This window comes from Campylobacter sp. 110 (genome assembly GCF_002383965.1).
Classification (GTDB): Bacteria; Campylobacterota; Campylobacteria; order Campylobacterales; family Campylobacteraceae; genus Campylobacter_D; species Campylobacter_D coli.
This window is the reverse complement of the sequence record NZ_NXBD01000043.1, coordinates 1-56,935: the sequence shown is the minus strand read 5'-3', so window position 1 is coordinate 56,935 and position 56,935 is coordinate 1. Positions and strand designations below refer to the sequence as shown.

Below are 56,935 nucleotides of genomic sequence, written 5' to 3'. Positions count from 1 at the left end.
CTTTAATGCATGATAATAGTTTTGATATAGTGTTTATCGATGAAAAACATGTATGGGAAAGTGTAGCAGATATTATTTTAGAAGGAAAACATTTTGATAAAATAGGAAAAACCAAATTTAAACTGATTTAAACATAGAATTTTAAGCTAAATAAGGCTATAATTTGCTTACCTAAACAGTTCGTGATATTTAAAGTGATCCAACATATTTTTATTAACTGTGATTGTGCGATTTACCGTGTTCTGTGGCGTCGTTTGAGTTTCGAAAGAAACGAGAAGTTGCAGCCTTTAAAAATCGCCTAACGGTTTTCTTTGACTTTTTGGGGTCAATCTTTATTAAGCGGCTGTTTGGGTTTTATACAAGGAGAATAAATGAAAATAATGATTTTGGGTAGCGGTGCTCGTGAATATTCTATCGCTTTAGCGCTAAAGCGTGTGGATGAAAATTTAGAATTTTACTTTGCTCCTGGTAATGGTGCTACCGAAAGTCTTGGAACCAATCTCAATTTTAAAGATCCTGTAGTTTTAGCCACTTATGCAAAAGAAAAAGAATTTGATCTATGCATAGTGGGTAGTGAAAGTTTTTTAGCTGAAGGCGTTGTAGATATTTTTAAACAACACAATATTCCTATTTTTGGACCTACAAAAGCTGCAGCTATGCTTGAAACTTCTAAATCTTTCATGAAAAGCTTTTTAAAAAAATATCGTATTAAAACAGCAAAATTTTTAAACACAAATGATATAGAAAAAGCAAAAAACTTTATATTAAGCTTAACTCCTCCTATAGTCGTTAAAGCCGATGGGCTTTGTGCTGGCAAAGGAGTAATTATCGCAAAAACTCACGAAGAAGCCATAGAAGAGGCTTCTAAAATGCTAAGTGGAGAAAGCTTTGGCGAAGCGGGTAAACTTATCGTTGTGGAAGAATTTTTAGATGGCTTTGAGCTTAGTATTTTTGCGGTATGTGATGGCAATGACTTTGTGCTTTTACCTGCTGCACAAGATCATAAAAAACTTTTAGATGGGGATAAAGGACCAAATACGGGTGGTATGGGAGCTTATGCCCCGAGTTCTTTAGCTAATGAAAGCTTGCTTAGAAAAATACAAAAAGATATCATTATCCCAACTCTTGCAGGTATGAAAAAAGAAGGCAGTGAGTTTTGCGGGGTATTATTTATAGGTATTATGGTTGTAGGCAATAAGCCTTATGTCTTGGAATTTAATGTGCGCTTTGGTGATCCTGAATGTGAAGTTTTAATGCCTTTGATTGAAAATCCTTTAGAACTTATTTTAGCCACTACACAAAAGCGTTTAAGACACACCAAGATAAAAATTAAAAAAGATTATGCAGTGGGCGTAGTATGCGCGAGTGAAAACTATCCTTACAAAAGCTCTCCAAAAAGTGAAATTTCTATAACAAATATTCCTGAAAATACACATATTTCTTATGCTGGAGTAAGTTTAGAAGATGGTAAACTTATGGCAGATGGTGGGCGTGTATTGGTTTGCGTTGGTACAGGCTCAAGCATAGAAGAGGCACAGAAAAAAGCTTACGAGCTTTGTGAAAATGTTCATTTTAAAGGCAAGCAATTTAGAAAAGATATCGCTCATCAGGTTATTCAATGAAAGAAGATTTACTTACGCGTCTTGAGCGAGAAAATCTTACCATTGCTAGTTTCAATAAAAGGATATTGGCATATTTTATCGATAATCTTGTACTTTCGCTGATTGTATTTGTTATTTTTTATGATAAATTACTTAATGCTAAGGATTTATTTGATACAGCTCAAATTTTGGGCGATTTTTACTTAGGATTTTTATTGCTTCATATTACTTACCAAACAATTTTTACTTATTTATATGGGGCAAGTTTAGGAAAAATGGTATGCAAAATCATTATTTTAGATGAAGACTTATTAGACAAACCCAATTTAAACCAAAGCTGCATACGCTCAATCGTTAGGCAAATAAGCGATATGGCATTTATGTTGGGCTTTGCTTGGGCTTTAAGCAATGATTTACGCAAAACTTGGGAAGATTATCTAGCAAGGACAATAGTAGTTAATGTGGCGTAAAATTTTATTTTTAAGCGCTAGTCTTACTTTACTTAACGCCACTCAAGTTGATATCTATGCACTTGATGCTAAAAAACAAGGGGATATACTCACTGCAAACGATGATGTGATTATTTTTTCAGATTTTTATTTTATCACTGCCAATAAGGCTATTTACAATGAAAAAACCGGAGATTTAGAGCTTTTTGGTGATGTGAATATATTAAGAGGACAAAATGAACGCTCTCATTCAAACTATGCTAAAATCAATTTAAATTCAAATGAGGCTAATTTTAATAATTTTTTCTTTTCTAATAATAATTTAGAAGTATGGTTTCAAAGCAAGACAAGCTATTTAGATGAGAATGTTTTCAAAAGCGAAATTTCAGCTGTTTCAAGTTGTAATGTCGAAGATCCTGATTGGGAAATTCGCTTTTCTAAAGGATGGCTCAATAGGGAAAATAATTTTGTCCATTTATATAATGCAAAATTATATGTTAAAGATTTTCCTATATTTTATTTACCCTATTTTGGTTTTAGTGCAGATACCCACCGCCAAAGCGGACTTTTAATCCCAAAAATAGTCTTAAAAAACAGTGAAGGTTTGTATTATGAACAGCCTATTTATATCGCACCTTATGAAAATTGGGATCTAGAATTAAATCCTCAAATTAGAACCAATCGTGGCTTTGGACTTTACTCAACCTTAAGATTTGTCGATTCTCCTTATTCTATAGGAGAGATAAATTTAGGAGCTTTTAGAGAAAATTCGTCCTATTATCATGATGAAAATTTAAAAAACCAAAGTCATTACGGCGCAGAATTAAAATATGCTAGAAATGATTTAATTAAAACCCTGTTGGGCGATAATTTTCAAGAAGGCTTATGGATAGATGCTACCTATCTTAATGATATAGATTATCTTAATCTTGGCAGCAGGGATTATCGTGATTTAAATTCATTAGTTACTTCAAAAATCAATTATTTTCTAGCGGATGAAAATAATTATTATGGAGCTTATGCAAAGTATTATATCGATACTTCTGCATTAAATAACGATAATACCTTACAAGAATATCCAAGCTTTCAATATCATCGTTTTTTGAATAATTTTTTTGATGAACGCTTGCGTTATTCTTTTGATGCATCTTTTCATAATTTTTATCGCCCTGTAGGCCCTTATGCAAATCAATTGAATTTAAATTTGCCTATTTCTTATCATAATGCTTTTTTTGATGACTTCTTGCATTTTACTTTTACCGAACGCTTTTATGCTTCATTTTTAAACTATAGTCATTATCCTCAAAAAGATCATGAGCATTATTTTAGAAATACGCACGATTTTAATCTTTACACTGATTTATCTAAAGTATATGATAATTTTTTTCATACTCTTAATTTTGGGTTAAAATATGTTCTTCCAGGAGCCAAATCAGGAAGTATTTTAGAAGATTATCTTGAAGAAATTGACAAAGAAGAAGAACATCTTGGCTTTTATACTACTCAATACTTTTACAATAATGAAGGCCAAAAAAAAATCAAACATAGAATTAATATTGATTATTTAAACAAGCAAGGTGAGTTTGATGAGATAAGCAATTTATTAAGCTATTATTATAATAACAATATCAGTTTTAATAGTGAGATTATTTACTCTGATCTTCAAGATCGTTTTACAAATATCATCAGTCAAATGGAGATCAATCCTAACCCTAAATTCAATTGGAGTTTTTCGCATACTTATCAAAACGATGAGTATGGAAAATATAGTTTTATAGGCACGCGCGCAAATTACCTTGCAAATGCAAATTATCATTTATTTGGAGGAATTTGGTTTGATACCCAAAGAGCACATGCTAATATGTGGGAGCTTGGATATACTTTTCAACGCAAATGTTGGAATTATTCTTTAATGTATAGAGAAAGAATTGATCCGCAACTTACAAGTGCGGGAATTACTGCTAAAAATCAAAGCGGTATTTATTTTATTTTTAACTTCTATCCTTTAGGTGGAGTTAAATACGATTTTTCTTTAGCAGAAACGGAGAGTAAAATTTAAGATTAAGGAATGAGATTTGCTAAATATTTTTAAAAGTTTGACAAATTTATTATATGGAAAAAAAGGACAAATGATGCAATACAGTATAGAAATCAATGGTAATTTAGAAGTATTCGATATAGAAAAAGTAGCTAAACAAGCTGCCGGTGCTGTTTTAATGAGACAAGGCAAAAGCGTTGTTCTAGCTACAGTTGCAAGAGAAGAAAAACAAGTTGAAGAAGATTTTTTACCTCTAACCGTCCAATACATCGAAAAAGCTTATGCCGCAGGAAAAATCCCTGGTGGTTATGTCAAAAGAGAAACCAAGCCAAGCGATGCAGAAACCTTAACAGCACGCATTATTGATAGAAGCTTACGCCCTCTTTTTCCAAAAGGATATGCCTATCCGACACAAATTGTCGTAATGGTTCTTTCTGCTGATCCTCAAGTAGATCTTCAAGTTATGAGCTTAAATGCAGCAAGCGTGGCACTTTATCTTAGTGATATTCCTATGAAAGCTCCTGTTTGTGGAGTTCGCATAGGTCGCATAGAAGAAAAATTTGTCCTCAATCCAAACAATGAAGAACTTAAAAATAGCACCCTTGATCTTTATGTAGCAGGGGTTAAAGATGAGCTTTTAATGATAGAAATGCGTGCTTTACCTAATCAAAAAGAAGATGAAATCTTTATCGAAGCTCCTTATGCAGATGTTTTAACCCAAACAACTTCACAAAGCATGAATGAACTTAGCGAAGATGAAATTTTAGAAGCGCTAAGTCTAGCCCAAAAAGCTATATTAAATGGCTCTAATGCTTATGAAGAAGCTTTTTTGAAACATAAAAAATCAAGCGATTTAAATTTCAAAGATGAAATAGAAAATTTCGAACTTCTCGCCTTTATAGAAAATAATTTTCACGATCAAATCGTACAGGCTATCAATCAAATGGCAAAAAGTGAAAGAGCGAGTGAGTTAAATAAAATTGCTGAAAAAATATTAAAATTTGAAAGCGCGACAAAATGGGATGAAGAAAGTATTTTAAATGCCCTAGCAAAAGTCAAACATAAAATCGTTCGTAGTCAAATTTTAAATACAAAAAAAAGAGCAGATGGTAGAAATTTAAATGAAGTGCGTCCTATTGCCATAGAAACAAATATTTTACCTAATGCACATGGCTCTTGCCTTTTTACACGCGGACAAACTCAAGCTTTGGTTGTGGCGACTTTAGGTAGTGAAAATGATGCACAAATGGTTGATGTGTTAACCGAAAAAAATCCTATCAATGAACGCTTTATGGTTAATTATAATTTTCCAGGTTTTTCAGTAGGCGAGGCAAGCCCTATCAAAGCACCTGGAAGAAGAGAGTTAGGACATGGAAACTTAGCCAAAAGAGCCCTTTATCCAAGCATAGATGAAAATTATCCTTATGTTATCCGTTTGGTAAGTGAAATTTTAGAAAGCAATGGCTCTAGTTCTATGGCAACGGTTTGTGGAGGGTCTTTAGCCTTAAGAGCAGCGGGAGTACCTAGCTTAAAACTTGTAGCAGGAGTAGCTATGGGGCTTATTTTTGAAGGTGATCAATATGCTATTTTAACTGATATCATGGGTTTAGAAGATCATGATGGGGATATGGATTTTAAAGTAGCAGGTAGCAAAGACGGTATCACAGCCTTACAAATGGATATCAAATTGGGCGGTATTGATCAAAAAATACTCAAAGAAGCCTTGTATCAAGCTAAAGAAGGTAGAATTCATATCTTAAATATCATGGAAGAAGCGCTTAAGGAAATTGTTGTTAATGAAGAAGTATTACCAAAACTCGAGCTTTTCAATGTTGATCCTTCAAAAATAGTCGATATCATAGGTCAAGCTGGAAAAACTATCAAAGAAATTATTGAAAAATTTGGTGTTTCTATAGACTTAGATCGTGAAAAGGGTGAAGTAAAAATTGCGGGCAATGAAAACGAACAAATTAAAGCCGCAAAAGATTATATTATCAATATCACAAGTTCTCAAAAAAATAATAAAAAAGGCTTTAAAGAAAAAGATCTATCAAACTTTGAAATCGGCGAAGAATTTGAAGGAAAAGTCAAAAAAATCACGAATTTTGGAGCCTTTATAGAACTTAAAAATGGAATTGATGGCTTGCTTCATAATTCTAAAAGTAAAAATCTCAATTTAAGCGAAAATCAAATTTTAAAAGTAAAAGTAAGTGAGATTAAAAATGGCAAAATCTCTGTGGATTTATGCGAGTGAGTGAGTTTTTAACTCATCCTTTTAAACCCTTTTTTGATAAGGATTCTAAAATTTTAATTTTAGGATCTTTTCCCTCGGTAAAATCAAGAGAAGATGGATTTTACTACCAGCACCCAAGAAATCGTTTTTGGCCTATACTAGAAACACTTTTTGATGTAAGATTAGAAAATATCACAGAACAACAAGCCTTTTTAAGAAAAAAACATATCGCTCTTTGGGATGTACTTCAAAGTTGCAAGATAAAAAATTCAGATGATAAAACCATAAGTTACGCAAAGGCTAATGATTTAAATTTAATCCTTTCTCAAGCACAAATCCAAGCTATTTTTACCACAGGGAAAAGTGCTTATCGATTTTTTACTAAATTTCATCCTCATTTAAAAGCCATAGCCCTACCCTCAAGCTCTCCTGCAAATTTAAATTTTTCTTTTGAACAACTTTTGCAAAGCTATAAAATAATCAAAAATTTTATAAAATAATTTTTGATTACGTATGAAAAAATACCCAAAAGCATATATAAAAATAAAATTATTTCACAAAAAAGTAATACATATAAAAACACACCTTCGCATATAAAAAACATAATTCCAAAAAAGACAAATAAAAATAAAGCTAAAGTTCCTAAAAACAATTTAGAAAGATCTTTAGCACAAAAAATCATATAATTTATAAAAAAATCAAACATTTTAAGATTTATGATACCCTTTTAGCAAATTTTAATCAGCTTTTGTGATAGTGAGTCATTTTTTATTTATATAAATTTAAACTATAGATGAATTTATATTTTAATACTGATATTAAATTATAATCTTGTTTTTATAAATTTAATATTAATTATCAAAATAATTTTTATAAAAAATGAGCTTTTCTAATAAGCTTGTATTAATGTTTTCTATTTAAAATTATTAAAAAATATATAAAGGAGTTTTAAATGCCTTTTGTAAATATACGCATTACCAAAGAAAACGGTGAACCTACAAGCGAATAAAAACAAGAGCTTATCGCAGGAGTGACAGATTTACTCGCTAGGGTTTTAAATAAAAATAAAGCCTCAACCGTAGTAATCATTGATGAAATCGATACAGACAATTACGGCTTAGGCGGAAAAAGTATCACTCAAGTAAGAAAAGAAAAAAGCTAGTTTATATCTAGCTTTTGGGTATTATCCTTAAATTCAAACTCTACCTTTTTTGCTCCAAAACCTTTGGCTATAGCTTCTAAAGTATCTCTAGCACTTTTGTGAATTTTACTTTCTAAATTTCTAATAAGATTTAATGACAATTCTTTAACCTCTTCTTTAGCCTCTCTTATGAGCTTATTTTTGTCATTTTCACTAAAGCTAAGTCCTGTGCTATTAATAGAATCAGGCAGCAAAAAAGGTAAAAATTTAGCATTTTTTTCATCATAAAATTTCATATCTATAATGCTGTGCTTGTATTTGCATTCAGGCATAATAATCTTATAATGATCATTATCTAAAACTACAATTTCAAAATTTTTATCTCTTAAATCATATAAAAATGTGATCTCAAATTCAAAAATCAAAGCAATCTGTCTTTCGCTTAAAGACCAACCCAAAATACTTTTCCAAATTCCGTTAAAAGCACTGTCTTTTTTAGTAACAATTTCTTTACTAAAGACTTGAAAAACACTAAGCTCTCCTATGGATTTAAGCTGGGTAATATCATTGCTAATATGAATGTCTTTCTCTTCTATTTTAGAGCTATTTTTAAACTGCTTTATAATGACAAATACAAGCAAAATAACAATCAAACTAAGTAAAATGAGTTCCATAAAATCACCTTTCTAAAGAATTATAAACCTTGATTAGAAAAAATATAATTTCTTTCAAATATCAAAAAAATTATAGCATTTAAAATAAAAATACAGCAAATAAAAGCAAAAACAAGTTCTACACTAAAATGCGCTGTTATCAATCCTCCTCCAAAAGCACCGCAAAAATTTCCTAAAAACTGACAAGCTTGATTAAAGCCAAATACAAGGCTTAAATTTTTAGCACTAACACCTTTTTTAAGCAAAGCATTCACGCAAGGCAAAAGTCCTCCAAGACCTATTCCTATAAGCAATCTTACGAAAATAAGCGTATAAACATTACTTACTACAGCCTGCAAATAAAAGCAAATTCCACAAAATATCAAAGCTCCAAAAATAACCTTACTAGGCCCTATCTTATCGGCGATTTTTCCAAGTTTTGGTGCGAAAAAAAGATTGCTAATCCCACTTGCAGCCACTACTATACCCGCCCAAAGAGCCAAATTTCCACCTTGATGAATTTGCTCAACATAGATACTTAAAATCGGCATCACTCCAAAAGTACCAAATTGTATCACAAAAGTAGTGATAAAAAGAACGATAATAAGGGTTTTGTTTTCTTTCACTTTTTGAGTATTTTTCTTCGCCTCTTTTTGAATTTTTCTCTCATGGATGAAAAAATAAATCGTCACAAAAGAACAAGCGATTAAAAAAGCCACCATATCAAAAACCGTACTAATACTAAAAAATTCAGCCACAAAGCCACCAAACAAAGGCCCAAGCAAACTTCCACTTATAGAAGCCGTAGAAAGAGTTCCTAAAGCATAAGCCACTTTTTCTTTAGGTGCTATCACAGCGATAAACACAACAGCAGCAGAAGTAAAACCCGAAATTATCCCTGTTAAACCCCGCACAAAAACTACTTCTAAAGCACTATGAGCAAAGCTAAGCCATAAGGTTAAAACCGACATTCCAAAACTTGCACGAAGAAGCATATTTTTATAACCATACTTTGCACCCAAAAAAGCCCACAAAGGTGAAAAAACAGCCATTCCAAGCGGTGTGATTCCAAAAGCTAATCCTGAGTAAAATGCGATTTCGCTAGTGTTTGTATGTCCTAATTCTTTGATATATAAAGGCAAGATTGGAGCGATTTGACTAAGTCCCATACTTGTGGTAAAAACACCAAACCAACATACAAGCAAAGTTCTATTGAAATTTTCCATGGATTTATTGTATGATATTTTTTATAATTTTTAATTAAAACTCAAGGATAAAAATGAAAAAAATACTCTTTATATGCTTAGGCAATATATGTCGTTCGCCTATGGCAGAATTTATCATGAAAGATCTTGTCAAAAAAGCAAATTTAGAAAAAGAATTTTTTATAAGCAGTGCTGGAACTTCAGGAGAACATGATGGAGAAAATATGCACTATGGCACTCAAAATAAACTTAAAAGCTTAAATATAAAATATCAAAATTTTACAAGCAAAAAACTCACTCAAGCACTTTGTGATGAAAGTGATTTTTTAATTACTATGGATAATTCTAATTTTAAGAATGTTCAAAAAAATTATAAAAATACTCAAAATAAACTTTTAAAAATCACTGATTTTGCTTCTCATTTAGGATATGATGAAGTTCCTGATCCATGGTATAGTGGGAATTTTGATGAAACTTATCAAATCATTTCTTTAGCGTGTAAAAATCTTTTAAACCATCTACAAAAATAAATCATTTATCTTTACAATATTTAAATATATATCTTTCTAACATAGAGGAATTTCCAGAAATTCCTCCTTGGTGGATATAAAGCAAGGGATTTTTCCATTCTCTTTTTAAGGCTATGCTCAATCCTAGCATGTCATAAAGCAAGTCAAATTCTATTTGACATTCTTGTTTTAAATCTTTATAAAGCTGATAAAATTCTAGATAAGGTTTAGCAAAACGATATTTTTTATCACTTTTTAGAATTTCTAAATTCGAAAAATCATAATTTTTAATAAGATTTAAAATTTGATTTTTAAGGTAGCACTCATCTCCAACGCAAGCACAAGTAAAAACTTTAAATTTGGAATTTTTAGCTAAAAATGCAGCCGAAGTTCCCGTGCCTGAGGGTAGAAAAATATCAAAATATAAACCTAAAGTTTTACTTTGACTTTCTATTTCCTTGGCCAGTTGAATATAACCTAATTCGGCATTTAAATTAGCAACTCCTTGCTCTATAAAAATATCATCTTTTTCACACAAAGAAAGCGCAAATGTTTTTAAGTCTTTATTGCTGTGATTTTCGATAAAATAAACATTGTTTTCTAAGGCTAATTTATAATTTCCACAAGGATTATTTCTTAGATAGGTAGGAATCTTTTCACAAGCATAAACAAGAATCAAATTTCTTTTAGCCGCAAATATACTAAGTGCTACCAAAGCATTACCTTGAATGCCACCATAACTTATAAAGCGTTGACCTTGATCATAGTTTTGAGAAAGATAAAAAGCAAGTTTTCTAGCTTTGTTTCCATTGATTTCTCCTAGTAAATCATCACGCTTGATATAAAATTCAAATCCTTGAAATTGAATTTTTTCTATGGGAGAAACTAACATTTAAAATTCTTAACGAAATTCAAAAAACTTTTCAACATCTTTTAAAGCATTATCATTTTTAATACTGAATTTAATTTCTATGCGACGGCTTTTATCTTTATCCTCTACCCCATTAACAAGAACAGGATCAGAAAACGATCTACCACTTGCCATCAAAAGTTTTTGCAACCTTGTATCCTTATAAAAAGTATAGATAAAATTCATTACCTCATAAGCGCGTTTTTGAGATAAATCAAGATTATAAATATAAGATCCATCACTATCTGTATGTCCTTCGATGATGATATTTTCTATGTTAGATAAAATCTTTGGATCATTGATAATAGCATTAAAATACTCACTTAAAATTTTTCTTAAACTCGCCTTGGCTTCATTTTTAAGCGTGTAAGAATCTTTATCAAATAATACCTCAGAAGGTAGAGAAATGGATCCTGTTTTTTGATCTATGGTAATATTGCTATCAAGTTTAGCTTGCAATTCTTTGCTTAAATTCTCGCGAATCAAACTTAAATTTTGAACCTTTTCTTTTGCTTTATCAAAGCTTTCTTGCAAATTTCTAATTTCTTCATCTTTCTTTTCTAGCTGACCTAGCAAAATCAAAATTTGCTTATCTTTATTATCTATAGATGAATTCAGCTCTTTGCTTAATTGCTCATAATTAGTGATATTTGCTTCAAGTTCTGCTTTTTGAGAATTTATAAGATTTAAAGCACTTGAAGCATTGTTTAAATCAGAGCTTAATTTAAAAACAATAGCTTCTTTATTTCTAAGCTCTTCCTTACTTTCTTCTAAGCGTGCTTCTTGTTTGTTAAGATTGTCTTTAATTTCTCTTAGATCGCTTTGAGTTAAAACGTATTTAACCACAATAGCACCTATTAACAGGATAAAAACAAAAAGTAGCCCTGCCATCAAGTCAGCATAGGCTATCCAAAAATTACCTTCTTCTTGCTCATTTTTCATTTATCTTCTTTTTCTTCTTTATTAAAATTTTTATTAGAATCTAAAGTGTCGCTATCGTTTTGATTTTCTTTGGTTCGCTCTGTATTTTCGGCTGCTTTTTCATCTGAAAGAATTTCATTTTCTATATTATCTTGCTCTTCTTGAGCAGGATTAGGAATTTTACCTATTTTAGCCATCACTTCATTTGTTTCTTCATTTAAATTCTTGATTTCTTGCTTTAATTTATCCATCATTTTGATTTTCGCATCGATACTTTTTTCTTCCTCATAAACTTCTTTAAATTTATGCATACCCTCAAAAAGACTTGTCTTAAAGCCTTCAAAAACCTTTTCTTGACTTTCTAAAATGGCTTTTTCATATAATTCAAAATTTTTACCAAAACGATCTACTTTTTCATCAAAAGCAAGCAAGGTTTTATCAAAATGCTGAATTTTTTCACTACTGATATCAAGAAGGCGGTTATATTGTTCAGACATACGCATATTGATTTCTTTTAAATTTTGATTAAGCATTCCTATACCATTTAGCATTTCGCCATACATTTTTCCAAGATCTCTTTGATCTCTTTGTGCTCTACTTAACTCACCCATAGTTTGCTTAATATGCTCCCCACTCAATCTTATAGCTTTTTCTTCTACATTGAGCATATCTTGAAAAATTCCAAATTTTCTATCTATAGTATGATCAAGCTCTGCAAAAAAATCTTGATTGCTTACTTGTTTAAAAATAGCACTGATTTTTTCAAAATGTTGCAAGCTTTCACTCAAATATCTTTGATCAAGCTCTTCTTTTGTCCAAAAAAATCCACTTGTAGAATTTTTTTGACGATTTAACAAACGCTCGATCTTACTCTTTCCAAATTTTTCAAAAAACATCCACCAAAGAGCTAGAAAAATACCATAAATTGAAACATAAAAAGCAGTTCCTACACCACTTAGTAAAAGAGCAATCTCTTGCTCTAAAGCTGCTGTATCGCTAGAACTAAAATTAGGCATAGATAAGGCTATACTGATAAAAGTTCCTAAAATTCCCATCATAGGAAAAATAGCTGCACCAATACTAGCAAAGTTTTCATTCCTTGCACCCCTAACATAAGCATAAGCAAAATCATCAAAATTTGCATTAGATTTTGTATCCTTACCTATAGTAAGAAAATGCTTCATAATATGTCTTTTTAAGGCTTGTTTAAATTCATCTTTTTGTTGTTCAAAAATGCTGTATGCGTATTCAGAACTATGCCTTGCAAACACAAGGGCTGTGAAAAAAATAAAGCCTATCATAACAACAGTGTGCAATTCGACTTTAAAATTTATAATATCATAATAACCCAATAAAATAAAAACATAAAGTAAAGCGGGTATAAAAATAATTTTTAAATAAACCAAATATCCTTTTTTCTCTTTACTTTCTGGCAGAATGAGTTCTGAAATTTCATCCGATCTTATATCCATAACACTAATACCCCATTAGCTAAATTCTATTTTAAAGATTGTTATCAAGCAATTTAAAAAATCTTTAAAATAAAATTTGGAAGATTTAAGCCAAAGGCTTAATTTCTTCCTATACAATTTAAATCTTCAAAAGCAAGTTCTAAACGCTTTATCATACTTTCCTCACCGCTTCTTAGCCAAACACGCGGATCGTAGTATTTTTTATTAGGCTTATCTTCACCTTCTGGATTGCCAATTTGGCCTTGCAAATATGCACGGTTTTTTGCTTCATATTCGCGAACTCCGTCCCAAAATGCCCATTGAGTATCTGTATCGATATTCATTTTTACTACACCATAACTCACCGCATCTTTGATATCTTTTAATTCGCTTCCACTTCCACCATGGAAAACAAAATTGATCGGCTTATCAACTTCTAGGCCAAATTTTTCTTTTACAAATTTTTGTGAATTTTTAAGAATTTCAGGTTGTAAACTTACATTTCCTGGTTTATAAACTCCATGTACATTTCCAAAGCTGGCTGCTATTGAAAATTTATCGCTGATTTTCCCAAGTCTTTCATATGCAAGTGCTACATCTTCAGGCTGGGTATAAAGCTTAGAATTATCAATACCTGTATTATCCACTCCATCTTCTTCTCCCCCAGTGCAACCAAGTTCGAGTTCGAGTGAAATTCCCAAAGAATCAAGTTTTTTAAGATATGTTTCGCAAGTGCTTAGATTATCTTCTAAATCCTCTTCGCTAAGGTCAAGCATATGAGAGCTAAATAAAGCCTGTCCGTGAGTTTTTTTGTACTCAGCATTTGCTTCTATAAGTCCATCTATCCAAGGTAAAAGCTTTCTAGCAGCGTGATCTGTATGTAAAATCACTGGGATACCATAAGCCTTAGCAAGCAAATGCACATGCTTAGCCCCGCTAATCGCTCCTAATACATCACCTTGTGGACAATTTTTTCCTGCATAAAATTTCGCTCCTCCATTAGAAAATTGGATGATAACAGGAGAATTTACTTTTTTAGCAGCTTCTAAAACAGCATTGATCGAATCAGTTCCCACTACATTAACGGCAGGGATAGCAAAACCCTGTGCTTTAGCGTATTCATAAACTTTATTAAGCTCATCTCCGCTAACAACCCCTGCTTTTACGATGTCTAACAAGCCCATTATTTGTATTCCACTTTAGCATTGTTTAACAAATCTTGACCTTTTTGATTGATCACTTTTTTAAATTCTTCAAATTTCAAACCATTTTCAATACCTTTTTTAACATCATCAAATTTGATTTGTTCTTTTGCACGAGAATTTTCTTTTAAGATTACATGATAGCCAAAATTTGTTTTTACAGGAGTGGTTGTAATGGTGCCATTTTTAAGTGCAAATGCTGCGTCAGTGAATGGTTTTACCATTGTTGATTGATCAAACCAACCTAATTCTCCACCTTGATTTTTTGAACCTGGATCGATTGATTTTTCTTGAGCAAGCTGGCTGAATTTATCATCTAAAGCTTTACCTTTTAAACCTTTGAGTTCTTTAATGATATCTTTAGCTTCTTGTTCGCTAGATACTAAAATGTGCTTAGCTTGAACTGCAGCAGGTTTGATATATTTTTCTTTATTTTGTTCGTAAAATGCTTTAACTTTAGAAGAATCAACTTTAATAGAATTAAGAATTTTTTCTTGATAAACATTAACAAGTATGCTATCTTTTGCGCGTTCTAATTCTTTTTTATAAAGAGGATCTTTTTCTAAATTTTGTTTTTTAGCATCTTGTAGTATCAAATCTTGCATGATGTATTGTTGCAAAAGAGCCTTTTTTTGATGATCAGGCAAGCTTTTAAAATCCTCTCCTCTAAGCATCGGTGCAAAAAATTCACTCACTTCAGTATCGCTTATATTTTTACCATTTACAGTAGCTATAGTAGCTGCATTTAAATTTAAAGTTACACCTGCAATTAAAGCTGCGGCAATTAAAGAAACTTTTCTCATTTTAGACTTCCTTTTTTAATAAAATAGATTAAAATCAATTATATCTCAACTTGGTTTAAAGCTAATTAATTAAAATAAAAAAATGAAAAGAAATTCAGAAATCAAAGAACTTTTTTTAAAACATTTTGATAAGCCTACTACAGAATTAAAGTTTTCAAATCTCTATGAACTTTTAGTCTGTGTGATGCTTTCTGCACAATGCACCGATAAAAGGGTCAATCTCATCACCCCTGAGCTTTTTAAAGCTTATCCTGATATCACAAGTCTTGCAAATGCAAATTTATCAAGCCTTAAAACCTATATACAAAGCTGTTCTTTTTATAATAACAAAGCCCAAAATCTCATCAAAATGGCTCAATCAGTCCGTGAAAATTTCAACGCCGAAATTCCACTGGATGAAGAAAAATTAAAATCCTTAGCAGGAGTAGGACAAAAAACAGCCCATGTAGTTTTGATCGAATGGTGTGGTGCAAACTGCATGGCAGTAGATACTCATGTTTTTCGTGTTTCTCATCGCTTAGGACTTAGCAAGGCTAAGACTCCTGAAGCGACTGAAGAGGATTTAACACGCATATTTAAAGACAATCTTAACTATCTTCATCAAGCCATGGTGCTTTTTGGACGCTATACCTGCAAGGCTAAAAAACCTCTATGTAAAGAATGTTTTTTAAACCATCTTTGCAAAAGTAAAGACAAGGAACTTGAATGAAACTTATCATCTTTTTATTAGCATTTACACTTCATGTTTTTGCTTTAGAAGCTTATAAGCCCGATAAAGATTTTGCGCCTTATTTTAATCCTTTAAATTGCTCTGTTGTTTTGGATAAATTTTTTTATACCAATTGTTATGATTATAAACTCAAAGGCACTAAAGCCGTAGCCTATAAAGTCGAAGCGTCCAATCTAAAAGAAAAACAGATCAAAAAACGAGCTCGCTTTGAAGATGACACAAATATCCCTAAAAAATACCGCAGTACTTGGAGTGATTATAAAAATAGTGGTTATACCCGAGGACATATAGCCTCAAATGCTTCTTTTCGCTTTAGTAAAGCAGCACAAACATCGGTTTTTTTGATGAGTAATATCACTCCACAAAATGCACAAGTTAATGCAACGGTTTGGAATGAAATCGAACAAAGAGAAAGAAGTCTTGCTTTTAAATTCCAAAGCGTTGAAGTGCTAAATCTAATACTTTATGGTAAAAATCCTAAATTTATTAAAAATGGCATTGCTATACCGAGTTCTTATGTTAAGATTATCAAAACTTCTCGGTTTGAAGAATGTTATGAAGTACCCAATAACAATATCCAGAGCGAAGAAATCAATGATTATAAAATTTCTTGCAATAAATTCTAAAGGCTATGAATGGAAATCAGTGCTTTAACCATAACCATACTTTACATTATAGGAATTTCAGCAGAGGGTATGACAGGTGCCTTGGCTGCAGGCAGACATAAAATGGATCTTTTTGGAGTAATTTTCATAGCCTTAGTAACTGCCATAGGAGGTGGAAGCATACGCGATGTGCTTTTAGGTCATTATCCACTTACTTGGGTTAAACATCCTGAATATATTGTTTTAATTTGCCTTTGTGCTCTTATTGCCACTAAAATTCCACGCATTGTTAGCAGATTAGAAAGTTTATTTTTAACGCTTGATGCCATAGGACTTGTAGTCTTTAGCATACTTGGCGCACAAATTGCAATAGAACAAAACCATGGCTTTATCATCGCAATCTCTGCAGCAGTGATTACAGGTGTTTTTGGTGGAATTTTAAGAGATATTTTATGTATGAGAATTCCTTTAGTTTTCCAAAAAGAAATTTATGCAGGAATTGCAATCATAGCAGGGGCGATTTATTATACTTTAATGGTTTATCTTCAACTGCATGCTTTAATTTGCACGCTTGTAACGCTATTTGTAGGAGTTACAGCTAGGCTTTTAGCGATCAAATACCAATGGTCCTTACCCATTTTTTCTTATAATGAGGAAAAATAATGAATTGTATTTATAAAAATTTGCTAAGATAAAAAGAAGCGTGATAAAAGTTTAATTATGCTTTTTAAGGAAAATACTATGAATAAAGCAATACTACTTACCCTTATTTGTTTATTTTTTACAGCTTGTGAACAAACCAAAAGTGTAGAATACTACAAAGCTCATCCCGAAGAAGCCAAAAAAAGAAGTGATGAATGTCGTTTGAAATCTATCATCAGTCAAGATTGTGTAAATGCTCATAGCGTTGCTATCCCAAAAGAAGATTGGGATGAAGGCCATGATACACAAACAAGATAATTTTTATTTAAAGGCTATAAAGGTTTCAAAATTAACCCACTTAAAAACACTTTCTATTTTTTCAAATCCTGCATTCTTAAGCATATCTAAATTTTCTTTTTCACTATAAGGGATAAGAACATTTTCCAAAGCCTCCCTTTTGGCTGCAATTTCGATTTTAGAATAACCTTGTCTTTCTTTATAATCTGCATAAAGTTCTATCATATTTTTAGACAAAAAAGCATCTTCATAAAGAATTTTTTCACTCATGATAAAAATACCACCTTTGTTTAAATTCTTATAAATTTCATTAACAAGTTCTTGTCTTTTAGGCGGACGGATAAATTGCAAAGTATAATTAGCTACAAATACATCACTTTGAAAAAAAACAAAATCACACAAATTCGCTTCAAAAAATTCTATATTTAAGCCATAAGCTTGTGCTTTTGACTTGGCGATTTCAAGCATAGAAGGAGCATTATCCACGCCAAAAAGCTTAAGATCTTTTCTTAAGCTGGCTAAAAAAATTAAAAAATTCGCACTAGAACAACCCAAATCACAAACCTTTGCTCCCTCTTTAGTCAATTTTTTTATCAAATTTGCACAAAGTTCTAAATTTTCCCTATAAAAAGGCACAGAGCGATTAATCATATCATCAAAAACACTTGCGACACTCTTATCAAATTCAAATTGTTTGGTTAATTTTTCTTTAAAAAGTTCATCTTTCATTCTCTATCCTAAACACGCTTTAGCTTGATTTATATCTTTTGAAATTTGTTCTTTAAGTTGGGCAAGATCATTAAATTTTTGATTTTCTCTTAGAAATTCTACAAATTCAAGCTCTAAAACTTCCCCTATAGCCAAGCTTTCATCAAATTTTTCTATAATATGACTTTCTATGGCAAATTGCATATCGCTAGAGCGCACACCCACAAAACTTACACTCTTATAGCGTTTATCATGAAAACTCACGATGCTAGCATAAACGCCATTTTTAGGTAAAAAATATTCCTCGCATTCTAAATTTAAAGTTGCAAAAAGTTCTTTTGAGCCAAGTCCTTGACCCTTGATAAGCTTACCTTTGATTGCATAATTTCGCCCCAAGAAAGAATTTGCCTTTTTGATATCGCCTTGTGCTAAATACTCTTTAATCAAGCTTGCATGAACGCCCACTCCCTCTAATCTAAATTCATCTATAATCGTTGTTTTAATCCCACTAAGTGCTTCTATATCTTTTGCTTTATAACTTCTATTTTTTCCAAAAGAAAAATCAAAACCTACAACTATACGCTCTAAATTTACAAATTCCTCTTTTAAGGCTTGTAAAAAATCCTTACCATCTAAAGCCTTGATGCTTTCAAAATCAAGTTCTATGATCTCTTTTTGAGCTAAGAATGCTTTGTCTTGATTGGTGCAAAGTTTTTTACCCTTAAATTTATCGATAATCAAAAGAGCCCCAGAATCATCTAAGCATTCTATAAGCTTTTTATGCCCTAAATGAACTCCATCAAAACATCCTATGGCTAAGGTTTTAATATCATTTTTTAGTGTAGTAGTAAAAATATTCAATATTACCCTCTTTTCCTTTGATTTTAGACTCTTCACAACATTGCAAGATCCAACCTAAACGCGCACAAGCATTTTCAAATTCTCTCATAGCTTTAAGCACAGCCTTTTCATCTTTTAAAACACCTTTTTTATCTCTTTTTGCTTGCTTGCCAACTTCAAATTGAGGCTTAAAAAGCAAAACTATATCTTTTAAAGCTAAATTATCGATATACGAAAGCAAATGAGTTAAAGAAATAAAACTGACATCACAAGTAATAAAATCAAATTTTTGCTCGCTTTTAAAAGTTCTTAAATCCGTATTTTCAATAACTTCAATCCTTTTATCATCGCGTAAACTAGGATGGAGTTGATTATCACCCACATCTAAAGCACTTACTTTTAAAGCCTTGTGTTCTAATAAAATTTGCACAAAACCACCCGTACTTGAGCCTATATCAAGGCAGGTTTTATTTGCTATATTGATATTATGATTTTCTAAAAAATATTTGAGCTTAAAAGCCGCGCGAGAAACATAAAGCTCGCCTAAAAGCTCTAAATCTAATTCTTTAGAATTTAAAAGCTCTTCTTGATCTGCTATCTTATTTTTAAGCAGATTTTGCACATCAAAAGAAGCTTTATAAGGCTTGGAATTAAGTAAAATTTCTTCATTTTCTATCAATTCTAAAGCTTTATTTCTACTAAGATTTAAACGTTTTGCTACAAAAATATCATATCTCATTGAAGACTTTCATTTAAGGCTTTTTGCAATTCTTCTTTCTCTTTAGAAAACCACCAAATTCCTATTTCAAAGGCATTTTTATCCAAAAGTTCTTGCACTTGTTTTAAATTTTTAACTAGTCTATCTTTATCATTTTGAAGCATACTTAAATTTTGCTCTTTTAAAAAAGAAAGATTATTCATCATCAAAACAAGCTCTTTTTGATAAGCTTTTGGATTTTGGTTTTTATCCTCTACGATAAAAAATGAAGCTAGAGTTATAAAAAATGAAAAGACAAAAACATAAGTTTTCTTTTTTGCCTTAAAAGCAAAATTATAAAGATAGGCCACAAAAGAGCAAAAAATAAAAAAATTAATAAAATCAAAAATAAAATTTAAAACCCTAAACCAAAAAAGCCCCAAAGAATATAAAAAATACTCTTTTAAAGCATTTATAAGTGTTAAAATTTGAGAAATTAAATCAAAAATAAAAAACTTTGAGTTTTTATAATGAATGATGCTTTGATTAAAATCTTCAAGATTAAAACTTTGTATAGGATTTACCACCCCATTAAAAATCGCATATAACAAAGCTAAAATCAAACTTGATAAAATGATTATTCTAAAATCATTATAGGCATTATCTAAAAACTGCAACTGAAGTTTTTGCTTGAAAAAAAATAAAAATAAAGGCAAGAGCACAAACAAAAAAAATCCATCTTGTTTTTCATAACTGATCAAATTTAAAAACAAAGAAGCAAGTGCAAACAAGGCCATAAAAAAACTCAAGCTATAGATATAAAAATCTCCCGCACTCACACGATAAATCAAGCTATTTTTAATCATCGTTGCTTCTTTTATGATATTTTTTCTAAGCCTTAAAAAATAAAAAAATTCCAAAAAAAATGCTAAAAAAATAGGGATTAAAAAAAGCGAAACCCAAGCAAATTTTTGCCAAAAAAATAAAAATGTAAAAATACCAAATAAAACAAATAGCTGAATGTTATTTTTCAATAAGCTCATTGAATTCATTCTCATCAATACATTTTACACCCAACTCTTGAGCCTTGTCGAGTTTCGAGCCTGCTTCTTGACCAAAAAGCACATAATCAGTCTTTTTAGAAACTGATCCACTAACCTTGCCTCCAAGGCTTTCTATTAAATTTTTAAACTCATCTCTAGGGCGTGAAAGCGTGCCTGTGATCACGAAAGTCTTGCCAAAAATAACACTATCTTCTTGAATTTGTAGTTTTTGCTCTTTTAAATTTAAAAGCTTATAAAACTCATCAATTCTTGCACTATTTACACGAGAAAACTCACACAAAGAAAGAGCCATTTGCTCACCAAAACCTTCTAAATTTGCATAAGCTTCCAAACTTTGTTTATGCCATTCTTTACCAAAACTTAAAGCTAGCTTTTTAGCAGCCACTTCTCCAATATGCTCGATCCCCAAAGCAGTGATAAAACGAAAAAGCTCACAATCCCTTGCTTGTTCAATGGCATTTAAAATATTATTGATCTTTTTTTCTTTAAAACCTTCCAAGCCTTCAAAATCACTAAATTTGAGATGAAAAATACTCTCAAGGGTGGTTATTTTTTTCTCTTTAAATAAAAGTTCGACTATACTTTCTCCAAGCCCGTCGATATTTAAACATTTTTTAGAAACAAAATGAATGATAGAATTTACAAGCCTATCTTCACAATCAATATTTTGACATTTGATCAAAGTTCCCTCATCCAAAAGTTCGCTTTTGCAAGTAGGGCAAAACCGAGGTCTAGCTATATCAAGCTCTAAGCCATCCCTACGCTCTTTAAAAACTTTAGTGATTTTTGGTATCACATCACCACTTCTTATCACGCTTACAAAATCATTGATCTTTGCATCAAGTCTTGCAATTTCATCAAAATTATGAAGTGTGGCAGATTTTACGATAACCCCATCTAAATTTACAGGCTCTAAAACCGCCACAGGAGTGATAACCCCGCTTCTTCCAACCTGCAAATTTACCCCTATTAAACGCGTGGTTTTTTCCAAGGCTGGAAATTTAAAAGCTGCCATAAATTTTGGAAATTTCACAGTATGACCTAGCTCTTTGCAAAGCACAAGATCATCTACCCTTACTACCATTCCATCCATCATCATAGGCTTTTGATCTCTTAGGCTTAAAAGCTCGTTATAGGCTTTTAAAACCTCATCTAAATTTGCACAAAGCTTTACAAAATCATCTTTTAAAAAGCCAAGCTCTCTTATAAAACTCATAATCTCGCTGTGTTTACTAAATTCAAGTGAGTTTTGCCCCACTCCCCAAGGATAGAATTTCAAATTCCTTTCTCTTGTGATGCTTGTATCAAGTTGTCTTAAACTCCCACTTGCGGCATTGCGTGGATTGGCAAACAAGCTTTGGTTTAAACGGGCTCTTTTTTCATTGATTTTTTCAAAATCATCTTTTAAAATCACCACTTCACCGCGAATTTCTATCTTTTCTTTATAGTTTATAGTTTTTGGGATATTGTCGATTTCAAGCACATTAAGCGTGATATCCTCACCTATTTCCCCATCTCCTCTTGTCGCGCCGCTTACTAGTCTACCTTTATCATAAAGCAAATTTAAGCTTGCTCCATCAAATTTAGGCTCTATAAAAAAATTCTCTTCACATCTTGCACGCTTTGCCCATGCTCTAAGCTCACTCTCATCAAAAACATCTTCCATCGACCACATACGGCTTAAATGAGAAAGTTTTTTAAATTCGCTTTGTATAGTAGGGGCTATTTTTTGCGTAGGAGAATCAGGAGAAATTTCATTTTCATTTTGCTCTTCAAAAGCTCTTAATTCTCTAATCAAAGCATCGTATTCTGCATCACTTGCTAAAGGCTCATCCTTTTCATAATACGCCCTCATCCAAGAAGCAGCCAAGGCAACTTTTTCTAAGTACTCTTTTTTTGTCATATTTCGCATCTTTCGCTAAAAATTTTTTCATATATAGGTAAAAAAGATTGTCTAGGTGCGCATTTTATTTCAAAATTTTTTAAAGAATCTCGTGCTTTAATAGCATGCTCAATTTCACTTCCCTTCTGGCGGTTTTTATATGTTTGATAATTGTTACCATCTTTTATTACAAGATATAAATTAATAATATAATTTTTAAAAGCTATATTATTTTCTTTAAAAAGCCTCTTGAGCAAAGTAACACTATCTTCAAATTTTTGCACTATTTCCTGTTTTTCTATATTGCTTTGTTTTTGATTTTTAAATTCAACTAAAAAAATCTTATCAGCTTGACAAAACAATGCATCTACTTTTTTCACGCCTTTATTATCTTCTAAGCTTAAACTTAAATTTTCAAAATTTATAACCGTATTTTCTTTCAAACATAAATATTCATTATTAGTTTTATCATAACTAGTATTTTTTAGAGTATCCTCATATTGTTTATATTTATTTTTAAAAATATTAAAATCAGCCATTTTTAATATCCAGTTCATCAAAAGTTTGAAAAGGCTTATTAAGCTTTTCAAAAATTAATTCCATAGTTTTTTCATTATTTTCAACTTGTTCTATTTTAGACCCTAAACTTACATGAAAATTTACTCTTGCTTTATAGTGTATACTGTATTTATAAATAGCCTCGACAACATAAGGACTGTGAGTATTTATAAGTATAGGAATATTCTTGGTTGATAATTTAATAAGTATTTTAGCAAATAAAATTTGCCAAGTTGGATGTAAATGATTTTCTGGTTCATCAAAAATTAAAAAACCTTGAGGAGTAATACGATGATTGTTAATCAAAGTTTGCAAAATACCAAATTGTTTAATACCTGTCGCAACATTCTCTACAGAAATTTCCTTATTATTTCTATAAAATTTATAAGCTTCTTTATTGTTTTGTAAAAAATGGCCATTGATAATATCTACTATTTCTTCCTCAAGCTCTTTAAAATCCAAAGACTTTTTTAATGGTCTTTGCAACCCTATTTTTTGATATAAATCCCAAAGCAAATATGGATAAGAAAGCTCATATCCTCCACCATAAATTCTAGCATTATCGTTCACAAGACGCGCTTTTGTAAAAAACTCAAACAAATCCCAAACCAAAGGGCTTTGTATAAAAGTACAATCGACATAATCTTGACCCTTGCTTTTAAAACTAGCACATCTATTTCTTTCAATGCAAGCCTCATAAATAATATTTTGGCCTTTGCTTAATATTATCCTCCCGTTATCCTTTAACTCTCCATTAAATATTAAATCTATAAGCTTATCAAAAGCTCTTTCTTTTATCCAAATTTTATTAGATTTTTTTGTTTTCCACTCGCTCATATTATGTGTTTTAATTAAGGCCATTAAAATTTTACCCACAGTGCTTTTACCTGTATCATTTTCACCTGCTATAACACTTAAACCTTCTAAATTAATATTTGCCTCTTTTATAATTCCAATATTTTCTAAGTATAATTTTTTATTCATTATTAAACTCCTATGCTTTGCATCGCATTTGCCATTGCAAAAAGCTGTTTATGCTCGTATAAATCATGTACCCTTATAATACTTGCACCATTTTCAAAAGCCTTTAAATGCAAATACAAAGTCCCCGCTAAGCGATCTTTAACTTCACTTTCATAATATGCATTGATCACGCTTTTACGACTTGCTCCTACAAGCAAGAGCTTTTTAAATTGCAAAAAATGTTCTAAATGCTTGATTAAAATCATATTATGTTCTGCACTTTTACCAAAGCCAATTCCCACATCTAAAATGCTTTCTTTCACTCCTAAAGTATCTAAAATTTCAAGTTTTTCTTTAAAAAAACTACTCATTTCATCAAGTAAATCATCATACCTTGGATCATCTTGCATGGTTAAAGGATCATTTTGCATATGCATAAGGCAGTATTTTGCATTGTATTTGCTTGCAAGTTTAGCTAAATTAAGATTTCTTAAACTGCTAATATCATTGATAAATTTAAAGCCCTTGTTTAAAGCGTATTCTAAGCAATATTCATCAAAACTATCCAAACTAAAAATAGCTTTTTCATAATAATTTTTATCATAAATTAAATCCAGCACATTTTTAAGTCTTCTAAACTCTTCTTCCTTGCCACAATACACGCTTTTTGGCCTAGAGCTTACCGCTCCTATATCAATATACTCGGGATTTAAGGCCAAAATTTCATTTAATCTTTCTTCAAAATCTTTATAACTCACCCTAGAATCAGCATTGAAACTATCTTCATTGACATTTATAACTGCCATCAGCTCTGCTTGCTTTGGTTTTGAAAAATCATTTTCTAAAAATCTAGCTAAATTTTTAAGTCCAAAATCTTGAAGTTTTTCTTTGTTTATAAGTTTGTGAATTTGCTCTTTTGTAGCCATTAAAAGCGCATTAGAATATGTGATTTTAGCAGTGATAACTTCCTTGTGTGTTATCAGCTCAGCTCCCACTCTTAAGGCGTCTTGTTTTAAAATATTTGCCGCAGGAGTAGTTATATCTTTAATCAAAATAAAATAAATTTGAGTTTTTTCACTCATAATTTTTTGCCCCATTTTATGAGGATTTATAAAAGAGCAAAGTAAGCTAAAATCAGTGTTTGGATTGATTTTAAAAAATTTCATTTTTCATTCTTTGTATAATAATTTAATAAAAGCGTAGCCAGTATCAAAGAGCTTTTGGAATTTAATTTCGCAAGCTCATAACTTTCATAAAAAAATTCAAGTTCATCGGCATTAAAATCTTTAAATTTAACACTTTCTTCTGCAATCAGTGCAATTTTTTCCATTAATTCTGCTTTATCTAAATTTTCATTTTCTTGTAAAAACTCAAACAAAGTCTTTAAATCCATTTTATTAAGTTCTAAATTTAAAGTATTTTTAGCCTTTATTTTGTTGCGTTTTTCACAGATAAGACGCGATTTTATAGTAGGCAAAAGTAAATTTTTAGAAGGAACTACGATAAGAAATTTAATATTTTTTGGTGGCTCTTCAAGAAGCTTGAGTAAAAAATTTTGAGCTTCTATCCTAAAAGAATTCGCCATTAAAACAATGATTTTTTCACTTGTTTCTGCAATATAACTTTCCTTTTCAACCACTTTGGCATCATCGATTAAAAACTCACTTGCAACTTCTTTGGGTATGAAGCGCAAAGAATTAGGATGAAATTGTTTTAAAAGTTCGGCTTTAATACCGTCAAAATCATCGGTGATGATAATTTTACTTACAAACACTAAAGACTCACTTTGGAAAATAAAATCGCATCCAAACTCGTATCAAAAAGTTTATAAAGAGTGATGAGCTTGACATCTAAATCTTTATCTTTGGAATTTAAATAAAAACTATCTTGCAATTGCTCATCAAAAAGCCATAAAAGACTATCGTCGCGTGATTTAGCGATTAATGACTTCTTATCGCTTGCACTTCCTATATAAAAATAAATAAAGCCATTAGGAAACGAAATATCAAGTAAATCATTAAGTAAGGCTATATCTTCGATATTTTGTATCTTTTTTTTACATAGTGATTTTAAAGACACAAAAGGAAGCATGGGGCGAGTAGTTTTGGAATTTATATTTGCTAAAAAGTATTCTTCATACCAAGCTCTTTGCTCATCACACATCAAAACAAAGGTTCGCCCCTCTAAAAGGTATCTTAATCTTGCGGCCATTAAAGGAGCCCATTCTAAACGACGAGACTCCATCCAAGCCATAAATGTTCCGCCATTGCGGATATTTTCAAGTGTAAAACTTAAAAAATCGCTCATTTATTTATCAAGTCCATAGCACTCATGCAAGGCTCTTACCGCAAGCTCGCCATATTTTTCATGTACAATCATTGAAATTTTAATCTCGCTTGTAGAAATCATACCTATATTAATACCCTCATCCGCCAAAGCTTTAAAGGCTTTGCTTGCTACACCCGAATGTGATTTCATACCCACGCCCACTATAGAAACCTTAACCACAGCACTATCACTTTCTATAGTTGTCTTAGAACCTAAAATTTTCTGCATAGCATTTTTTGCCAAATCAAGCTCGTTTTGAGGCACGGTAAATCCTAAATTTGTAGCTCCATCTACCCCAACATTTTGTATGATCATATCTACATTGATATTTTCATCCGCTAAAACAGAAAAAATTTCAGCTGCAATCCCTGGTTTATCTTCTATATTTCTTAAAGTTACTCTTGCTTGATTTCTATCTAAAGCAATACCGCTAACTAAAGCTTGTTCCATTCCATCTTCTTTTGTTATCATTGTACCCTCATTATCATTAAAACTACTTCTAGTAACTAATTTTACATTTAATTTTTTTGCAAGTTCAACCGAGCGATTTTGTAAAACCTTAGCCCCCAAACTAGCAAGCTCAAGCATTTCTTCATAAGAAATTTTATCAAGTTTTTTTGCCTTTGGTTCAATCCTTGGATCTGTAGTATAAACTCCATCCACATCGGTATAAATTTCACATAAATCCGCCTTAAGAGCTCCTGCAACAGCAACCGCACTCAAATCACTTCCGCCACGCCCTAAAGTTGTAACATCACCCTCTTTATCAACTCCTTGAAAGCCTGCTACAACAACTATCTTTCCTTCATTTAAAGCCTTGGTGATTGCTTGAGTGTCGATATAAGAAATTCTAGCCTTTGTAGAAACGCTATCTGTAATAATTCCTGCCTTTCTTCCTGAAAAAGCAAGAGAAGGATATCCCCTTTCATTTAACGCAATAGACAATAAAGCACTCGTTACGCGCTCACCACTACTTAAAAGCATATCCATATCTTTGCCATTAGGATTTTTGCTAAAATATTCTGCTTGCTCTATTAAAGTATTTGTAACTCCGCTCATCGCTGAAACTACAACCACAAGTTGATGTCCCTCTTTTGCACTTTTTATGACACGCTCTGCTACTGCATCAATGCGTTCTAAAGTGCCGACACTTGTTCCGCCATATTTTTGAACTATAAGCATTAAATATAACCTTTCTCTTCAAAATATTTAATAACTTTAACATAAATATTTCTTTTGAAATGATTTATGATTTCAAACACTTGTTTTACTCCGACAAATTGATAAGCATCAAATTCAGGATGTTTTGTATTAATATTGATTTTAGCGCCATGTTTTAATCGTACTAAAAAATATTTTTGGCTTTGTCCATCATAAGGATACATTTTTTTAGCAACCTTTTCTGGAAAGTCATAACTCAACCATTCAGGATGCTCAGCTATGATTTCCACTTCGTCTGTGCCAATCTCTTCTTTAAGCTCTCTTAATACAGCACTTTTAGGGTCTTCTCCCTCATCGATACCACCTTGTGGAAACTGCCAAATATTATCCATATCGCTTCTTTTAGCTATAAAAAGCTTACACTCAAAAGGATAAGCGCTTGATAAAACAATAGCAGCGACATTGGGTCTATATTTTTTTTCTTTTTCCACTTTTTTCCTTCAATTTTAAGCTTATAATTTTAACCTAAATGAAATCAAAATTTCATTAAAATAAGAAAATAACATTATAAATTTTAAGGTTTTTATGCATTTATATATTCATATCCCTTTTTGCGAAAGCAAATGCCATTATTGTGCTTTTACGAGTCTAAAAAAACATGATTATGAAAATAGGTATTTTGAGGCTTTATATAAAGATATTTCCTTTCATTTGCAAAAATTAAATATTAAAAAAAATAGTATTAAAACCCTCTTTATAGGAGGAGGCACCCCAAGTGCTGTTAGTGCAAAAAATTTTGAAATGATCTTAACACTTATAGAACCTTTTTTAAGTAAAAATATAGAATTTTCAAGCGAGGCTAATCCCAATTCAGCCGATATAGAATGGCTTAAAACAATGAAAAATTTAGGGCTTAATCGCATCTCTTTTGGGGCGCAAAGTTTTCATACTAAAAAGCTAGAATTTTTAGGAAGAATTCACGATCAAAAAATGATTTTTAAAGCCTTAGAAAATGTGAACAAATTGGGATTTAAAAAGATTAATTTAGATCTGATTTATGATACAAAATTAGACGATAAAAAAATGCTTGAATTTGAACTTAAACAATTAAAACAAATTAAAAATTTAATCACTCATCTAAGTGCTTATAATCTCACCATAGAACCACTCAGTGCTTTTGCAAAAAAGGATCATTTTAAAAAAAACGCACCCTATTTAATGAAATTTTTCATCCAAGAACTTCAAAAGCTCGGATTTTTACAATACGAAATCAGCAATTTCGCCAAAAATAAAACCCAAATTTGCAAACACAATTTAGCTTATTGGAAGGGTTTGGATTATTTAGGCTGTGGTTTGAGTGCAGTGAGTTCTTATAAAAATGAGCGTTTTTATACGGCTAAAAATTTAAAAGCCTATCTTCAAAACCCTATATTTAGAGATGTTGAAAAACTAAATCAAGAAGATTTGAATTTGGAACATTTATTTTTAGGACTAAGAAGTATAGTGGGTATTAAAGAATGCAAATTAAGTAAAATTCAAAAAGAAAAGGCTAATTTGCTTGTAAGAGAAAAAAAGCTCAAATTTGAAAAAGGGCGTTATTATAATCTTAATTTTTTAATTAGCGATGAGCTTGCCTTATATCTCTCATCTTAAATTCAACTTTTTTAAGTAAAATGTTCCTTTTATAAAATTTCAAATTTTTAAGAGTATTATTTATGAGTTTTGGTGAAATTATTGTAATTTTAATAGTAGCAATTTTAGTTTTAGGGCCTGATAAACTTCCTGAAGCCATAGTGCAAATAGCAAAAATTTTAAAGGCTTTAAAACGCAATATCGATGATGCAAAATCAAGCATAGAAAAAGAAATTCGTATCAATGATTTAAAGGAAGAAGCTAAAAAATACAAAGATGAATTTTCAAGTGCAAATGAAAACATCCGTAAAAAACTTAGTTTTGAAGAATTTGATGATTTAAAAAGAGATATTTTGGATAAAACTAAAGTGGATTTGACTTTTGATAGCAGAGAAAATTCCACCCCTAGCCCAAACGAACAAAATCCAAATGAAAATCAAAAACCCAAACTCAATCCATTTGAAAATCAAGAAAAAGTAGAAAAATAAATGTTTGAAGAATTAAGACCGCATTTAATAGAACTTAGAAAGCGTCTTTTTATTAGCGTTGCTTGCGTGATTGTAATGTTTATAGTATGTTTTGCTTTTCGTAGCTATATCTTAGATGTATTAAAAGCACCTCTTATTCAAGCTTTACCCGAAGTAGCTAAACATGTCAATGTTATCGAAGTTCAAGAGGCTTTATTTACAGCTATGAAGGTAAGCTTTTTTGCTGCTTTTATCTTTTCTTTACCTGTTATTTTTTGGCAGTTTTGGAAATTTGTAGCTCCAGGTCTTTATGATAATGAAAAGCGTCTTGTAGTACCTTTTGTAAGCTTTGCAAGCATTATGTTTGCTTTAGGGGCTTGCTTTTGTTATTTTATTGTAGTGCCTTTGGCTTTTAAATTTTTAATCAATTTTGGTTTAAGTGAAGATTTTAATCCTGTAATCACCATAGGAACTTATGTGGACTTTTTTACAAAAATAGTCGTTGCTTTTGGTTTAGCTTTTGAAATGCCTGTTATAGCATTTTTCTTTGCTAAAATTGGACTTATTGATGATAGTTTTTTAAAACGCCATTTTCGCATAGCTGTTTTAGTTATTTTTGTTTTTTCAGCCTTTATGACTCCACCTGATGTCTTATCTCAATTTTTAATGGCTGGACCACTTTGCGGACTTTATGGACTTTCTATTTTAATTGTTCAAAAAGTAAATCCTGCTCCAAAAGATGAAGAAAAAGAAGAAAGCGATAAATGAAAGATTTACTTCTTTCAAGCTATGATTATACCTTACCCAATGAACTTATAGCTACTTATCCTGTGCATCCTAAAGAAGATGCTAAACTCTTAGTTTTTGAGCGAAAAAATAATCAAATTTCTCATACTACTTTTAAAAATTTACAAGATTTTTTACCCGATTGTGCTCTCTTTTTTAATGATACTAAGGTGATTAAAGCAAGAATTTATGGAAATAAATCAAGTGGTGGAAAAATAGAACTTTTCTTACATCAACCCTGTTTAGATTCGCAAGATTCGCTTTTTTTAGCACAAATTAAAGGGTGTGTTAAAAAAGATGAAATTTTATCTTTTGAACAAAATTTAAAAGTCAAGGTTATAGAACTTTTAGATGATGGCTTACGCAAGGTGCAATTTTTTCAAAATGATGAAGTTCTAAATACCTTCAAGCTTTATGAACTCCTTGATACAATAGGACATATACCTTTACCCCCTTACATCAAAAGAAGTGATGAAAAAAGTGATTTAGAAGATTATCAAAGTATTTTTGCTAAAAATTTAGGGGCAGTAGCAGCTCCTACGGCTAGCTTACATTTTAGTGAAAATATGCTTGAGAATTTAAAAAAAAGACATGAAATTTATCATTTAACTTTGCATGTTGGTGCAGGAACTTTTAAAAGTGTAGAATGCGAAAATTTAGAAAATCACAAAATGCATAGTGAATTTTTTGATATTCCTAGAAAAGCATGTGAAGCGATTGATTCTCAAAAAAAGATTTTAGGCGTAGGCACTACAGTAACAAGGACTATAGAATACTACGCAAGAACCAAACAAAACCAAGGCTTTTGCGATCTTTTTTTGCATCCTCACAACCCGCCCTTAAGACAGGACTATCTTTTAACTAATTTTCATCTACCAAAATCAACTCTGATTATGTTGGTTTCAGCATTTATAGGCAGGCAAAATTGTCTTAAGCTTTATGATATTGCCATAAAAGAAAAATATCGTTTTTACTCTTATGGCGATGCTATGCTTATTTTATAAATTTATTCTTTAAATTTCATAGCAATTTTTGCTTGAAGTTTAAGCCAATCTTTTTGAAGCATTATAGGAAAACCCCCATAAACCCTACCGCCTTCAAGATTTTTACTCACACCACCGCGTGCTGCAATAGTGCTAAAATCCCCTATTCTTAAATGGCCGCTCGTTGCACTTTGTCCACCCATAACCACATTGCGTCCAAGCTCACTTGAACCCGAAATTCCAGTTTGTGCAACGATAATGCAATTTTGTCCTATATCACAATTGTGTCCTATTTGGACAAGATTATCTACTTTTGTTCCTGCTTTAATGATAGTGCTATCAAACACTGCTCTATCTATTGTTGTGCAAGCTCCTATTTCAACAAAATCTTCTAAGATAACATTACCATTGTGATAGATTTTATAATGCTCTCCATTTTTATTGTGCGCATAACCAAACCCATCGCTTCCTATTACGCAATTTGCAAGTAGATGACATTTTTTGCCAATTTTGCTATCATTATAAATCACCACATTAGGATGGATAATGCTTTCTTCGCCTATGCTAACATTATCTCCTATATAAGCTCCTGCCATAATGACAACATTTTCGCCTATATTGACATTATTGCCTATATAAACATTTGGCATGATTTTTGCACTTTTTGCTATATTTTGAACTTTTTCTTTTGCGTTGCTAAATAAAGGTTTAGCAAAAATTTTACTCAAAAAAGCAAAACACAAATGCGGACTTTGAGTAATGAGAGCTTTTGTATCTTTAGGTACTAAATTTTCATATTCTTTAGCAACCAAAATCGCTGCTGCTCCTGTGTTGGGTATATCTTTAATATTTCTTTCACCATCACAATAAGTAAGCTCGGTAAAATTCGCCCTCAATAAAGAATTTAAAGCCGTTATTTCGATATCTTCGCCTTCGTATTCTAAACTTAAAAATTCCGCTATTTCTTTTAATCTCATTTAAGCTCCATTAAAACCGATCCACTGCGAACAATGTCGCTAGGATTGTATTTTTTAATTGTTTTTAGAAAATTTTCTATACGATTTGTATCATCAGCTACAAGCAAGAAAAGAAAATTTTCATTGCTATTTGCAATAGTACCATTATAAGCTTTCAAAACGGCATCAAGTCCACCTAAATTTTCACTGAGTGGAATTTTTACAAGCGCCATTTCTTTTTCTATAAATTCATCTCTTTCTATTACCTTATAAGTAGGTATAAGTTTATGCAACTGCTTTACTATTTGCTCAAAAACACGCTCATCTCCAAAAGTAACTATATTGATACGAGAAAATTCTCCACCTGGTAAAGGAGCGACGGTTAAGCTATCGATATTATATCCCCTACCTGAAAAAAGTCCTACGATACGAGAAAGCACACCATGTTCATTTAAAACTATAACCGATAAAACACGCCTCATTGCTTATCCTTTAATTTTGGTAAAATCATATTATAAATAGCCCCACCCGCTGGCACCATAGGAAGCACATCTTCAAAGCGATCTATAAATACGTTAAGCAAGCTTGTTTTATTGGACTCTAAAGCTTGCTTGAATGCTGTGCGAAACTCATCTTTTGTTTTTATATTATATCCTTCACATCCAAAACCTTCAGCTATCTTTATAAAATCTGCTTGCAAGCTTAAATCTGTAGCCGAAAAATGCTCTTCATAAAACATGCTTTGCCATTGGCGAACCATTCCCAAGAATGAATTGTTTAAAATAATATTTATGGTTTTAATACCATTTTCATAAGCTGTCATTAATTCTTGAATATTCATTAAAACAGAACCATCGCCTACAAAATTTATAACAACTTCTTCTCCTACCGCAAGTTTCGCACCCAAAGCAGCAGGTAAAGAATACCCCATCGTTCCTTGTCCGCCACTGGTTGCAAGCTGTCTTGGGTAATTAAAAGGATAAAATTGCGCAACCCACATTTGATGTTGTCCTACATCAGTGATTATCCTTGCATCTGGAGCAAGTTTTGCGCACTCTTGTATTACCCATTGAGGTTTTAAAACCTCATCGCTATCTTCATAAACCAAAGGATAAAGCTCATCATAACGCTTAAGAGTTTGCCTCCACTCATGGATATTTGACTTAAATTGATTTTTTTTCAATTCTTCCAAAAGCTCTTTAACAACTTCTTTAATATCTCCAACTATAGGAAAATGCGCATTGATAATCTTAGAAATAGAACTTGGATCTATATCAATATGCACTATTTTAGAATGCTTGGCAAATTCACTTGTTTTACCTGTAATCCTATCATCAAAACGCGCGCCTATTGCTACTAATAAATCACATTCACTCAAAGCCATATTAGCTGTATAACTTCCATGCATTCCTGCCATTTTAAGATTTAGCTCATCATCACTTCTTAAAGTTCCAAGAGCCATTAAGGTTTCAACGGCTGGAATTTGAGTAATCTTAACAAGTTCTCTGATCTCATTAGCCGCATTTGATGCTATACATCCGCCTCCAAGGTAAAAAAGAGGACGCTTAGCTTCTTCTAAATTTTCAGCCAATTTTTTAATTTGTTTTGAATTTCCTTTATAAATAGGCTTATAAGTTTTCATTGAAATTTCTTTTGGATAATCCCAAATACCAAGGGCTGCACTTACATCTTTTGGTACATCAATATGCACAGGACCTTTTCTTCCACTTTTTGCTATATAAAAAGCCTCTTTTAATATTCTTGGAAATTCTTCTATGCAAGTGACTAAATAATTATGTTTTACACAGGGGCGAGAAATTCCTACCGCATCAATTTCTTGAAAAGCATCAGTGCCTATTAATGAATTTGCAACTTGACCTGAAATCAAAACCAAAGGTATAGAATCACTATAAGCTGTCGCAAGTCCTGTGATGGTATTAGTAAAACCAGGACCACTTGTAACAACAGCTACACCCACTTCACCACTCATTCTCGCATAAGCATCAGCTGCATGCACAGCAGCTTGCTCATGACGCACCAAAATATGCTTAAAATACTTTTGTAAATAAATTTCATCATAAATATTTAAGGCTGCTCCACCAGGATAACCAAAAACTATCTTAACATTCTCTTCTTTTAAAGCTTCGCAAATCATTGCTGAACCGCTTATTTTTCTCATAAGGCCTCCTTTGAAAATCAAATTATAACAATAATTCAATCTTTTATTTAGATAAAATATAAAAAAGTTTGAAAATTTTAATTTAAAAGCTCTCTAAGTGTTACATTTAATCTTTTTCCATCCACCCTTGCTCCAAATTTAGCCTTTGCTTCTTTCATCACCAAACCTTGATCTTTTAAAGAACTAACCCCTAAATTTGCAATCATTTCTTTTAAAGCTGCTTGCAATTCCTCATCGCTTAATTGTTGAGGTAAATAACTTTCAAAAAGTGCTATTTCTTTTTGTTCTTTTTGTGCCAAATCCTCTCTTCCACCTTTAGAATAAAGCTCGATAGCATCTTTGCGCTTTTTAATCTCGCTTGCGATAATTTTTAAAATTCTTTCATCACTTAGCTCTATTCTTTCATCTACTTCAACCTGTTTAAACGCGGCATTTAGCGTTCTTAAAGTATCGCGTTTAAAATCATCTTTTTGCTTCATCGCTTCTTTGATATCATTTAATATCTGCTCTTTTAAATTCATTGTATATCCTTTTATTTTAGTTAAAATTACAAATTTTAAGATTTAAACCAAAGCCTTTTAAGCCTATATAATCCTTATCACAACTTTGCGACATAAGCTTAATCTCTTCTATGCCAAAATATCTTAAAATTTGCGCACCTATACCATAATTTTTAAATTGAGTTGCACTTGATTTTTCACCCTGCATAAAAACTATCACTCCTCCATTTTCACTCAAAAAACGAATTTGATCTAATAATTTAGAAAATTTATCAGAGGTTAAAAGCTCAAAATCACTTCCACTAATATGAAATTTAACATTTTCACATTTTTGAATTTCTTTAAATGCAAATGCTATATGCTGAGCATTATTATGATCTGTAAAAATGAATTTTTGCGCTTTAAAACCTGCTAAAATAGCATCACTTTTTTCTTGTAATTTAATAAGACTTTCATTTTTTAAGCGATATTCTATGATATCAGAAACAGCTATCATGTTTAGATTATGCTTAGTACAAAATTCTTCCAAATCACTTCTTCTTGCCATATCTCCATCATCTTTAACAATCTCACAAATCACGCAAGCTTGTTTAAGCCCTGCTAAATGACAAAGATCAACCGTTCCTTCTGTATGGCCTGTGCGCTCTAAAACACCGCCTTTTTTGGCTATCAAAGGATTTATATGTCCAGGGCGTACAAAATCACTCGCTTTTGCATTATCGTCTGCAAAAATTTTTATCGTCATATCTCTTTCATAAGCACTTACACCTGTAGTTGCATCTTTTGCATCCACTGTGATTGTAAAGGCTGTTTCATGATTTGAAGTATTTTTGGGCACCATCAAAGGAAGTTCAAATTTTCTTGCAAGCTCTTCTGCGAGTGCTACACACACAACCCCTCTAGCTTCTTTTATCATAAAATTTACTTTTTCTTTAGTGCTAAATTGAGCTGGAAAAATCAAATCTCCTTCATTTTCTCTATCTTCTGCATCTACCATTACAAGCATTTTTCCTTCTTGTAAATCCTTAATTGCTTGCTCAATGCTTACAAACTTCATTTATAATCCTTAAAATATTATTTTTTTTAAAATTATAACTTCATTTGCTTGACAAATAAATTAAAATTGATTATAATCTCATTTTTACTTTTTAAAAATTAAATATTGGGGTATCGCCAAGCGGTAAGGCAACAGGTTTTGGTCCTGTCATTCAGGGGTTCGAATCCCTTTACCCCATCCACGAACTAAACTTCAAACACAAATTTGATTGTCGCGAAGTAGAGCAGTGGTTAGCTCGTCGGGCTCATAACCCGAAGGTCGGGAGTTCAAATCTCCCCTTCGCAACCAAAACTTATCCATAACTTTAAATCTTAAATATACAAAAATGATTTATTTTAATTTTCTAGAATTTTATTTTTTAACTAAAAAAATCGCATTATAAAATAACATAAAAATAAATTTATAACTAACATATAAGATATAATATGATATAAATTTTTAAATAAAATTTGATGAAGAACTTAGGAAGAAATTAAAGTCATTTTTAATAAAAAATAAAATGATGGTGGTTAGAGGCAGAATCGAACTGCCGACACGCAGATTTTCAGTCTGCTGCTCTACCGACTGAGCTATCCAACCAAGTCGTCTTTAAAAATAAAGTGTAATTATACTTTTTTTTCTTTAATTTAAGTTTAAATATAAAAATAAAATTTTATTTCCCTTAAAGTTTTAATAAGATAGAATACCCGCTTTAGATCATTATCAAATGGAATTTTTTTGAAACAATTTGGACTAGATAGACGAACTTTTAAAATTTTATTAGCTGGTTATATTATTATTGCATTGTTTGGGGCTTTATTGCTACATTCAAGTTGGGCACATACAACTCCTATTGATTTTTTAGATGCCTTTTTTACAAGCACATCTGCTGTTAGTATGACAGGATTAGTAGTTAAAAACACTGCGGTTGATTTTACTTTAGCAGGGCAAATTATTATCTTAGCTTTAGTACAAATTGGCGGTTTAGGATATATGGGTATAGGTTTATTTGTTTATATACTCATACGCAAAAAAGTTGGTTTTAGTGCAAGAAATTTACTAAAAGAGTCTTTATTTTATCCATCAATGGATGGTTTATTTAAATTTTTTAAAAAGGTGTTGCTGTTCATTTTTACTATAGAATTGATAGGTGCTATACTTCTTGCCATGCGTTTTGCCCTTGAAATGAATTTTAAGAAAGCTTTATGGTTTGGAATTTTTCATTCTATTAGCGCTTTTAATAATTCTGGGTTTACTATATTTGAACATGGGCTTATAGCTTATAAACATGATATAACAATTAATCTTATTATCACTTCTTTGATTATTATTGGAGGGCTTGGATATTTTGTTTTGGTTGAATTATACTTTTTTCAAAGAAAAAAATTGCAAAATTTAAGCCTACATACAAAAATAGTTGTTGTTGCAAGTATTTTTCTTATACTCTCTTCAACACTTATTATTTTTGCTTTTGAATACTCAAATCCTCAAACTATAGGACATTTTTCATTTTTTGATAAAATTTTAAGCTCATATTTTATCGCTATTAACTACCGTACAGCAGGATTTAATACCTTAGATATGGGACATTTGCATGATGCAAGCTTATTTTTTGGATCATTGTTTATGGTTATTGGTGGTGCACCAGGTGGAACAGCTGGGGGTATGAAAGTAACAACTGTAATGGTTTTATTGCTCTATGCTTATTGGAGTATCCGCGATGGAAGAGTTAGAATTTTTGGACATGAAATTCCAAGAGAAACTATATCTAAAGCTTTTATCATAGCTGTAGGTTCAGCTGTTTATATAGTAATAGCTGTTATTTTGCTTTCCTTGCTAGAGTCAAAATTTGATTTTATAGCCTTGCTTTTTGAAACTTCTTCAGCTTTTGCAACTGTAGGAATTTCAGTAGGAAATGGTGGAACTTTATCTTTATGCGCTTTGTTTAGTGATCCTAGCAAGGTAATTATCATCATTATGATGCTAAGTGGTAGGATAGGTGTTTTTGCTTTTTTACTCTCGGTATTCAAACAAGACAAATCTATTCATTTAAAATTCCCTGAAGGAAAGGTTAATTTATAAAGGTAAAATCGTGAAAAATCTTAATTATGGAATTATAGGACTTGGAAAATTTGGCTCAGTTGTAGCAGATGAACTCATTGCTGGAGGTCATACTGTTATCGTTGCAGATAAAGATGAGGAAGCTTTAAAAAGCATACAAAATCCTCCAAGCTATGCTTATATTTTAGATTCTACAAATATTTCAGCCCTAAAAGAAGCAGGCTTTCATGATGTTGAAGTTGTTATTGTCAGCATAGGAGAAAATGTTGAAAAATCAATCCTTACTCTTATGGCGCTTAAAGATATAGGTGTTAAAAATATCATTGCTAAAGCAACCTCTAATATCCATGGTCAAATTCTTTCTAAGTTAGGCGCCACAAAGGTTATTTATCCTGAAAAAGAAAGTGCTAAAAGACTAGTAAAAGAATTTTTAACCAAAGATGCTGATTATGAAGTTTTTGATCTTTCAGCAAATACTGTACGAGCTATTAAGATCAATATAGATGAAAAATTAGCAGGAAATTCTTTAAAACATGTAGCACAAAATATGAAAGTGATTTCTTATAAAAAATTAAATAGCGACTGGGAAATACTACCTGATTTAGAAACCACGACAGTTTATAGTGGAGATGTTGTAATTCTCCTTGGAACAGTTAAGGAACTTAGAGAATTTGAACACTAAGCAAGATTTAAAGCCTTGCAAGCCTTTACAAAACGCTTTAAGGCTGTTTTTTCTTTGGTAGAAATTTTATGATATATAACTTCATCTAAATAATATCTAACATCTTTTATATCTAAATCCCTTGTTTTGGCATATTTTTGAAGTATATAATAGGGAATTTTAATCTTTGTTTTTGGAAATTTTTTCAAAATTTGTTTATATAAAGCTTTTTTTTGCACACAAGAAAATCTAGCAAAAACAAAAGGCAATCCTGTTTTTTCGTGCCATTTTGCACATAAATCGATATATTTAGAAGGATCTTTTAGATAAAGCTTTAAAGCCTTATCGCCTATAATTACTTTTCCATCTTGTTTTAATACTTTAGCTAAAGCATTAGAAGTTGCCGAGCTTGGATCTTTAGCATTGGGTGTATTTTTTTCTACTAAAACACTTAAAACTCTTTTGTTAGCACAAATACCCAAATCTAAATTTTTATATTTTTTTCTAGCGCTTTCTATACTTGAAACAATAGCTGCATCAATTCTTCTATAAAACAAATCCTTATTTAGCTTACTTGGAACACCTTTTTTATACTCCATACTTGCTTTATAACCATTAGGTAAGGGATATTTCTTAAGATATATATGCAAAGGCAAAAGATTAATATAATCAATTTTTCCAAAAATCATCTCTTTTAAAGAGTGTTAAACACTCTATCTCCCGCATCTCCAAGCCCTGGGATTATATAACCTTTTTCATTTAAACTTTCATCGATTGAAGCAATATAAAGTTCAACATCACTATGAATTTTTGCAAATTTTTCAAGACCCTGTGGGGCTGCGAGTATAGAAATGAATTTAATCTTTTTTATCCCTTGATCTTTTAAAAAATTGCAAGCATCTATGGCTGTACCACCTGTTGCAAACATAGGATCTATAACAATAGCAGTGCGTTCTTTTGCATCTTTAGGAAGTTTTTGAAAATAAAAATCCGCCTTGAGCGTTTTTTCATTTCTAACAAAACCTAAAAACCCTACACTAGCATCAGGAATAAGTCTAAAAATACTATCAAGCATACCCAAAGCTGCCCTTAAAATAGGGCATATCATAATCTTTTCATCTAATCTTTTTACCTTAGCATTAGCAACAGGGGTTTGAATTTGTGTTTCTTTTAAACATAAATCTTTAGTCGCTTCAAAAAGCAAGAAAGTAGAAATCTCATCAATGAGCATTCTAAAATGGAAGGGTTTGGTTTCTTTATCGCGCAAAAATCCTAATTTATGCTCTATCAAAGGATGGCATATATGATGAATATTTTTCATTTTAAACTCTCAAAATATGCTTTTTCATCAAATTCTTTAAGCAAGGCTACCCCATCTTTTACAGCTGCAGCAGCCACTGCAGTACTTACAACAGCCTTAACTCTCTCATCAAAAGGTTTTGGGATAACATAATCTTTTCCAAATTCTAAGTGGCTTATATTGTAAGCATTTTTCACCGCATCGCTTACAGGTAGCTTTGCTAAATCCGCCAAAGCTCTTGCTGCAGCTACCTTCATATTTTCAGTGATTTTTGTCGCACGCACATCTAAAGCTCCACGGAAAATAAAAGGAAAGCCTAAAACATTATTGATTTGATTAGGATAATCACTCCTTCCTGTTCCTACAATAGCATCTTTTCTAAGTCTTGCTACATCTTCAGGCATCACCTCTGGAATAGGATTTGCCAAAGCAAAAATAACAGGATCTTTTGCCATAGACAAAATCATTTCATCATCCAGTATCTTTGGCGCACTCAGTCCCAAAAACACATCCGCATCTTTCATAGTCTCTTTTAAAGTATCTGCTTGTGTATCGCTTACAAATTCAAGTTTGTATTGATTTAAATCCGTTCTTTTTTTATTGACCACACCCTTGCTATCTACAAGAATGATATTTTTAACACCTAAATTTCTATACATTCTAGCACTAGCAATACCCGCAGCTCCTGCTCCACTTACAACAACTTTAATGTCTTCAAATTTTTTACCGCTTATCTCCATAGCATTCATAAGCCCTGCAGTTGAGATAATAGCAGTTCCATGCTGATCATCGTGCATTACAGGAATTCCTAAATTTTGCAAAGCCGCTTCGATTTCAAAACATTTAGGCGCTGAAATATCTTCTAAATTGATTCCACCAAAAGTCGGTGCTATGGCTTTACAAAAAGCAACAATTTCTTCAATACTGTGTGCTTCGATTTCTAAATCATACGCATTTACATCAGCAAATTTTTTAAACAAGCAAGCCTTACCTTCCATAACAGGTTTAGAAGCTTGTGCACCGATATTTCCAAGACCTAAAACCGCAGAACCATCACTAACGATAGCTACTAAATTCGCTTTGTTTGTATAAGTATAAGCAAGCTCATTGTTAGAAGCAATTTCAATGCAAGGTTCTGCAACACCTGGGCTATAAGCCAAAGATAAATCGTGGCTTGAATTCATAGGTTTTGATGGTTTTATATCTATCTTACCCCCTAAGTGGTATCTTAAAGCCTCTTCTTTTAAATTCATTATTTTCCTTTAAAATCTAAAAATTTTTCTATTCTTTTTTTACATTCATTGACCCCTAAAAACTCTAAAACTTCAAAAATGCTAGGACTAACCGCACTTCCTGTTAGAGCTATGCGTATAGGTTGAGCCAAATCTTTTAATTTTATCTCATTTTTTTGTAAGAATTCGTTAGTAAATTCTTCAAAATCTTTTGCACTTTTCTCTTCATTTAACTCATTTGCATAGTTTTGAAGCAGTAAAAGATTATTTTCATTTATAAATTTATTTATAGCATTTTCATCATAATTTTGTGGTGCTTCAATGATACTTTTAGCTCCGCTAATAATTTCAAGTAAAGTTTTTGCACGCTCTCTTAATAAATCCAACAAAAATCCTGCTTTTGCATAAGCACTTAAATCAAAGCCTAGATCTTTTAATTGGCGATTGATTTCTTCAAAAGGTAAAGTCTTGATATAATGAGCATTGAGCCATTCAAGTTTTTTAAAATTATAACAAGAAGCACTTTTGTTGATATGATTAGGATCAAAAAGCCTTTTAAGATCTTCTAAAGAAAAAACCTCATCATCGCCATGGCTCCATCCTAAACGCACTAAAAAATTTAGCAAAGCTTGAGGTAAAATTCCCATAGCCTTGTATTCCATCACATCGGTTGCTCCGTGTCGTTTTGAAAGCTTTTTACCATCTTCTCCATGTATCATAGCCACATGGTAAAATTTAGGAATTTCAAATCCTAAAGCCTCATAAAGCACGATTTGTTTAGGAGTATTTGAAAGATGATCATCCCCTCTAATCACATCGCTTACTCCCATTAAAGCATCATCAATTACAACTGTAAAATTATAAGTAGGACTTCCATCACTTCTTGCTATGATAAAATCATCTAAAATGTCTTCTACTTTAAATTTCACTTCCCCCTTAATACCATCTATAAAGCAAATTTCACCCTTTTGAGGAGCTTTTATACGCACCACGGGTTCTATATTTGATGGTGGAGTTCCTGTAAAATCCCTGTATCTGCCATCATATCTTGGGCGTTCTTTGGCCGCTTCTTGTTTAGCACGGAGTTCGTCAAGCTCTTCTTTACTCATATAACAATAATAAGCCTTGCCCTCATCTAAAAGTTTTTGTATGTATTTTTTATAAAGATCAAAGCGTTCAGACTGGTAAGTTACCTCACCATCATAATCCAAACCACACCATTTAAAGGCTTCTATGATAGCTTGCGTAGCTTCTTTGGAATTTCTTTTTAAATCCGTATCTTCTATACGAAGTAAAAAATTTCCCTTATTTTTTCTTGCATATAAATAATTATAAAGAGCGGTTCTTAAACCACCTATATGCAAATATCCTGTAGGGCTTGGAGCGAAACGAGTCGTAAGTTTTCCTGTCATTTTTTGCCTTTTCTTAAATTTTAATTGATATAATGCGATATTTACACTTAAATAAAGGTTTGAAATGAAAAAAATTTTACTAAGTTTTGTATTTTTTATAAGCTTAACTCATGCAAATACTATAAATGCTATTGCTGTAGTGGTAGATAAAGAGCCTATCACAACCTATGATATAGAACAAACCATGAAAACCCTAAATATACCTAAAAATCAAGCCTTGGGGATTTTGATTAATGAAAAAATGGAGCTTTCACAAATAAAACAATTTGGAATTTATACGAGTGAGCTTGAGCTTGATAATGCCATTGGTAAAATGCTAGCACAAAATAAAATTTCACTTGAAGACTTTAAAAGAGATTTACAAGCTAAGGGGCAAAATTACGAACAATTTCGTAGCAATTTTAAAAAAGATTTTGAAAAAAGAAAACTTTATGAAAAAATTGCCAGCACAGCTAAAACCGATTTTAGCGATGAGGGAGCTAAAAAATTTTTCGAACAAAATAAAAATAAATTTACACTCTTTACCGAAATTAATGTAAATATCTATCGTTCTAACAATGCACAAGATTTAGAAAATATAAAAGCCACTACAAAAACTGCACTTAAAGCAGAAAAAGCCACCCTCACTCCTAATAATTCAGATCCAAGACTTTTAGGACTTTTATCATCTATACCTATAGGAAGCTTTTCTCCGGTTTTAAATTCGCAAAAGGGTTATGAAATTTATCAAGTAAAGGATAAAAACGGAGGACAAACTCCAGAATATTATCAAATTAAAAATGAAATACTCAATGCTTATGTAAGCGAGCAAAGACAAAATTATATACAAGATTATTTCGATAAATTACGCTCAAAAATCAATATAGAGTATTTAAGATAAAATCAAGATGGAAAAAATCCATCTTGATTAATGTCTAGCAAGATAGTTAGTATCGTAATTATTACTAATAAAATCAGGATTATCCATCATTGTAAGATGAAAATCTTTAGTAGTTTTAATCCCACCTATAATCAGCTCATCTAAAGCTACTTTCATTTTTGAAATGGCTTTGTTGCGATCTTCTGCCCAAACCACAAGTTTTCCTATCATAGAATCATAATACGGCGGCACGCTGTAGTCTTGATAACAATGGCTTTCCATTCTAACATTGCGCCCTGCAGGTGGAACATACTTGATAATCTTACCTGGACTTGGCAAGAAAGTCTTAGGATCTTCAGCAGTGATTCTACATTCTATAGAATGTCCTTTTAACTTCACATTTTCTTGAGAAGGTAAAGCATAGCCTTCAGCTACTTTAATCATTTGTTCAATGATATCAATCCCGCTCACCATTTCGCTCACACAATGCTCAACTTGCAAACGCGTATTCATCTCTATAAAATAAAAATCCAAATTTTTATCCACCAAAAATTCAAAAGTCCCTGCACCTTCATAGCTTATAGCCTTAGCAGCCTTTACTGCTGTTTCGTGAAGTCTTGCGCGAGTTTTTTCATCGAGTAAAATTGCTGGAGATTCTTCTATAAGTTTTTGGTGGCGTCTTTGCATAGAGCAATCCCTCTCACCAATATGAATCACATTGCCAAAACTATCTCCTATAACCTGCACTTCTATATGGCGTGGATTTTGTATATATTTTTCCATATACATAGTCCCATCACCAAAAGCTGTCATCGCTTCACTTTCAGCTGACCAATATGCTTTTTCAAGATCTTTTTCATTTTCAACCACACGCATACCACGACCTCCGCCTCCAGCTGCTGCTTTTAAAATCACAGGATAACCGATCTCTTTAGCAAGTTTTTTAGCCGCTTCAGCACCCGCTAAAGCTCCATCACTTCCTGGTATAACAGGAACTCCTGCTCTTTGCATAACTTGCTTAGCTTTTGATTTATCACTCATCAAATTCATAGCTTCAACCGAAGGCCCTATAAATTTGATATTGTGTTTAGCACAAATTTCAACAAAAGTTTGATTTTCGCTTAAAAATCCATAACCTGGAAAAATCGCATCCGCTTCTGCAATTTCAGCTGCTGTAATAATAGCTGGGATATTTAAATAGCTTTCAGAACTTCTTGCTTTGCCTATACAAATGCTTGCATCAGCGTATTTTAAATACAAAGCATCTTTATCTGCTTCAGAGTACACACAAATTGCTTTTTTTCCCATTTCTTTAATCGTTCTTAAAGCACGCAGTGCTATTTCTCCACGATTAGCAATTAATATGCTTTTAATTTCCATTTTATAATTTCTCCACCGTAAATAAAGGCATACCAAATTCTACAGGCTGACCATCTGCAACTAAAATTTCTACTATTCTACAATCAAATTCAGCTTCGATCTCATTCATGATTTTCATCGCTTCGATGATAGCAATAGTATCGCCTTTTTTAACTGAACTGCCCACTTTTACAAAAGGAGCTGCGCCTGGGCTTGGAGCTTGATAAAAAGTTCCTACCATAGGGCTGTTTATACTTGGTTTATTTGATTTTGCACTTGAAGGCTGTGCTTCATTAACTACATTAACATTAATAGGCTGTGGAGCTGGAACAGGTGGGCAAGCCAAAGGAGCTGGAACATCACAACACATATCTCTTTCAAGTTCGATTTCAAATCCATCTTGCTCTTTGATTTTTATTTTACTGATATTAGCCTCGGCAAACAAATTTACTAATTCTTTAATCTCTTCTTTTGTCATATTTTCATCTCCTGATTTTAAGAACTTAATCTAGTATTATATTAAAAAACTTGAAATTTAACTTTAAAAAATAAAATTTCACACTTAAAAGTTTCATAAAATATAAAAAATAAGCTATAATCCAAAAAAATTATGTTTAAAAATAAAGGTATATTAAATGGGTTTAAAAGCAGACAATTGGATAAGAAAAATGGCACTCGAGCATCAAATGATAGAGCCTTTTTGCGAAGCAAATATAGGCAAAGGTGTAGTAAGCTATGGACTTTCAAGCTATGGTTATGATATACGCGTGGGGCGTGAATTTAAGATTTTTACCAATGTTAATTCAACTGTAGTGGATCCAAAAAATTTTTTAGAAGAAAATGTAGTAGATTTTGAAGGCGATGTATGTATAGTTCCTGCAAATTCTTTTGCACTTGCCAGAACTATAGAATATTTTAAAATGCCTGATGATGTTTTGGCTATTTGTCTTGGAAAAAGCACCTATGCAAGATGTGGTATCATCGTAAATGTAACTCCTTTTGAACCAGGCTTTGAAGGGCATATAACCATAGAAATTTCAAATACCACTCCCTTGCCTGCAAAAATTTATGCTAATGAAGGCATTGCACAAGTATTATTCTTGCAAGGTGATGAAAAATGTGACACCACTTACAAAAATAAAAAAGGCAAGTATCAAGCCCAAACGGGCATAACCTTGCCAAGAATTTTAAAATAGGAACACTTGTTGCTTTAATTTTAAAAAACTTAAGCAAAGGAAGGCAAAATGTTTAACAAAAAAAATATCTTAATCACAGGCGGAACAGGCTCTTTTGGAAAAACCTATACTAAGGTTTTGCTAGAAAATTATAAACCTAATAAAATCATCATTTATTCTCGTGATGAGCTTAAACAATTTGAAATGGCAAGCGTTTTTAACGCTCCTTGCATGCGTTATTTCATAGGAGATGTAAGAGACAAAGAGCGTTTAAGCACTGCTATGCGTGATGTGGATTTTGTTATACATGCTGCTGCGATGAAGCATGTGCCTATTGCTGAATATAACCCTATGGAATGTATAAAAACAAACATCCACGGCGCGCAAAATGTCATAGATGCTTGTTTTGAAAATGGGGTTAAAAAATGTATCGCTCTTAGTACGGATAAGGCTTGCAATCCTGTAAATTTATACGGTGCAACCAAACTTGCAAGCGATAAGCTTTTTGTCGCTGCAAACAACATAGCAGGTAACAAGCAAACACGATTTAGCGTTACAAGATATGGAAATGTAGTAGGTTCAAGAGGTTCAGTGGTGCCTTTCTTTAAAAAACTCATCAGCGAAGGAGCTAAAGAACTTCCTATCACCGATACGAGAATGACTCGTTTTTGGATCAGCCTTGAAGATGGAGTGAAATTTGTACTGAGCAATTTTGAAAGAATGCATGGAGGAGAAATCTTTATCCCTAAAATTCCTTCGATGAAAATCACCGATCTAGCTCACGCTTTAGCTCCTAATTTAAACCATAAAATCATAGGTATAAGAGCAGGAGAAAAACTTCATGAAATCATGATTTCAAGCGATGATAGCCATCTAACCTATGAATTTGAAAACTACTATGCCATAAGCCCTAGCATTAAACTTGTAGATAAAGATAATGACTTTAGTATCAATGCCCTAGGCGAAAAAGGGCAAAAAGTCAAAGATGGATTTTCCTATAGCTCGGATAACAATCCACAATGGGCAAGCGAAAAAGAGCTTTTAGATATCATCAATCATACTGAAGGTTTTTAAAATGCTTACTTATTCTCATCAAAATATCGATCAAAGCGATATAGAAGCAGTTTTAAACGCGCTAAAAGGTGAAATTTTAACCGGTGGTAAAAAAATCGATGAATTTGAAGAAGCCCTTTGTGAATACATAGGAGTTAAGCACGCTTGTGTATTAAACTCAGCCACTTCAGCCCTTCATCTTACCTATACAGCACTAGGTGTCCAAGAAAAAATCGTTTTAACTACCCCTTTAACCTTTGCTGCTACGGCTAATGCGGCCTTAATAGCTGGAGCTAAGGTAGAGTTTATCGACATTAAAAACGATGGCAATATAGATGAGAAAAAACTAGAAGCAAGACTTTTAAAAGATAGTAAAAATATAGGAGCTATTAGCGTGGTGGATTTTGGAGGAAATAGCGTTGAAATAGATGAAATTTCAAAACTTGCTAAACAATACAATATCCCTTTAATCGATGATGCAAGCCATGCTTTAGGGAGTGAGTATAAGGGTAAAAAAGTGGGTTCTATGGCGGATTTAAGTATCTTTTCTTTTCATCCTGTTAAACCCATCACTACTTTTGAAGGCGGGGCTGTGGTGAGTGATAATGAAGAGCTTATCACCAAAATCAAGCTTTTAAGAAGCCATGGTATCATTAAAAAAAGGCTTTGGGATAGCGATATGGTAGAACTTGGCTATAATTACCGCTTAAGCGATGTTTCTTGTGCTTTAGGGATAAACCAGCTTAAAAAACTCGATCACAATCTTGAAAAAAGAGAAGAAATTGCAAGTTTTTACGATAAAGAATTTGAAAAAAATCCTTATTTTTCCACGATAAAAATCAAAAATTATAAAAAAAGCTCAAGACATTTATACCCTATCTTGCTTTTTCCTGAATTTTATTGTCAAAAAGAAGAACTTTTTGAAAGCTTACTTCATGCAGGAATTGGCGTACAGGTACATTATAAACCAACTTATGAGTTTAGTTTTTATAAAAAACTCTTAGGAGAAATCAGACTCCAAAATGCGGATAATTTTTACAAAGCCGAGCTTAGCATACCTTGTCATCAAGAAATGAATCTAAAAGATGCAAAATTTGTAAAAGATACTTTATTTAGCATTCTTGAAAAAGTTAAAAAGGGATATTGTGAATAAGCTAGACTTTAGAAGCCAAGATTTTAGCCAAACTGGAAAGGCTATGTATGAACTAGCTTGCGAACTTTTTCCTATCCCTAGAAGCATCACAGGGCAAGGTTTTAGAGCTAGCTTAGAAATTTTAAATAAAACTCTGGGCGGGGGGGGGGATACTCAAATTTCACTCTATAAAAAGTGGCACAAAGGTTTTTGACTGGATAGTCCCTGATGAATGGAACGCCAAAGAAGCCTATATCATCACTCCAGAAGGAGAAAAAATTTGTGATTTTAAAAAGCATAATTTACACCTTCTAAATTATAGCGAAGCTATCGATAAAGAAATCGAACTTGAAGAACTTCAAAATCATCTTTACTCCATAGAAGAAATGCCCGATGCTATTCCTTATGTAACGAGTTATTACAAAAGGCGTTGGGGATTTTGTCTCACGCATAATGAAAGAAAAAAACTCAAAAAAGGCAAATACAAAGTCTATATCAATGCGAAACATGATGAAAATGGGGTTTTGGATTATGCTGATTTTATCCTACCTAGTACGCAAAATTCAAAAGATGAAATTTTAATTTCAACCTATCTTTGCCACCCTTCCATGGCAAATAATGAGCTTAGTGGTCCTGTGGTGGCTATTTTCCTAGCAAAATGGCTTTTGAGTTTAAAAGAAAGAAAGTATAATTACCGCTTTGTCATCATTCCTGAAACCATAGGCTCTATAGTCTATCTTAGCAAACATTTAAAGCATTTAAAAAAACATGTTAAAGCAGGCTTTGTGCTTTCTTGCTTAGGCGATGATCATGCTTACTCACTCATACACACACCCAAAAAAAACACTCTAAGTGATAAAGTTGCCTTACATACGCTTAAAAATAAAGAAAATTTCAAAGCTTTTAGTTTTTTGGATCGTGGGAGCGATGAAAGACAATACAATGCTCCGCTTGTAAATCTTGGCATTGTAGGAATATGTCGCACAAGATACGGTGACTATGATGGATATCATAACTCAAAAGATGATCTCAATTTTATCTCTGAAAAAGGCTTAATGGGTGGACTTTCAAGCATACAAGAAATGATTTTAAATCTAGAAATCAACGCTGTATATGAAAACACCATAGTATGCGAACCCAATCTTGGCAAAAGAGGACTATATCACACCCTTAGCACTGCTAATGACATTCCTTTAGCTTGTAATTTTCTAGCTTACTGTGATGGGGAAAATGATATCATCGATATAGCCAATATCTTAAATATGCAAGCTTATGAATTTAAAGAACTTTTGGAAAAAATAAAATTTTATGGACTGGTAAAATGAAATATTTTTTAGAACACAATGGCAAAAAATACTCCGATAAGGATTTAATAGATGCTTTTTATCAACTAGGTATAAAAAGGGGTGATATTTTATGCGTACATACAGAACTTATGAAATTTGGCAAAGCTTTGCTTACTAAAAATGATTTTTTAAAAACCTTACTTGAATGCTTTTTTAAAGTGCTAGGCAAGGAAGGCACTCTTCTAATGCCAACCTTTACTTATAGTTTTTGCAAAAATGAAACTTATGATAAAGTGCATTCTAAAGGCAAAGTGGGAGTGCTGAATGAATTTTTTAGAACTAGCGGGGGGGGGTTAGGCGAACTAGCGACCCTATTTTTTCCTTTGCTGTGAAGGGTGCTAAAGCAGATATTTTTTTAAAAGAAAACTCAAGCTGTTTTGGAAAGGATAGTGTATATGAAATTTTAACTAGGGAAGGTGGGAAATTTATGCTTTTAGGCTTGAATTATGGACACGCCCTAACGCATTATGCTGAAGAGAGAAATACCAGCTTTTGCAGGTATTTTAAGGAATTTAAGGGCTTTGTGATTGACGAGCTAGGACAAAAAAGAGAAAAAAGGATAAATTATTATGTAAGAGACTTGGAAAAAGCCTATGTATGCAGCCTTGATAAGATAAATGAAATCGTGCGGCAAACAAGGTATTACAAAAGCATAAAATTTGCAGGAGATTTTCTAGAAAGCTATGATGCTAAAGAATATGTCAAAGCCATAGGCAACGCCCTTAAGCAGGATAAATTTGCCATATATGAAAAGCTTCTTTTATGAAAAATATTTAAAGGTAGTTTATGAAATATTTACTTGAATTTGAAAATAAAAAATACTCCACTTACGACTTCATAGAAACTTTTTACAAACTAGGACTACAAAAAGGCGATACCTTGTGTGTGCATACTGAACTTTTTAATTTCGGTTTTCCCTTGCTTTCTAGAAATGAATTTTTACAGACTATATTAGATTGTTTTTTTGAAGTTATAGGCAAAGAAGGCACTTTGATCATGCCAACCTTTACTTATAGTTTTTGCAAAAATGAAGTTTATGACAAAATAAATTCCAAAACAAAAATGGGAGCATTAAATGAATATTTTCGCAAACAAACAGGAGTAAAACGCACAAACGATCCTATATTTTCTTTTGCTATAAAAGGAGCAAAAGAAGAATTATTTTTAAAAGATACAACAAGTTGTTTTGGGGAAAATTGTGTTTATGAGGTTTTAACCAAAGAGAATGGAAAATATATGACATTTGGAGGCCAAGGACACACACTAACACATTATGCAGAAGAACAATTTAATGTATTTTACAGATATCATAAAATTTTCTCTGGAATTTTAATTGATGAAAACAATATATCATACAATAAAACCATTAGTTATTATGTTAGAAAACTTGACATATCTTCTGAGCCCAATTTAATTAACATTATCAATATTGTTAATAATACTAAAAATTTTAAAAAAAACAATTTTGCAGGAGATCATATAAATATTTACAACGCTAAAGAATATATAGAAATTTTATGGAAAAAATTAGATATAAACCAAACAATTCTAATAGAAAATTATGATACAATATATTAATTTTCAACATTCTCAAGAAAGTGGTATACAATGGAAAAACAATTTTATGAAATTTTAGAAAATATACTTGAAACCAAAGTAGATGAAAATACAAATTTAAGCATGGAAAACTGCAAGAACTGGACTTCTTTAGCTCATATTGATATCATCATGAGTTTAGAAGAAGAATTTGAAATCAAATTTAACAAAGAAGATTTAAGTCTCTTAAAATCTCAAAGCACTTTACTAGAAAAAATTCAAACCCTAAAGGCAGAAAAATGAAAGAAAATATTGAAAAATTATTTCAAGCCATCGCTCAAAAAAATCCTATCCATTCTAAATATCTTAAAAAAATTGAATTTCCACAAGAAGACGAAGAAGAATTTGATAAATTAATTTCTTATTATATTCAAGATGGTATCAGTATAAAAGAACAATGCGATTGTTATTTATTGATCCTTAACGATACTTTAGAAGAAACAAAATTTTTCATAGAAAATGGGGCTTATCGTTATTCTAGCTTTGATGAAGTTAAGGATAAAGTTTATTTTAATGAAAGTTATATGAAACAATACATGATAGGCCTAGCTCTTTCTTCTTTTGTTTGGATAGCTCATATTAAAGTGAGAAAGTATTTTTCGCAATATTTAAAAAATTTTACTCCAAAAACAACTTATTTTGAAATAGGCCCTGGCCATGGAGAATATTTTGCAAGAGCAGTTAAAAGTGGTAAATTTTCCGCCTTTTATGGACTTGATATCTCTCCAACAAGTTGCGAACTTACTCAAAAAATGGTAAAACAACAAGTAGGGGGATTGATTACAAAATGTGATTTTTTATGTCAAGATTTTTTTACTTATGATTTTGATAAAAAAGCTGATTTGATAGTGATTGGAGAAGTGCTAGAACACGTAGAAAAACCTCTTGAATTCCTTAAAAGATCTAAAGAGCTTCTTAGCGATGGAGGGGAAATTTTTGCAACTATTCCTATCAATGCTCCTGCTATTGATCATATTTATTTATTTTCCCATCCTGATGAAGTTAAAGATTTGATAGAAAAATCAGGCTTAAAATTTAAAGCTTATGAATGTTTTATGGCAAATGATTATAGTTTGGAAAAAGCATTGAAATTTAAAAATGCTATCACTATGGCGGTAGTTTTAAATGCTTAATACAACACTCAATTTACCCCTTCATCATATAGGCGTGGCTTGTAAAAATTTAGAAAAAGAAAGGGAATGTTTTTTTAAACTAGGTTTTTATAAAGAATCAGAATTTATAGATGAAAAACAAGGGGTAAGAGGCGAATTTATCATTCCTTGTAATGAAGCATTTCCACAGTATAGATTTGAACTTTTGCAAAATTTAAACGATAAAGGACCACTAGATAGCTATTTGAAAAATAATACCAAAATGTATCATTTAGCCTATGAAAGTAAAAATATCGCCCAAGATTTAATTCTTTTGGAACAACAAGGAGGCATTTGTATTGTTCCTATTATGCAAGCAAGCTATTTTGCTAAACTTTGTTTTATCATGATGCCAAATAGGCTTTTAATCGAACTTGTGGAGCTAAAATGAATCTTTTTTCACCTCATTTAAAACGCAATGAGCTTATAAAATTTGCCAAAGAATTAGACTTTAGTAAAAGTCAAGATCTTCTTATTAATGTCCATAGAAATCATGCTTTTGAAGGAGTGCAAAGTATCATTGCTCCTTTTTTACATTTTGCTAATTTAAGAGCTGAGTTTAATTTCAGCTCTTATGATGATAGCTTGAGTTTTGATAACTTTAAAGAAGCTAGTTTAGAACTTTTATGGCTAGATTTAACCCGCTATAAAAATAATGTGCAAAATTTTATAGAAGAAAGACTTTTAGAACTAAGAAAAATTTCACAAAACCCTATTTTAGTTCTTAGTTTAGGAGAATTTAAAACAGATAAAAAAATTTTAAATTGTGAAATTTTTAACATAGAAAAACTCATAAAAGAGTATTTTGATGAAGAAGATATTTTAGACCTAGCTAAAGAAGAACTTACAGGCTCTAAGCTTAATAATAAAGCCTTGATTTTCTTGGCACAAATTTTAGGACTTAGCCTCATCCCTGCACTCGTAAAACCCGCTCTTAAAGCTCTTGTACTTGATCTTGATAATACCTTGTATCAAGGAATTTTAGGTGAAGAGGGTATAGATAATCTTAATTTAAGTCCTTTGCACAAAACCTTACAAGAAAAAATTAAAACTTTTAAAAAACAAGGGTTTTTACTTGCCCTAGCTTCAAAAAATGAAGAAAAAGACGCAAAAAAACTTTTTGAAACAAGGAAAGATTTCATCTTACAATGGGATGATTTTGATGCTAGAATGATCAATTGGGAACCAAAGGGTGAAAATATCTTAAAAATTGCTAAAAAATTTAATATAAATACTAACGCTATGCTTTTTATAGATGATAATATCGCCGAGCTTGAAAATACCAAATTTACAGGCGTTAAAACACTTTTATGCGATGAAAATATACTTTATAAAATCAAACTTTTTCCTAATCTTTTAAAACTTTCAAATACCAAAGAAGATCAAATTCGTGCCAAAGATATAGCAGCCAATGCTTTAAGAGAAGAGCTTAAAAGCTTAAGCGATGAAGAATATTTTCAAAATCTTGAAATCAGCTTAAATTTTAGCAAAAATGATCTGCAAAATATCCCTCGCATTAGCGAACTTTTAGGCAAAACCAATCAATTTATCGCTAATTACACACGCTTAAATCAAGAAAAAGTCGCACAACACATGCAAAAAGAACTCATTGTAAGTGCGAGTATGAGTGATAAATTAAGCGATAGTGGGATTATCGCTATTTTTGTTTTTTCTTGCAAAGAAGGAAATTTATTTATCGATGATCTTTGCATTTCTTGTAGGGCTTTAGGTAGAAAACTTGAAACTAGAATGTTTTTTAAAGCTTTTGAACTAGCTTTACATTTCTTTGATCTTAAAAACAATAATGCAAGGCTTTACTATCAAAAAGGCGAAAGAAATATGCCATTTTTGAGCTTTTTAGAACAAATTTCTAAAGAAATTGAAAAAAACTCAGCCCTTGTTTCATTTCAAAATTTAAATTTTAAAGGACTTATAATCCATGAAAACTAGATTTGATAAAGCTAAAATTTCAGGTATTTGCGTAAGCGTACCTGAACATAAAATTTGCATTGATGATGAGTTAGAAAGCGTTTTTTCAAACGATATCAAAACCCTTAAAAGAATGAAAAAAGTCATAGGCTTAAACACGCGTTATATTTGTGATGAAAACACTTGTGTAAGCGATCTTGGCAAACACGCAGCCAATACACTTTTACAAGGTTTAAATATAGATAAAAATAGCCTTGACGCACTCATCGTAGTAACTCAAAGTCCTGATTTTTTCATGCCTTCTACGGCTTGTTATTTACATCAGCTTTTAAATTTAAGCTCTAAAACCATAGCTTTTGATTTAGGGCAAGCTTGTGCAGGGTATTTATACGGCTTATTTGTCGCTCATTCTTTAATACAAAGTGGCTTAGGTAAAATTTTACTCATTTGTGGAGATACTTTAAGCAAATTCATCCACCCTAAAAATATGAATTTAGCCCCTATTTTTGGCGATGGAGTAAGTGCAACTTTAATTGAAAAAACAGATTTTAATGAAGCTTTTTTTGAGCTTGGAAGCGATGGAAGACATTTTGATAAACTCATCATTCCAAAAGGTGCGATGAGAATACCTAAAGCAGATATTTTTAACGATGATTCGCTCATGCAAACTGAGGAGTTTAGGCAATTAGAAAATCTTTACATGGACGGAGCAAATATTTTTAATATGGCTTTAGAATGCGAACCTAAAAGCTTTAAAGAAATTTTAGAATTTTCCAAGGTAGAAGAAAAAGACATTGCTTTTCATCTTTTTCATCAATCTAATGCGTATTTGGTTGATTGTATTAAAGAAGAGTTAAAACTTAATGATGATAAAGTTCCTAATTTCATCATGGAAAAATACGCTAATTTAAGCGCTTGTTCACTACCTGCTCTACTTTGCGAACTAGATATTCCAAAAGAATTTAAAGCGAGTTTAAGTGCTTTTGGTGCAGGGCTTAGCTGGGGAAGTGCGGTGCTAAATTTCAAGGATTTATACACAAAAGATATTTTAATTTACACAAAGGAGAAATAATGACAAAAACTGAATTTTTAGAAGAGCTTAAAGAAGCTATGCATAGAGATGAAGACTTAAATGAAGATATGCTACTTGATGATATAGACGAGTGGGATAGTTTGGCTTTTGTATCTGTGATGGTGCTTTATAAAAATCTTTTTGCTTTAAAAATCACAGCCGAGGACTTGAAAAATTGTCAAAAAGTGAGCGATTTAATCAATTTAGCAAAGCTTGATTAAAACCTTTAAGGTTTTAATCTTTTATCTCTAATTCAAATTTATCTCCCACATCTTTAAATATAAACACTTTATTCCCACAAGGATAAGAGATGGAATTTTCTTGCATTAAAGATTTTCTTCCTTGCAATTTTTCAAGCATTAAAGGAAGTTCTTTTCTAAATAAGGCTTTATCAGGTATACCACAACCATGGTCTAAATTTTTAATAAATTTTCCATCAATTTTATTTTCATCTATTAGATTTAAGCTTACATCATATCCTAAAATTTTTAATATTTGCATGGTTTGTTCTTTAAAATTTGCTGGAGTTAAAGGATCTTCTTTGCTATGATAACTCACATAAATAATATTTTTATTTTTTTGACTTTGTAAAATCAAATGATCTTTATTTAGCAATGTTCTAATAAAATAATTTTCATTATTAAAAAAATAAGGTGAATTTTCTTTACGTGTCCAATGGGTTTTTAGAAAACAACTCACAAAAAAATGATCGCCCTGCATATACATATCCCCATTAGTATCTTTGCTTTTAAATTCCAACTCTCTACCAATAATATAATTAAGCGGTGGAACAGCCGAACCCGAATTATCAATCACACCATCCACATACCAAGGAGCTATCTTTGCTATGAGTAAAGATAGGTATCCTCCATAAGACCCCCCCCCATAAATTTTTGGTAAATCTGCAAATTCTGGAAAACGTTTAACTAAATCTTTTAAAGCATTGATATGATCAATAGCTGCCATAACGCCATAGTTTTGATAATCTCCATTAGGTGGGATAAAAGTTGCACTTAGTCTTTCTTCAAAATCATAAGGCAATCGATTTAACATTTTTAATTCTGTCATAATCTCGCTCAAATATTCACAATGACTAACTACAGTATTATTGGCTAATTGATCACATGGAATATTGTATTTACGAAGCACTTTTTCTATTAATTTTAAATCATCTTTTGTAAAATCTGCTAATGTTGAATACTTTTCAACATCCGAACGCCTTTGGCAAAAACAATGATAAAAAACATTTATTGTCACTACATCAAAATTTTTAGCAATATAATTTCTATAAGAATCTAAAAAATATATATTTGCATTAGCTCCATAACCTCCTATGACAAAAACTATAGCTTTGAGATCTTTTTCATCATCATAACTTATGCGGTATTCAAGCTTACTGGTTCTTTTAATACCTAGCTCTACATCATCACAAGAATCAATTTCAAAGGTTTGATTTATGAGCATATA

At 31.6% G+C, this 56,935-nt stretch carries 59 protein-coding genes, 3 tRNA genes and 3 pseudogenes (1 of these 65 cut by a window edge); 33 read left to right on the top strand and 32 right to left on the bottom strand.

Annotated elements, in window-relative coordinates:
* The 7 genes and pseudogenes from BGS43_RS06425 to BGS43_RS06390 form a co-directional block, all read left to right on the top strand.
* A protein-coding gene (locus BGS43_RS06425; protein ID WP_002825165.1) for a hypothetical protein crosses the window boundary here: on the top strand, positions 1 to 131 show its final stretch. The gene continues 1,330 nt to the left of window position 1, outside the view; the window shows 131 of its 1,461 coding nt (coding positions 1,331–1,461); its start codon lies beyond the left edge, outside the window; its stop codon occupies positions 129 to 131.
* A 240-nt stretch (positions 132 to 371) separates the two neighbouring features.
* Positions 372 to 1,622, top strand: a complete 1,251-nt coding sequence (gene purD, locus BGS43_RS06420) for a phosphoribosylamine--glycine ligase (protein ID WP_002777514.1) — start codon at positions 372 to 374, stop codon at positions 1,620 to 1,622.
* On the top strand, positions 1,619 to 2,071 hold the full coding sequence (locus BGS43_RS06415; protein ID WP_002777521.1) for an RDD family protein: 453 nt from the start codon (positions 1,619 to 1,621) through the stop codon (positions 2,069 to 2,071). The genes purD and BGS43_RS06415 overlap by 4 nt, the downstream gene beginning before the upstream one ends.
* Positions 2,061 to 4,109, top strand: a complete 2,049-nt coding sequence (locus tag BGS43_RS06410; protein WP_025399123.1) for an LPS-assembly protein LptD — start codon at positions 2,061 to 2,063, stop codon at positions 4,107 to 4,109. Before BGS43_RS06415 ends, BGS43_RS06410 begins: the two co-directional genes overlap by 11 nt.
* A gap of 73 nt (positions 4,110 to 4,182) precedes the next feature.
* Positions 4,183 to 6,342 (top strand): polyribonucleotide nucleotidyltransferase, encoded by a 2,160-nt coding sequence (locus tag BGS43_RS06405; protein WP_025399124.1) that lies wholly within the window; start codon positions 4,183 to 4,185, stop codon positions 6,340 to 6,342.
* Positions 6,339 to 6,821, top strand: a complete 483-nt coding sequence (locus BGS43_RS06400) for a DNA-deoxyinosine glycosylase (RefSeq protein ID WP_002799243.1) — start codon at positions 6,339 to 6,341, stop codon at positions 6,819 to 6,821. The genes BGS43_RS06405 and BGS43_RS06400 overlap by 4 nt, the downstream gene beginning before the upstream one ends.
* Before the next feature lie 452 nt (positions 6,822 to 7,273).
* Positions 7,274 to 7,483, top strand: a pseudogene (locus BGS43_RS06390) (2-hydroxymuconate tautomerase family protein).
* On the opposite strand, the gene BGS43_RS06385 reads toward BGS43_RS06390, so the two are convergent.
* Entirely contained in the window at positions 7,480 to 8,136 is a 657-nt protein-coding gene (locus tag BGS43_RS06385; RefSeq protein ID WP_002825173.1) for a DUF4230 domain-containing protein, read from the bottom strand. The pseudogene BGS43_RS06390 and the gene BGS43_RS06385 overlap by 4 nt on opposite strands.
* A 20-nt stretch (positions 8,137 to 8,156) precedes the next feature.
* A complete protein-coding gene (locus BGS43_RS06380) occupies positions 8,157 to 9,341 on the bottom strand; it encodes an MFS transporter (protein ID WP_025399125.1) in 1,185 nt (394 codons plus the stop codon).
* 53 nt (positions 9,342 to 9,394) lie between these two features.
* Between BGS43_RS06380 and BGS43_RS06375 the strand changes: the two genes are divergently transcribed.
* Complete coding sequence (locus BGS43_RS06375; RefSeq protein WP_002825176.1) at positions 9,395 to 9,850, top strand: low molecular weight protein-tyrosine-phosphatase; 456 nt, start codon at positions 9,395 to 9,397, stop codon at positions 9,848 to 9,850.
* Position 9,851: 1 nt separating this feature from the next.
* Here BGS43_RS06375 and BGS43_RS06370 read toward each other — a convergent pair whose 3' ends face one another.
* The 5 genes from BGS43_RS06370 to BGS43_RS06350 form a co-directional block, all read right to left on the bottom strand.
* Complete coding sequence (locus BGS43_RS06370; RefSeq protein ID WP_002777542.1) at positions 9,852 to 10,721, bottom strand: 1-aminocyclopropane-1-carboxylate deaminase/D-cysteine desulfhydrase; 870 nt, start codon at positions 10,719 to 10,721, stop codon at positions 9,852 to 9,854.
* A 9-nt stretch (positions 10,722 to 10,730) separates the two neighbouring features.
* Positions 10,731 to 11,681, bottom strand: coding sequence for an OmpA family protein (locus BGS43_RS06365; protein WP_002777545.1), 951 nt, complete (start codon positions 11,679 to 11,681; stop codon positions 10,731 to 10,733).
* Positions 11,678 to 13,132 carry a MotA/TolQ/ExbB proton channel family protein gene (locus tag BGS43_RS06360; protein ID WP_002777547.1) on the bottom strand — a complete coding sequence of 485 codons (1,455 nt, stop codon included), beginning with the start codon at positions 13,130 to 13,132 and terminating at the stop codon, positions 11,678 to 11,680. The genes BGS43_RS06365 and BGS43_RS06360 overlap by 4 nt, the downstream gene beginning before the upstream one ends.
* 98 nt (positions 13,133 to 13,230) lie before the next feature.
* Complete coding sequence (fbaA, locus tag BGS43_RS06355; RefSeq protein WP_025399127.1) at positions 13,231 to 14,295, bottom strand: class II fructose-bisphosphate aldolase; 1,065 nt, start codon at positions 14,293 to 14,295, stop codon at positions 13,231 to 13,233.
* The gene (locus BGS43_RS06350; protein ID WP_002777551.1) at positions 14,295 to 15,116 is read right to left on the bottom strand and encodes a peptidylprolyl isomerase; all 822 of its coding nucleotides are present in this window, start codon (positions 15,114 to 15,116) and stop codon (positions 14,295 to 14,297) included. The genes fbaA and BGS43_RS06350 overlap by 1 nt, the downstream gene beginning before the upstream one ends.
* Positions 15,117 to 15,198: 82 nt before the next feature.
* Between BGS43_RS06350 and nth the strand changes: the two genes are divergently transcribed.
* The 4 genes from nth (at position 15,199) to BGS43_RS06330 (ending at position 17,411) form a co-directional block, all read left to right on the top strand.
* Positions 15,199 to 15,825: an endonuclease III gene (gene nth / locus BGS43_RS06345; RefSeq protein ID WP_002777553.1), complete on the top strand. Its 627-nt coding sequence runs from the start codon at positions 15,199 to 15,201 to the stop codon at positions 15,823 to 15,825.
* Complete coding sequence (locus BGS43_RS06340; RefSeq protein ID WP_002780169.1) at positions 15,822 to 16,472, top strand: DNA/RNA non-specific endonuclease; 651 nt, start codon at positions 15,822 to 15,824, stop codon at positions 16,470 to 16,472. Before nth ends, BGS43_RS06340 begins: the two co-directional genes overlap by 4 nt.
* 9 nt (positions 16,473 to 16,481) lie before the next feature.
* Entirely contained in the window at positions 16,482 to 17,114 is a 633-nt protein-coding gene (locus tag BGS43_RS06335; RefSeq protein ID WP_002786121.1) for a trimeric intracellular cation channel family protein, read from the top strand.
* A gap of 78 nt (positions 17,115 to 17,192) precedes the next feature.
* Positions 17,193 to 17,411, top strand: coding sequence for an EexN family lipoprotein (locus tag BGS43_RS06330; RefSeq protein WP_002780165.1), 219 nt, complete (start codon positions 17,193 to 17,195; stop codon positions 17,409 to 17,411).
* A 3-nt stretch (positions 17,412 to 17,414) separates the two neighbouring features.
* Here BGS43_RS06330 and cmoA read toward each other — a convergent pair whose 3' ends face one another.
* The 12 genes from cmoA to BGS43_RS06270 are packed head-to-tail and all read right to left on the bottom strand — an operon-like array spanning position 17,415 to position 28,082.
* Positions 17,415 to 18,119, bottom strand: a complete 705-nt coding sequence (gene cmoA / locus BGS43_RS06325) for a carboxy-S-adenosyl-L-methionine synthase CmoA (RefSeq protein WP_052777859.1) — start codon at positions 18,117 to 18,119, stop codon at positions 17,415 to 17,417.
* Between the two features lie 3 nt (positions 18,120 to 18,122).
* Entirely contained in the window at positions 18,123 to 18,959 is an 837-nt protein-coding gene (locus BGS43_RS06320; RefSeq protein ID WP_002831303.1) for a bifunctional riboflavin kinase/FAD synthetase, read from the bottom strand.
* Positions 18,928 to 19,677, bottom strand: coding sequence for a 23S rRNA (cytidine-2'-O)-methyltransferase TlyA (gene tlyA, locus BGS43_RS06315; RefSeq protein WP_096569226.1), 750 nt, complete (start codon positions 19,675 to 19,677; stop codon positions 18,928 to 18,930). The genes BGS43_RS06320 and tlyA overlap by 32 nt, the downstream gene beginning before the upstream one ends.
* A complete protein-coding gene (locus tag BGS43_RS06310) occupies positions 19,674 to 20,678 on the bottom strand; it encodes a hypothetical protein (protein WP_057044930.1) in 1,005 nt (334 codons plus the stop codon). The genes tlyA and BGS43_RS06310 overlap by 4 nt, the downstream gene beginning before the upstream one ends.
* Positions 20,659 to 22,602: an NAD-dependent DNA ligase LigA gene (gene ligA, locus BGS43_RS06305; RefSeq protein ID WP_058001408.1), complete on the bottom strand. Its 1,944-nt coding sequence runs from the start codon at positions 22,600 to 22,602 to the stop codon at positions 20,659 to 20,661. The genes BGS43_RS06310 and ligA overlap by 20 nt, the downstream gene beginning before the upstream one ends.
* On the bottom strand, positions 22,599 to 23,120 hold the full coding sequence (locus BGS43_RS06300; RefSeq protein ID WP_171824164.1) for a hypothetical protein: 522 nt from the start codon (positions 23,118 to 23,120) through the stop codon (positions 22,599 to 22,601). The genes ligA and BGS43_RS06300 overlap by 4 nt, the downstream gene beginning before the upstream one ends.
* Complete coding sequence (locus BGS43_RS06295; RefSeq protein ID WP_052784381.1) at positions 23,113 to 24,123, bottom strand: AAA family ATPase; 1,011 nt, start codon at positions 24,121 to 24,123, stop codon at positions 23,113 to 23,115. Before BGS43_RS06295 ends, BGS43_RS06300 begins: the two co-directional genes overlap by 8 nt.
* Positions 24,124 to 24,125: 2 nt before the next feature.
* A complete protein-coding gene (folP, locus tag BGS43_RS06290) occupies positions 24,126 to 25,268 on the bottom strand; it encodes a dihydropteroate synthase (protein WP_096569223.1) in 1,143 nt (380 codons plus the stop codon).
* Positions 25,265 to 25,876, bottom strand: a complete 612-nt coding sequence (locus BGS43_RS06285; RefSeq protein WP_057032758.1) for a DNA polymerase III subunit delta' — start codon at positions 25,874 to 25,876, stop codon at positions 25,265 to 25,267. The genes folP and BGS43_RS06285 overlap by 4 nt, the downstream gene beginning before the upstream one ends.
* Positions 25,876 to 26,409 (bottom strand): HobA family DNA replication regulator, encoded by a 534-nt coding sequence (locus BGS43_RS06280; RefSeq protein WP_002777585.1) that lies wholly within the window; start codon positions 26,407 to 26,409, stop codon positions 25,876 to 25,878. The genes BGS43_RS06285 and BGS43_RS06280 overlap by 1 nt, the downstream gene beginning before the upstream one ends.
* Positions 26,410 to 27,612: an aspartate kinase gene (locus tag BGS43_RS06275; protein ID WP_002777587.1), complete on the bottom strand. Its 1,203-nt coding sequence runs from the start codon at positions 27,610 to 27,612 to the stop codon at positions 26,410 to 26,412. It lies immediately after the preceding gene.
* A complete protein-coding gene (locus BGS43_RS06270) occupies positions 27,612 to 28,082 on the bottom strand; it encodes an RNA pyrophosphohydrolase (protein WP_002777589.1) in 471 nt (156 codons plus the stop codon). Before BGS43_RS06270 ends, BGS43_RS06275 begins: the two co-directional genes overlap by 1 nt.
* A gap of 94 nt (positions 28,083 to 28,176) precedes the next feature.
* On the opposite strand from BGS43_RS06270, the gene hemW reads away from it, so the two are divergent.
* The 4 genes from hemW (at position 28,177) to queA (ending at position 31,480) form a co-directional block, all read left to right on the top strand.
* A complete protein-coding gene (gene hemW / locus BGS43_RS06265) occupies positions 28,177 to 29,244 on the top strand; it encodes a radical SAM family heme chaperone HemW (RefSeq protein ID WP_002825190.1) in 1,068 nt (355 codons plus the stop codon).
* A gap of 62 nt (positions 29,245 to 29,306) precedes the next feature.
* Entirely contained in the window at positions 29,307 to 29,711 is a 405-nt protein-coding gene (gene tatB, locus BGS43_RS06260; RefSeq protein WP_002825192.1) for a Sec-independent protein translocase protein TatB, read from the top strand.
* Complete coding sequence (tatC, locus tag BGS43_RS06255) at positions 29,712 to 30,458, top strand: twin-arginine translocase subunit TatC (protein WP_025399137.1); 747 nt, start codon at positions 29,712 to 29,714, stop codon at positions 30,456 to 30,458.
* On the top strand, positions 30,455 to 31,480 hold the full coding sequence (queA, locus tag BGS43_RS06250; RefSeq protein ID WP_096569220.1) for a tRNA preQ1(34) S-adenosylmethionine ribosyltransferase-isomerase QueA: 1,026 nt from the start codon (positions 30,455 to 30,457) through the stop codon (positions 31,478 to 31,480). The genes tatC and queA overlap by 4 nt, the downstream gene beginning before the upstream one ends.
* A 2-nt stretch (positions 31,481 to 31,482) precedes the next feature.
* Here the strand turns inward: queA and lpxD are convergent, their stop codons facing one another.
* The 5 genes from lpxD to BGS43_RS06225 form a co-directional block, all read right to left on the bottom strand.
* Positions 31,483 to 32,436, bottom strand: a complete 954-nt coding sequence (gene lpxD, locus BGS43_RS06245; protein WP_002777599.1) for a UDP-3-O-(3-hydroxymyristoyl)glucosamine N-acyltransferase — start codon at positions 32,434 to 32,436, stop codon at positions 31,483 to 31,485.
* Positions 32,433 to 32,897 (bottom strand): acetolactate synthase small subunit, encoded by a 465-nt coding sequence (gene ilvN / locus BGS43_RS06240; protein ID WP_002782017.1) that lies wholly within the window; start codon positions 32,895 to 32,897, stop codon positions 32,433 to 32,435. Before ilvN ends, lpxD begins: the two co-directional genes overlap by 4 nt.
* The gene (locus BGS43_RS06235) at positions 32,894 to 34,594 is read right to left on the bottom strand and encodes an acetolactate synthase large subunit (protein WP_052780711.1); all 1,701 of its coding nucleotides are present in this window, start codon (positions 34,592 to 34,594) and stop codon (positions 32,894 to 32,896) included. Before BGS43_RS06235 ends, ilvN begins: the two co-directional genes overlap by 4 nt.
* A gap of 77 nt (positions 34,595 to 34,671) precedes the next feature.
* Complete coding sequence (locus tag BGS43_RS06230; RefSeq protein ID WP_002777611.1) at positions 34,672 to 35,115, bottom strand: GatB/YqeY domain-containing protein; 444 nt, start codon at positions 35,113 to 35,115, stop codon at positions 34,672 to 34,674.
* Positions 35,116 to 35,131: 16 nt separating this feature from the next.
* A complete protein-coding gene (locus BGS43_RS06225) occupies positions 35,132 to 36,151 on the bottom strand; it encodes a bifunctional 3,4-dihydroxy-2-butanone 4-phosphate synthase/GTP cyclohydrolase II (protein ID WP_002825197.1) in 1,020 nt (339 codons plus the stop codon).
* Between the two features lie 106 nt (positions 36,152 to 36,257).
* Between BGS43_RS06225 and BGS43_RS06220 the strand changes: the two genes are divergently transcribed.
* A tRNA-Gln gene (locus BGS43_RS06220) sits at positions 36,258 to 36,332 on the top strand.
* A gap of 31 nt (positions 36,333 to 36,363) precedes the next feature.
* A tRNA-Met gene (locus BGS43_RS06215) sits at positions 36,364 to 36,439 on the top strand.
* A gap of 215 nt (positions 36,440 to 36,654) precedes the next feature.
* Here BGS43_RS06215 and BGS43_RS06210 read toward each other — a convergent pair.
* Positions 36,655 to 36,730, bottom strand: a tRNA-Phe gene (locus BGS43_RS06210).
* Positions 36,731 to 36,868: 138 nt separating this feature from the next.
* Between BGS43_RS06210 and BGS43_RS06205 the strand changes: the two genes are divergently transcribed.
* Both BGS43_RS06205 and BGS43_RS06200 read left to right on the top strand, forming a co-directional pair.
* Positions 36,869 to 38,212, top strand: a complete 1,344-nt coding sequence (locus BGS43_RS06205) for a TrkH family potassium uptake protein (RefSeq protein ID WP_096569217.1) — start codon at positions 36,869 to 36,871, stop codon at positions 38,210 to 38,212.
* Between the two features lie 10 nt (positions 38,213 to 38,222).
* Positions 38,223 to 38,873, top strand: a complete 651-nt coding sequence (locus BGS43_RS06200) for a potassium channel family protein (protein ID WP_025399140.1) — start codon at positions 38,223 to 38,225, stop codon at positions 38,871 to 38,873.
* Here the strand turns inward: BGS43_RS06200 and BGS43_RS06195 are convergent.
* The 4 genes from BGS43_RS06195 to gltX are packed head-to-tail and all read right to left on the bottom strand — an operon-like array spanning position 38,870 to position 42,796.
* On the bottom strand, positions 38,870 to 39,541 hold the full coding sequence (locus BGS43_RS06195; protein WP_057044917.1) for a menaquinone biosynthetic enzyme MqnA/MqnD family protein: 672 nt from the start codon (positions 39,539 to 39,541) through the stop codon (positions 38,870 to 38,872). The two genes, BGS43_RS06200 and BGS43_RS06195, sit on opposite strands and share 4 nt — an antisense overlap.
* 5 nt (positions 39,542 to 39,546) lie before the next feature.
* Entirely contained in the window at positions 39,547 to 40,173 is a 627-nt protein-coding gene (gene upp / locus BGS43_RS06190; protein WP_096569214.1) for a uracil phosphoribosyltransferase, read from the bottom strand.
* The gene (locus tag BGS43_RS06185) at positions 40,170 to 41,405 is read right to left on the bottom strand and encodes a malic enzyme-like NAD(P)-binding protein (RefSeq protein WP_002825206.1); all 1,236 of its coding nucleotides are present in this window, start codon (positions 41,403 to 41,405) and stop codon (positions 40,170 to 40,172) included. Before BGS43_RS06185 ends, upp begins: the two co-directional genes overlap by 4 nt.
* The gene (gene gltX, locus BGS43_RS06180; protein ID WP_025399142.1) at positions 41,405 to 42,796 is read right to left on the bottom strand and encodes a glutamate--tRNA ligase; all 1,392 of its coding nucleotides are present in this window, start codon (positions 42,794 to 42,796) and stop codon (positions 41,405 to 41,407) included. The genes BGS43_RS06185 and gltX overlap by 1 nt, the downstream gene beginning before the upstream one ends.
* Before the next feature lie 64 nt (positions 42,797 to 42,860).
* Here gltX and BGS43_RS06175 point away from each other — a divergent pair, with 64 nt between their 5' ends.
* The gene (locus BGS43_RS06175; protein WP_002777626.1) at positions 42,861 to 43,676 is read left to right on the top strand and encodes a hypothetical protein; all 816 of its coding nucleotides are present in this window, start codon (positions 42,861 to 42,863) and stop codon (positions 43,674 to 43,676) included.
* Between the two features lie 27 nt (positions 43,677 to 43,703).
* Here the strand turns inward: BGS43_RS06175 and BGS43_RS06170 are convergent, their stop codons facing one another.
* The gene (locus BGS43_RS06170) at positions 43,704 to 45,035 is read right to left on the bottom strand and encodes an acetyl-CoA carboxylase biotin carboxylase subunit (RefSeq protein WP_025399143.1); all 1,332 of its coding nucleotides are present in this window, start codon (positions 45,033 to 45,035) and stop codon (positions 43,704 to 43,706) included.
* Between the two features lies 1 nt (position 45,036).
* Complete coding sequence (accB, locus tag BGS43_RS06165; protein ID WP_002777628.1) at positions 45,037 to 45,492, bottom strand: acetyl-CoA carboxylase biotin carboxyl carrier protein; 456 nt, start codon at positions 45,490 to 45,492, stop codon at positions 45,037 to 45,039.
* Positions 45,493 to 45,649: 157 nt separating this feature from the next.
* Here accB and dcd point away from each other — a divergent pair, with 157 nt between their 5' ends.
* From dcd to BGS43_RS06105, 12 genes and pseudogenes are all read left to right on the top strand, one after another.
* Positions 45,650 to 46,210 carry a dCTP deaminase gene (dcd, locus tag BGS43_RS06160; protein WP_052785176.1) on the top strand — a complete coding sequence of 187 codons (561 nt, stop codon included), beginning with the start codon at positions 45,650 to 45,652 and terminating at the stop codon, positions 46,208 to 46,210.
* 48 nt (positions 46,211 to 46,258) lie between these two features.
* Complete coding sequence (gene pseB, locus BGS43_RS06155; protein ID WP_052784831.1) at positions 46,259 to 47,263, top strand: UDP-N-acetylglucosamine 4,6-dehydratase (inverting); 1,005 nt, start codon at positions 46,259 to 46,261, stop codon at positions 47,261 to 47,263.
* Between the two features lies 1 nt (position 47,264).
* A complete protein-coding gene (gene pseC, locus BGS43_RS06150; RefSeq protein WP_096569210.1) occupies positions 47,265 to 48,395 on the top strand; it encodes a UDP-4-amino-4,6-dideoxy-N-acetyl-beta-L-altrosamine transaminase in 1,131 nt (376 codons plus the stop codon).
* Positions 48,388 to 49,699, top strand: a pseudogene (locus BGS43_RS06145) (DUF4910 domain-containing protein). Before pseC ends, BGS43_RS06145 begins: the two are co-directional and overlap by 8 nt.
* Positions 49,696 to 50,486: pseudogene (locus BGS43_RS06140) on the top strand (AAC(3) family N-acetyltransferase). The pseudogenes BGS43_RS06145 and BGS43_RS06140 overlap by 4 nt, the downstream one beginning before the upstream one ends.
* 20 nt (positions 50,487 to 50,506) lie before the next feature.
* On the top strand, positions 50,507 to 51,298 hold the full coding sequence (legH, locus tag BGS43_RS06135; RefSeq protein WP_002856586.1) for an N-acetyltransferase LegH: 792 nt from the start codon (positions 50,507 to 50,509) through the stop codon (positions 51,296 to 51,298).
* Positions 51,299 to 51,328: 30 nt separating this feature from the next.
* Positions 51,329 to 51,559, top strand: coding sequence for an acyl carrier protein (locus BGS43_RS06130; RefSeq protein ID WP_002803470.1), 231 nt, complete (start codon positions 51,329 to 51,331; stop codon positions 51,557 to 51,559).
* Complete coding sequence (locus tag BGS43_RS06125) at positions 51,556 to 52,449, top strand: class I SAM-dependent methyltransferase (RefSeq protein ID WP_002826596.1); 894 nt, start codon at positions 51,556 to 51,558, stop codon at positions 52,447 to 52,449. Before BGS43_RS06130 ends, BGS43_RS06125 begins: the two co-directional genes overlap by 4 nt.
* Entirely contained in the window at positions 52,442 to 52,858 is a 417-nt protein-coding gene (locus BGS43_RS06120; protein ID WP_002791673.1) for a VOC family protein, read from the top strand. The genes BGS43_RS06125 and BGS43_RS06120 overlap by 8 nt, the downstream gene beginning before the upstream one ends.
* Positions 52,855 to 54,417 carry an HAD family hydrolase gene (locus tag BGS43_RS06115; protein WP_096569207.1) on the top strand — a complete coding sequence of 521 codons (1,563 nt, stop codon included), beginning with the start codon at positions 52,855 to 52,857 and terminating at the stop codon, positions 54,415 to 54,417. The genes BGS43_RS06120 and BGS43_RS06115 overlap by 4 nt, the downstream gene beginning before the upstream one ends.
* Positions 54,407 to 55,468, top strand: coding sequence for a beta-ketoacyl-ACP synthase III (locus tag BGS43_RS06110; protein ID WP_096569204.1), 1,062 nt, complete (start codon positions 54,407 to 54,409; stop codon positions 55,466 to 55,468). The genes BGS43_RS06115 and BGS43_RS06110 overlap by 11 nt, the downstream gene beginning before the upstream one ends.
* Positions 55,468 to 55,689 carry an acyl carrier protein gene (locus BGS43_RS06105; RefSeq protein ID WP_002777644.1) on the top strand — a complete coding sequence of 74 codons (222 nt, stop codon included), beginning with the start codon at positions 55,468 to 55,470 and terminating at the stop codon, positions 55,687 to 55,689. Before BGS43_RS06110 ends, BGS43_RS06105 begins: the two co-directional genes overlap by 1 nt.
* Positions 55,690 to 55,702: 13 nt before the next feature.
* Here the strand turns inward: BGS43_RS06105 and BGS43_RS06100 are convergent, their stop codons facing one another.
* The gene (locus BGS43_RS06100) at positions 55,703 to 56,932 is read right to left on the bottom strand and encodes a DUF2920 family protein (protein WP_096569229.1); all 1,230 of its coding nucleotides are present in this window, start codon (positions 56,930 to 56,932) and stop codon (positions 55,703 to 55,705) included.
* Positions 56,933 to 56,935: the final 3 nt, after the last annotated feature.

Excerpts from the sequence above, each read along its gene's own strand:
- purD (WP_002777514.1), top strand. The coding sequence starts at position 372 with ATGAAAATAATGATTTTGGGTAGCGGTGCTCGTGAATATTCTATCGCT.
- BGS43_RS06415 (WP_002777521.1), top strand. The coding sequence starts at position 1,619 with ATGAAAGAAGATTTACTTACGCGTCTTGAGCGAGAAAATCTTACCATT.
- BGS43_RS06410 (WP_025399123.1), top strand. The coding sequence starts at position 2,061 with ATGTGGCGTAAAATTTTATTTTTAAGCGCTAGTCTTACTTTACTTAAC.
- BGS43_RS06405 (WP_025399124.1), top strand. The coding sequence starts at position 4,183 with ATGCAATACAGTATAGAAATCAATGGTAATTTAGAAGTATTCGATATA.
- BGS43_RS06385 (WP_002825173.1), bottom strand. The coding sequence starts at position 8,136 with ATGGAACTCATTTTACTTAGTTTGATTGTTATTTTGCTTGTATTTGTC.
- BGS43_RS06380 (WP_025399125.1), bottom strand. The coding sequence starts at position 9,341 with ATGGAAAATTTCAATAGAACTTTGCTTGTATGTTGGTTTGGTGTTTTT.
- BGS43_RS06375 (WP_002825176.1), top strand. The coding sequence starts at position 9,395 with ATGAAAAAAATACTCTTTATATGCTTAGGCAATATATGTCGTTCGCCT.
- BGS43_RS06370 (WP_002777542.1), bottom strand. The coding sequence starts at position 10,721 with ATGTTAGTTTCTCCCATAGAAAAAATTCAATTTCAAGGATTTGAATTT.
- BGS43_RS06365 (WP_002777545.1), bottom strand. The coding sequence starts at position 11,681 with ATGAAAAATGAGCAAGAAGAAGGTAATTTTTGGATAGCCTATGCTGAC.
- BGS43_RS06360 (WP_002777547.1), bottom strand. The coding sequence starts at position 13,132 with ATGGATATAAGATCGGATGAAATTTCAGAACTCATTCTGCCAGAAAGT.
- fbaA (WP_025399127.1), bottom strand. The coding sequence starts at position 14,295 with ATGGGCTTGTTAGACATCGTAAAAGCAGGGGTTGTTAGCGGAGATGAG.
- BGS43_RS06350 (WP_002777551.1), bottom strand. The coding sequence starts at position 15,116 with ATGAGAAAAGTTTCTTTAATTGCCGCAGCTTTAATTGCAGGTGTAACT.
- nth (WP_002777553.1), top strand. The coding sequence starts at position 15,199 with ATGAAAAGAAATTCAGAAATCAAAGAACTTTTTTTAAAACATTTTGAT.
- BGS43_RS06340 (WP_002780169.1), top strand. The coding sequence starts at position 15,822 with ATGAAACTTATCATCTTTTTATTAGCATTTACACTTCATGTTTTTGCT.
- BGS43_RS06335 (WP_002786121.1), top strand. The coding sequence starts at position 16,482 with ATGGAAATCAGTGCTTTAACCATAACCATACTTTACATTATAGGAATT.
- BGS43_RS06330 (WP_002780165.1), top strand. The coding sequence starts at position 17,193 with ATGAATAAAGCAATACTACTTACCCTTATTTGTTTATTTTTTACAGCT.
- cmoA (WP_052777859.1), bottom strand. The coding sequence starts at position 18,119 with ATGAAAGATGAACTTTTTAAAGAAAAATTAACCAAACAATTTGAATTT.
- tlyA (WP_096569226.1), bottom strand. The coding sequence starts at position 19,677 with ATGAGATATGATATTTTTGTAGCAAAACGTTTAAATCTTAGTAGAAAT.
- BGS43_RS06310 (WP_057044930.1), bottom strand. The coding sequence starts at position 20,678 with ATGAGCTTATTGAAAAATAACATTCAGCTATTTGTTTTATTTGGTATT.
- ligA (WP_058001408.1), bottom strand. The coding sequence starts at position 22,602 with ATGACAAAAAAAGAGTACTTAGAAAAAGTTGCCTTGGCTGCTTCTTGG.
- BGS43_RS06300 (WP_171824164.1), bottom strand. The coding sequence starts at position 23,120 with ATGGCTGATTTTAATATTTTTAAAAATAAATATAAACAATATGAGGAT.
- BGS43_RS06295 (WP_052784381.1), bottom strand. The coding sequence starts at position 24,123 with ATGAATAAAAAATTATACTTAGAAAATATTGGAATTATAAAAGAGGCA.
- folP (WP_096569223.1), bottom strand. The coding sequence starts at position 25,268 with ATGAAATTTTTTAAAATCAATCCAAACACTGATTTTAGCTTACTTTGC.
- BGS43_RS06280 (WP_002777585.1), bottom strand. The coding sequence starts at position 26,409 with ATGAGCGATTTTTTAAGTTTTACACTTGAAAATATCCGCAATGGCGGA.
- BGS43_RS06275 (WP_002777587.1), bottom strand. The coding sequence starts at position 27,612 with ATGCTTATAGTTCAAAAATATGGCGGAACAAGTGTCGGCACTTTAGAA.
- hemW (WP_002825190.1), top strand. The coding sequence starts at position 28,177 with ATGCATTTATATATTCATATCCCTTTTTGCGAAAGCAAATGCCATTAT.
- tatB (WP_002825192.1), top strand. The coding sequence starts at position 29,307 with ATGAGTTTTGGTGAAATTATTGTAATTTTAATAGTAGCAATTTTAGTT.
- tatC (WP_025399137.1), top strand. The coding sequence starts at position 29,712 with ATGTTTGAAGAATTAAGACCGCATTTAATAGAACTTAGAAAGCGTCTT.
- queA (WP_096569220.1), top strand. The coding sequence starts at position 30,455 with ATGAAAGATTTACTTCTTTCAAGCTATGATTATACCTTACCCAATGAA.
- lpxD (WP_002777599.1), bottom strand. The coding sequence starts at position 32,436 with ATGAGATTAAAAGAAATAGCGGAATTTTTAAGTTTAGAATACGAAGGC.
- ilvN (WP_002782017.1), bottom strand. The coding sequence starts at position 32,897 with ATGAGGCGTGTTTTATCGGTTATAGTTTTAAATGAACATGGTGTGCTT.
- BGS43_RS06235 (WP_052780711.1), bottom strand. The coding sequence starts at position 34,594 with ATGAGAAAAATAAGCGGTTCAGCAATGATTTGCGAAGCTTTAAAAGAA.
- BGS43_RS06230 (WP_002777611.1), bottom strand. The coding sequence starts at position 35,115 with ATGAATTTAAAAGAGCAGATATTAAATGATATCAAAGAAGCGATGAAG.
- BGS43_RS06225 (WP_002825197.1), bottom strand. The coding sequence starts at position 36,151 with ATGAAGTTTGTAAGCATTGAGCAAGCAATTAAGGATTTACAAGAAGGA.
- BGS43_RS06195 (WP_057044917.1), bottom strand. The coding sequence starts at position 39,541 with ATGATTTTTGGAAAAATTGATTATATTAATCTTTTGCCTTTGCATATA.
- upp (WP_096569214.1), bottom strand. The coding sequence starts at position 40,173 with ATGAAAAATATTCATCATATATGCCATCCTTTGATAGAGCATAAATTA.
- BGS43_RS06185 (WP_002825206.1), bottom strand. The coding sequence starts at position 41,405 with ATGAATTTAAAAGAAGAGGCTTTAAGATACCACTTAGGGGGTAAGATA.
- gltX (WP_025399142.1), bottom strand. The coding sequence starts at position 42,796 with ATGACAGGAAAACTTACGACTCGTTTCGCTCCAAGCCCTACAGGATAT.
- BGS43_RS06175 (WP_002777626.1), top strand. The coding sequence starts at position 42,861 with ATGAAAAAAATTTTACTAAGTTTTGTATTTTTTATAAGCTTAACTCAT.
- BGS43_RS06170 (WP_025399143.1), bottom strand. The coding sequence starts at position 45,035 with ATGGAAATTAAAAGCATATTAATTGCTAATCGTGGAGAAATAGCACTG.
- accB (WP_002777628.1), bottom strand. The coding sequence starts at position 45,492 with ATGACAAAAGAAGAGATTAAAGAATTAGTAAATTTGTTTGCCGAGGCT.
- dcd (WP_052785176.1), top strand. The coding sequence starts at position 45,650 with ATGGGTTTAAAAGCAGACAATTGGATAAGAAAAATGGCACTCGAGCAT.
- pseB (WP_052784831.1), top strand. The coding sequence starts at position 46,259 with ATGTTTAACAAAAAAAATATCTTAATCACAGGCGGAACAGGCTCTTTT.
- pseC (WP_096569210.1), top strand. The coding sequence starts at position 47,265 with ATGCTTACTTATTCTCATCAAAATATCGATCAAAGCGATATAGAAGCA.
- legH (WP_002856586.1), top strand. The coding sequence starts at position 50,507 with ATGAAATATTTACTTGAATTTGAAAATAAAAAATACTCCACTTACGAC.
- BGS43_RS06130 (WP_002803470.1), top strand. The coding sequence starts at position 51,329 with ATGGAAAAACAATTTTATGAAATTTTAGAAAATATACTTGAAACCAAA.
- BGS43_RS06125 (WP_002826596.1), top strand. The coding sequence starts at position 51,556 with ATGAAAGAAAATATTGAAAAATTATTTCAAGCCATCGCTCAAAAAAAT.
- BGS43_RS06120 (WP_002791673.1), top strand. The coding sequence starts at position 52,442 with ATGCTTAATACAACACTCAATTTACCCCTTCATCATATAGGCGTGGCT.
- BGS43_RS06115 (WP_096569207.1), top strand. The coding sequence starts at position 52,855 with ATGAATCTTTTTTCACCTCATTTAAAACGCAATGAGCTTATAAAATTT.
- BGS43_RS06110 (WP_096569204.1), top strand. The coding sequence starts at position 54,407 with ATGAAAACTAGATTTGATAAAGCTAAAATTTCAGGTATTTGCGTAAGC.
- BGS43_RS06105 (WP_002777644.1), top strand. The coding sequence starts at position 55,468 with ATGACAAAAACTGAATTTTTAGAAGAGCTTAAAGAAGCTATGCATAGA.
- BGS43_RS06100 (WP_096569229.1), bottom strand. The coding sequence starts at position 56,932 with ATGCTCATAAATCAAACCTTTGAAATTGATTCTTGTGATGATGTAGAG.